At 55.9% G+C, this 56941-nt stretch carries 53 protein-coding genes and 1 tRNA gene; 30 read left to right on the forward strand and 24 right to left on the reverse strand.

Annotated elements, in window-relative coordinates; all coding sequences use genetic code 11:
- Window positions 1-178 precede the first annotated feature (178 nt).
- Window positions 179-1564 carry a class II 3-deoxy-7-phosphoheptulonate synthase gene (locus tag B7364_RS03805; RefSeq protein WP_085338616.1) on the forward strand — a complete coding sequence of 462 codons (1386 nt, stop codon included), beginning with the start codon at window positions 179-181 and terminating at the stop codon, window positions 1562-1564.
- Window positions 1565-1590: 26 nt separating this feature from the next.
- Here B7364_RS03805 and B7364_RS03810 read toward each other — a convergent pair whose 3' ends face one another.
- The 9 genes from B7364_RS03810 to gltX all read right to left on the reverse strand — a co-directional run bounded on the left by B7364_RS03810 (window position 1591) and on the right by gltX (window position 11411).
- A complete protein-coding gene (locus B7364_RS03810; protein ID WP_085338617.1) occupies window positions 1591-2124 on the reverse strand; it encodes a copper chaperone PCu(A)C in 534 nt (177 codons plus the stop codon).
- Between the two features lie 9 nt (window positions 2125-2133).
- A complete protein-coding gene (locus tag B7364_RS03815) occupies window positions 2134-3501 on the reverse strand; it encodes a PepSY-associated TM helix domain-containing protein (protein WP_085338618.1) in 1368 nt (455 codons plus the stop codon).
- A gap of 9 nt (window positions 3502-3510) precedes the next feature.
- Window positions 3511-5817: a TonB-dependent receptor gene (locus tag B7364_RS03820; protein ID WP_232780798.1), complete on the reverse strand. Its 2307-nt coding sequence runs from the start codon at window positions 5815-5817 to the stop codon at window positions 3511-3513.
- 64 nt (window positions 5818-5881) lie between these two features.
- Window positions 5882-6319, reverse strand: a complete 438-nt coding sequence (locus B7364_RS03825) for a DUF2946 family protein (protein ID WP_085338619.1) — start codon at window positions 6317-6319, stop codon at window positions 5882-5884.
- A gap of 76 nt (window positions 6320-6395) precedes the next feature.
- Window positions 6396-7181 carry a M23 family metallopeptidase gene (locus tag B7364_RS03830; protein ID WP_232780799.1) on the reverse strand — a complete coding sequence of 262 codons (786 nt, stop codon included), beginning with the start codon at window positions 7179-7181 and terminating at the stop codon, window positions 6396-6398.
- Window positions 7182-7267: 86 nt separating this feature from the next.
- Window positions 7268-7489 (reverse strand): DUF2093 domain-containing protein, encoded by a 222-nt coding sequence (locus tag B7364_RS03835; protein WP_085338620.1) that lies wholly within the window; start codon window positions 7487-7489, stop codon window positions 7268-7270.
- A gap of 80 nt (window positions 7490-7569) precedes the next feature.
- Entirely contained in the window at window positions 7570-8481 is a 912-nt protein-coding gene (locus B7364_RS03840) for a hypothetical protein (protein WP_085338621.1), read from the reverse strand.
- 134 nt (window positions 8482-8615) lie between these two features.
- Window positions 8616-9920: a citrate synthase gene (gene gltA / locus B7364_RS03845; protein WP_085338666.1), complete on the reverse strand. Its 1305-nt coding sequence runs from the start codon at window positions 9918-9920 to the stop codon at window positions 8616-8618.
- A 51-nt stretch (window positions 9921-9971) separates the two neighbouring features.
- The gene (gene gltX / locus B7364_RS03850) at window positions 9972-11411 is read right to left on the reverse strand and encodes a glutamate--tRNA ligase (RefSeq protein WP_085338622.1); all 1440 of its coding nucleotides are present in this window, start codon (window positions 11409-11411) and stop codon (window positions 9972-9974) included.
- Between gltX and B7364_RS03855 the strand changes: the two genes are divergently transcribed.
- Window positions 11410-13623: a ComEC/Rec2 family competence protein gene (locus tag B7364_RS03855; protein ID WP_085338623.1), complete on the forward strand. Its 2214-nt coding sequence runs from the start codon at window positions 11410-11412 to the stop codon at window positions 13621-13623. The genes gltX and B7364_RS03855 overlap by 2 nt on opposite strands.
- 50 nt (window positions 13624-13673) lie before the next feature.
- Here B7364_RS03855 and B7364_RS03860 read toward each other — a convergent pair whose 3' ends face one another.
- Window positions 13674-14345 (reverse strand): alpha/beta hydrolase, encoded by a 672-nt coding sequence (locus B7364_RS03860; protein WP_085338624.1) that lies wholly within the window; start codon window positions 14343-14345, stop codon window positions 13674-13676.
- Window positions 14346-14497: 152 nt separating this feature from the next.
- Between B7364_RS03860 and B7364_RS03865 the strand changes: the two genes are divergently transcribed.
- The 4 genes from B7364_RS03865 to B7364_RS03880 are packed head-to-tail and all read left to right on the forward strand — an operon-like array spanning window position 14498 to window position 17988.
- Window positions 14498-14974, forward strand: coding sequence for an Rrf2 family transcriptional regulator (locus B7364_RS03865; RefSeq protein WP_085338625.1), 477 nt, complete (start codon window positions 14498-14500; stop codon window positions 14972-14974).
- Complete coding sequence (locus B7364_RS03870) at window positions 14974-16125, forward strand: cysteine desulfurase family protein (protein WP_085338626.1); 1152 nt, start codon at window positions 14974-14976, stop codon at window positions 16123-16125. The genes B7364_RS03865 and B7364_RS03870 overlap by 1 nt, the downstream gene beginning before the upstream one ends.
- A gap of 16 nt (window positions 16126-16141) precedes the next feature.
- On the forward strand, window positions 16142-17608 hold the full coding sequence (gene sufB, locus B7364_RS03875) for a Fe-S cluster assembly protein SufB (RefSeq protein ID WP_085338627.1): 1467 nt from the start codon (window positions 16142-16144) through the stop codon (window positions 17606-17608).
- Window positions 17605-17988, forward strand: coding sequence for a VOC family protein (locus B7364_RS03880; RefSeq protein WP_085338628.1), 384 nt, complete (start codon window positions 17605-17607; stop codon window positions 17986-17988). The genes sufB and B7364_RS03880 overlap by 4 nt, the downstream gene beginning before the upstream one ends.
- Window positions 17989-17993: 5 nt before the next feature.
- On the opposite strand, the gene B7364_RS03885 is transcribed toward B7364_RS03880, so the two are convergent.
- Window positions 17994-18374 carry a type II toxin-antitoxin system VapC family toxin gene (locus tag B7364_RS03885; protein ID WP_085338629.1) on the reverse strand — a complete coding sequence of 127 codons (381 nt, stop codon included), beginning with the start codon at window positions 18372-18374 and terminating at the stop codon, window positions 17994-17996.
- A gap of 2 nt (window positions 18375-18376) precedes the next feature.
- Window positions 18377-18697: a type II toxin-antitoxin system Phd/YefM family antitoxin gene (locus tag B7364_RS03890; RefSeq protein WP_085338630.1), complete on the reverse strand. Its 321-nt coding sequence runs from the start codon at window positions 18695-18697 to the stop codon at window positions 18377-18379.
- Between the two features lie 131 nt (window positions 18698-18828).
- Between B7364_RS03890 and sufC the strand changes: the two genes are divergently transcribed.
- The 10 genes from sufC to B7364_RS03940 all read left to right on the forward strand — a co-directional run bounded on the left by sufC (window position 18829) and on the right by B7364_RS03940 (window position 26240).
- A complete protein-coding gene (sufC, locus tag B7364_RS03895; protein ID WP_085338631.1) occupies window positions 18829-19575 on the forward strand; it encodes a Fe-S cluster assembly ATPase SufC in 747 nt (248 codons plus the stop codon).
- Window positions 19575-20759: a Fe-S cluster assembly protein SufD gene (sufD, locus tag B7364_RS18100; protein WP_085338632.1), complete on the forward strand. Its 1185-nt coding sequence runs from the start codon at window positions 19575-19577 to the stop codon at window positions 20757-20759. The genes sufC and sufD overlap by 1 nt, the downstream gene beginning before the upstream one ends.
- Window positions 20756-22000, forward strand: a complete 1245-nt coding sequence (locus B7364_RS03905) for an aminotransferase class V-fold PLP-dependent enzyme (RefSeq protein WP_106407550.1) — start codon at window positions 20756-20758, stop codon at window positions 21998-22000. Before sufD ends, B7364_RS03905 begins: the two co-directional genes overlap by 4 nt.
- A gap of 39 nt (window positions 22001-22039) precedes the next feature.
- The gene (locus B7364_RS03910) at window positions 22040-22414 is read left to right on the forward strand and encodes a DUF59 domain-containing protein (protein ID WP_408606322.1); all 375 of its coding nucleotides are present in this window, start codon (window positions 22040-22042) and stop codon (window positions 22412-22414) included.
- A 9-nt stretch (window positions 22415-22423) separates the two neighbouring features.
- The gene (locus tag B7364_RS03915; protein ID WP_085338635.1) at window positions 22424-22813 is read left to right on the forward strand and encodes a HesB/IscA family protein; all 390 of its coding nucleotides are present in this window, start codon (window positions 22424-22426) and stop codon (window positions 22811-22813) included.
- A 2-nt stretch (window positions 22814-22815) separates the two neighbouring features.
- On the forward strand, window positions 22816-23172 hold the full coding sequence (locus B7364_RS03920) for a TfoX/Sxy family protein (RefSeq protein WP_198534023.1): 357 nt from the start codon (window positions 22816-22818) through the stop codon (window positions 23170-23172).
- 11 nt (window positions 23173-23183) lie between these two features.
- On the forward strand, window positions 23184-23927 hold the full coding sequence (locus tag B7364_RS03925) for a GNAT family N-acetyltransferase (RefSeq protein WP_157893470.1): 744 nt from the start codon (window positions 23184-23186) through the stop codon (window positions 23925-23927).
- A gap of 117 nt (window positions 23928-24044) precedes the next feature.
- A complete protein-coding gene (locus B7364_RS03930; RefSeq protein ID WP_085338637.1) occupies window positions 24045-24641 on the forward strand; it encodes a LemA family protein in 597 nt (198 codons plus the stop codon).
- 4 nt (window positions 24642-24645) lie between these two features.
- Window positions 24646-25527, forward strand: a complete 882-nt coding sequence (locus B7364_RS03935; RefSeq protein WP_232780800.1) for a TPM domain-containing protein — start codon at window positions 24646-24648, stop codon at window positions 25525-25527.
- Window positions 25528-25538: 11 nt separating this feature from the next.
- On the forward strand, window positions 25539-26240 hold the full coding sequence (locus tag B7364_RS03940; protein ID WP_157893471.1) for a TPM domain-containing protein: 702 nt from the start codon (window positions 25539-25541) through the stop codon (window positions 26238-26240).
- Between the two features lie 10 nt (window positions 26241-26250).
- On the opposite strand, the gene B7364_RS03945 is transcribed toward B7364_RS03940, so the two are convergent.
- The 3 genes from B7364_RS03945 to gluQRS all read right to left on the reverse strand — a co-directional run bounded on the left by B7364_RS03945 (window position 26251) and on the right by gluQRS (window position 28659).
- On the reverse strand, window positions 26251-26862 hold the full coding sequence (locus B7364_RS03945) for an HD domain-containing protein (RefSeq protein WP_085338640.1): 612 nt from the start codon (window positions 26860-26862) through the stop codon (window positions 26251-26253).
- A 62-nt stretch (window positions 26863-26924) separates the two neighbouring features.
- Window positions 26925-27824, reverse strand: coding sequence for a DMT family transporter (locus tag B7364_RS03950; protein ID WP_085338641.1), 900 nt, complete (start codon window positions 27822-27824; stop codon window positions 26925-26927).
- Between the two features lie 10 nt (window positions 27825-27834).
- A complete protein-coding gene (gluQRS, locus tag B7364_RS03955) occupies window positions 27835-28659 on the reverse strand; it encodes a tRNA glutamyl-Q(34) synthetase GluQRS (protein WP_085338642.1) in 825 nt (274 codons plus the stop codon).
- On the opposite strand from gluQRS, the gene B7364_RS03960 reads away from it, so the two are divergent.
- A complete protein-coding gene (locus B7364_RS03960) occupies window positions 28658-29368 on the forward strand; it encodes an alpha/beta hydrolase (protein WP_232780801.1) in 711 nt (236 codons plus the stop codon). The genes gluQRS and B7364_RS03960 overlap by 2 nt on opposite strands.
- Here B7364_RS03960 and B7364_RS03965 read toward each other — a convergent pair.
- Entirely contained in the window at window positions 29355-30008 is a 654-nt protein-coding gene (locus B7364_RS03965) for a Pr6Pr family membrane protein (protein ID WP_085338643.1), read from the reverse strand. The genes B7364_RS03960 and B7364_RS03965 overlap by 14 nt on opposite strands.
- A 193-nt stretch (window positions 30009-30201) precedes the next feature.
- On the opposite strand from B7364_RS03965, the gene B7364_RS03970 reads away from it, so the two are divergent.
- Together B7364_RS03970 and B7364_RS03975 are read left to right on the forward strand one after the other, a co-directional pair.
- Window positions 30202-30801 (forward strand): HNH endonuclease, encoded by a 600-nt coding sequence (locus B7364_RS03970; RefSeq protein WP_085338644.1) that lies wholly within the window; start codon window positions 30202-30204, stop codon window positions 30799-30801.
- 127 nt (window positions 30802-30928) lie between these two features.
- Window positions 30929-31972: a 5-bromo-4-chloroindolyl phosphate hydrolysis family protein gene (locus B7364_RS03975; RefSeq protein WP_157893472.1), complete on the forward strand. Its 1044-nt coding sequence runs from the start codon at window positions 30929-30931 to the stop codon at window positions 31970-31972.
- Window positions 31973-31979: 7 nt separating this feature from the next.
- Here B7364_RS03975 and B7364_RS03980 read toward each other — a convergent pair whose 3' ends face one another.
- The 3 genes from B7364_RS03980 to B7364_RS03990 form a co-directional block, all read right to left on the reverse strand.
- Window positions 31980-32561, reverse strand: coding sequence for a demethoxyubiquinone hydroxylase family protein (locus B7364_RS03980; protein ID WP_085338646.1), 582 nt, complete (start codon window positions 32559-32561; stop codon window positions 31980-31982).
- The gene (locus B7364_RS03985) at window positions 32554-33087 is read right to left on the reverse strand and encodes a disulfide bond formation protein B (protein ID WP_085338647.1); all 534 of its coding nucleotides are present in this window, start codon (window positions 33085-33087) and stop codon (window positions 32554-32556) included. The genes B7364_RS03980 and B7364_RS03985 overlap by 8 nt, the downstream gene beginning before the upstream one ends.
- Window positions 33088-33151: 64 nt before the next feature.
- Window positions 33152-33820, reverse strand: a complete 669-nt coding sequence (locus B7364_RS03990; protein WP_085338648.1) for an exopolysaccharide biosynthesis protein — start codon at window positions 33818-33820, stop codon at window positions 33152-33154.
- 153 nt (window positions 33821-33973) lie between these two features.
- Here B7364_RS03990 and B7364_RS03995 point away from each other — a divergent pair.
- Together B7364_RS03995 and B7364_RS04000 are read left to right on the forward strand one after the other, a co-directional pair.
- Window positions 33974-34058: transfer RNA gene (locus tag B7364_RS03995), tRNA-Leu, on the forward strand.
- Window positions 34059-34338: 280 nt separating this feature from the next.
- Window positions 34339-34536, forward strand: coding sequence for a hypothetical protein (locus B7364_RS04000; protein WP_085338649.1), 198 nt, complete (start codon window positions 34339-34341; stop codon window positions 34534-34536).
- Here the strand turns inward: B7364_RS04000 and B7364_RS04005 are convergent.
- The 3 genes from B7364_RS04005 to B7364_RS04015 form a co-directional block, all read right to left on the reverse strand.
- Window positions 34533-35381 carry a DsbA family protein gene (locus B7364_RS04005; RefSeq protein ID WP_085338650.1) on the reverse strand — a complete coding sequence of 283 codons (849 nt, stop codon included), beginning with the start codon at window positions 35379-35381 and terminating at the stop codon, window positions 34533-34535. The genes B7364_RS04000 and B7364_RS04005 overlap by 4 nt on opposite strands.
- Window positions 35382-35434: 53 nt before the next feature.
- Window positions 35435-36985: a M48 family metalloprotease gene (locus B7364_RS04010; protein ID WP_106407552.1), complete on the reverse strand. Its 1551-nt coding sequence runs from the start codon at window positions 36983-36985 to the stop codon at window positions 35435-35437.
- A gap of 210 nt (window positions 36986-37195) precedes the next feature.
- Window positions 37196-39688: a ribonuclease E/G gene (locus B7364_RS04015; RefSeq protein ID WP_085338652.1), complete on the reverse strand. Its 2493-nt coding sequence runs from the start codon at window positions 39686-39688 to the stop codon at window positions 37196-37198.
- Between the two features lie 499 nt (window positions 39689-40187).
- On the opposite strand from B7364_RS04015, the gene B7364_RS04020 reads away from it, so the two are divergent.
- The 5 genes from B7364_RS04020 (at window position 40188) to B7364_RS04040 (ending at window position 48832) form a co-directional block, all read left to right on the forward strand.
- Window positions 40188-41510, forward strand: a complete 1323-nt coding sequence (locus tag B7364_RS04020; RefSeq protein ID WP_085338653.1) for an N-acetylmuramoyl-L-alanine amidase — start codon at window positions 40188-40190, stop codon at window positions 41508-41510.
- A 179-nt stretch (window positions 41511-41689) separates the two neighbouring features.
- Entirely contained in the window at window positions 41690-44131 is a 2442-nt protein-coding gene (locus B7364_RS04025; RefSeq protein ID WP_085338654.1) for a penicillin-binding protein 1A, read from the forward strand.
- A 96-nt stretch (window positions 44132-44227) separates the two neighbouring features.
- On the forward strand, window positions 44228-45349 hold the full coding sequence (gene prfB / locus B7364_RS04030) for a peptide chain release factor 2 (protein WP_085338655.1): 1122 nt from the start codon (window positions 44228-44230) through the stop codon (window positions 45347-45349).
- A gap of 6 nt (window positions 45350-45355) precedes the next feature.
- On the forward strand, window positions 45356-47821 hold the full coding sequence (hrpB, locus tag B7364_RS04035; RefSeq protein WP_085338656.1) for an ATP-dependent helicase HrpB: 2466 nt from the start codon (window positions 45356-45358) through the stop codon (window positions 47819-47821).
- Between the two features lie 30 nt (window positions 47822-47851).
- Window positions 47852-48832 carry a threonine ammonia-lyase gene (locus B7364_RS04040; RefSeq protein WP_085338657.1) on the forward strand — a complete coding sequence of 327 codons (981 nt, stop codon included), beginning with the start codon at window positions 47852-47854 and terminating at the stop codon, window positions 48830-48832.
- Window positions 48833-48843: 11 nt separating this feature from the next.
- On the opposite strand, the gene B7364_RS04045 is transcribed toward B7364_RS04040, so the two are convergent.
- Entirely contained in the window at window positions 48844-50109 is a 1266-nt protein-coding gene (locus B7364_RS04045) for a TCR/Tet family MFS transporter (protein ID WP_157893473.1), read from the reverse strand.
- 677 nt (window positions 50110-50786) lie between these two features.
- Between B7364_RS04045 and gatC the strand changes: the two genes are divergently transcribed.
- From gatC to B7364_RS04065, 4 genes are all read left to right on the forward strand, one after another.
- Window positions 50787-51074, forward strand: coding sequence for an Asp-tRNA(Asn)/Glu-tRNA(Gln) amidotransferase subunit GatC (gene gatC, locus B7364_RS04050; protein ID WP_085338659.1), 288 nt, complete (start codon window positions 50787-50789; stop codon window positions 51072-51074).
- A complete protein-coding gene (gene gatA, locus B7364_RS04055) occupies window positions 51074-52552 on the forward strand; it encodes an Asp-tRNA(Asn)/Glu-tRNA(Gln) amidotransferase subunit GatA (protein ID WP_085338660.1) in 1479 nt (492 codons plus the stop codon). Before gatC ends, gatA begins: the two co-directional genes overlap by 1 nt.
- 62 nt (window positions 52553-52614) lie before the next feature.
- Window positions 52615-54009, forward strand: a complete 1395-nt coding sequence (locus B7364_RS04060) for an NAD(P)-binding protein (protein WP_085338661.1) — start codon at window positions 52615-52617, stop codon at window positions 54007-54009.
- 68 nt (window positions 54010-54077) lie between these two features.
- On the forward strand, window positions 54078-55538 hold the full coding sequence (locus B7364_RS04065; protein WP_085338662.1) for a hydroxymethylglutaryl-CoA synthase family protein: 1461 nt from the start codon (window positions 54078-54080) through the stop codon (window positions 55536-55538).
- 3 nt (window positions 55539-55541) lie between these two features.
- Here B7364_RS04065 and B7364_RS04070 read toward each other — a convergent pair whose 3' ends face one another.
- Window positions 55542-56114, reverse strand: coding sequence for a hypothetical protein (locus B7364_RS04070; RefSeq protein ID WP_085338663.1), 573 nt, complete (start codon window positions 56112-56114; stop codon window positions 55542-55544).
- Between the last annotated feature and the right edge of the window lie 827 nt (window positions 56115-56941).

Genomic DNA, 56941 nt, shown 5'->3' on the forward strand with positions numbered 1-56941 from the left:
TTAAGTGACGCGCTCTTCGCGCCCCGGCCCCTCTGCCCTTAACCCAAGGGCAAAGCCAAACCCCCGGAGGTCTCTTCCTCGCGGGGCAAAAGGTGTGTGCAGTCAAACTGGTGCCTAAGTTCGACAAAAGCGCTTCCTAAGGCTATGACGGTGTGAACCTTTCCACTGGAAATTAGATATGACTTGGACGCCCTCATCCTGGCGCGCATTACCTGCCCGCCACATCCCAACCGACTATCCCGATCCGGCAGCCTTGCTGGCGGTGGAGCAGCGCTTGGCCAAGAAGCCGCCCTTGGTGGTGGCTTCTGAGATTGAGAAGCTGAAGGCAGAGCTTGCACGCGTCTCTAAGGGCGAGGCGTTTTTGCTGCAGGGTGGGGATTGTGCCGAGAGCTTTGCAGAGTTTGAAGCGGATCGCATCACCCGCTATTTCCGCGTCTTTTTGCAAATGGCGGTCGCTTTGACTTTTGCGGGTGGCAAGCATGTGGTGAAAGTTGGCCGTGTTGCAGGCCAGTTTGCCAAACCGCGTTCAGAGCCGACCGAAGTGATGGATGGCGTCAGCCTGCCATCTTATCGCGGTGACAATATCAATGGTGCAGCCTTTACCCCAGAAAGCCGGATCCCCGATCCTGAGCGCTTGGTTGAAGCCTATAATCAGAGCACGGCGAGCTTGAACTTGCTGCGCGCGCTGGCAACCGGTGGCTATGCCGACCTTGAAAACGTCAATCGTTGGAACCTGAAATTTGCCAAGAAGCAGGGCAAGGCGTCTGCTGAATATGTGAAATTGTGCCACCGGATCGAGGAAAGTCTTGAGTTTATGGATGGTTTGGGTCTGAGTGGCCCTGCAGGCATTGCCACCGATACGGTCGATTTCTTCACCAGCCATGAGGCCCTCTTGTTAGGCTATGAAGAAGCTATGACGCGGCAAGACCAATTGTTTGGTTCGGGGGCCTATTATGACACCTCTGCCCATATGGTGTGGATTGGGGATCGGACGCGCCAGCTGGACCATGCGCATGTGGAATTCTGCCGAGGCATTGCCAATCCCATTGGCGTCAAGTGTGGCCCAAGCCTCGATGGGGACGAGCTTTTGGCCCTGCTCGACAAATTGAACCCCAAGAATGAGGCGGGCCGTATTGTGCTAATCGCCCGATTTGGCTCTGACAAAATTGCTGCTGGCTTGCCGAAATTGGTCCGCAAAGTTACAGAAGCCGGCCGCAGTGTGGTGTGGTCGTCAGACCCCATGCATGGCAATACGCTTAAAACCGCCTCTGGCTATAAGACGCGGCCGTTTGAGCGGGTGGCGAGTGAAGTCAATGATTTCATGGATATTGTCCGCGCCGAAGGGGCCTATCCGGGCGGCGTCCATCTGGAAATGACCGGCGATGATGTGACCGAATGCACGGGTGGGGCAACGCCTGTGACGGAGGAATCCTTGTCGAGCCGCTATCGCACCCATTGCGATCCGCGCCTGAATGCCGACCAAGCGATTGAGCTGGCCTTCACCATTGCCAACGGCCTGCGCGAAGGCCGTCAACAACGCCGCTTGGCGGCAGCAGGGCTTTAGTCTAAGCCCTGCTGCTCGAGGTGGCTTCAATGCTGATGGCCGCTTTGGCCATGATGGTCTTGATCGCCTTCGGTCTTTTGGGCTGGGTTTTCCACCACGGGCAAGGCAAAGCTGACTTTGCGATTGCCTTCAAAGGTCAATTCGACCGGAAAGCTATCGCCCGGTTTTAGGGGGGTCTTGATCCCAAACACCATGAGATGTAGGCCGCCCGGTGCCAAGACAGCTGTGCCTTTGGCGGGGATTTCGACCTGTTCCACTTGGCGCATTTGCGCCATGCCATCGGCCCCTTTGAGATGGGCATGCAGCTCAATACGCTCGGCTTTTGGGCTGGTGGCTGCTACCAGCTTTTGGACCTGATCACTGCCATTGGTGAGGGTAAGATAGCCGGCCGTAACATCGCGGCCATTGGGCGGCACACGCAGACGTGGCTCACTAACCTCCACCCCGTCAATTTTGGCGACTGCCTGCATCGGGGCAGGGGGCGTCTTGGCGGGCTCGCACGCAGTCAAGCCGGCAATGGCAATCCAAATAAGGGGTAAAGCTCGAACAGATAAGGTCATCAATTCCTCCTAAAGGGGGGCGGGCTGGGTAAGGCCCAGAAAGCGGCGGGTAATGGGAAGCCTGCTCAAAATGAGCCGCTCGAGAAGCGCAATCAAGAAGAGGCACGCTCCAAGCACCGGCAGGAATAGGGCAAAGGCCAAGATCAAAAGACCAATGCCCACACCAATCTTCTGGTCGGGAATCGGGGGCGGTGCGCCCAACACGCCAGAAGGTGCCCGCTTGCGCCACATCACAAAAGCCGACACCGACAAAACGACCAAACCCAAGGCTGTGAGGACGCCTAAGGCTTGGTTCAATGGGCCAAATAACTGGCCTTCATGCGCCGCAATCCCGATGCCGACAGCCTGATCAATCACATGCTTGTCGCCAAACCCCTCGCGGCGCACTTCGCTTCCGTCTTGGGCGCTAAAGGCGATTTCAACGCGGCTGATGCGGTCGCCAGCCATAGATCGCGCCATCCAATGAGGATTTTTCGCGTTGGGCGGGGTAATGCTGACCGGAGGGGCAAGCCGAGCCGCTCGCGCACTGGCGGCAATGTCATCGACATTGGCGACATAATAAGGGGCATCATGGCCGTGATGGGCAAAGGCCTCTGCGGTCGCGGCCCGTTCAGCAGCCCGGCTTTGCGTCCAGTCCTTGGAGATGGCAGCCGTTCCCGTCAGATCTCGCACCATGTCAAAGCCCTTGCCCCACACATTGGTCCACGGCAGGCCGGTGATGAGCAGGAAGATGGCAAAGAAGGATACCCACATCCCGGTGACGGCATGTAGGTCGCGCCAAAAAATTTTTGGCCCGGCCGTGAGGCGTGGGATCAAGACCCCGCGCACGCCTTGGGCGGTTCGGGGCCACAACAGATAAAGCCCCGTGACCACCATCACAATCGCCCATGAAGCTGCCAGCTCAACAATCAGCGAGCCATTATCCCCCATCAGCAATTCTCCGTGTATCGTACGCACAATTGCCATCAAACGCTCTTCGCGGGGGATGGTTTTAAGGACTTCTAGGCTCGTGGGATGCACATAGACAATCGTATCCACCCCACCCTTGGTCACCAGTATTTGGGCGGCGTCGGTAGGCCCGTCGGGCAAGCGATAGGATTTGAGGCTCGACCCCTCAATCTGGGCTGTGGCGACTTTGACTTGTTGGCTGACAGGGGCGGTAGGCCCGGTCAGAACCAGATTGTTATAGGGCCTATCCAGGGCTGCCTCGATCTGGGGTTTAAACAGATAAAGGCTACCGGTGATCGACAAGAGGATGATGAAGGGAATGCAGAAGAGGCCTGCATAAAAGTGCCACCGCCAGAGCATGCGATAGAGGCGGGCCCGTTTTTCTGGCACGGATGGCGCGGATTGAAGAGGCGATGCGATGTCAGTCATCTGGGTCTCCTACCGTTTCAGCTTCACGTCGAACACAAAGGTCCGCTGGGGCAGCGGGTGCGAGACATAGGCTTGGTCGTTATTGAGATTGTCGATCCCGAAATTGAACTGGACCTTGTCGGTCACGTCATAGGTCAAGCGGGTATCGAGGAAAAAATATTCGGTTTGGAAGCCATAGACACTGCCTTCTCTGCCGAAGAGATCGGAGGTTGGGGTTGTCGCATGGCGCCAGCCGAGCGACGCGCGCCATTTCGGACTGATTTTGTAGCGGAAGTTCCCACTCGACCGCCATTCTGGAATGCGGGGGAAGCGTTTGCCTACCGTCTCTGGATTGGCGAGATTACGCACGGTGGTTGCGTCCATTTTGCTGAGGTTGACATTCATGTCGAGGCCATCCACCCACAGGTCCTTGGCTTCGAAAATCAGCTCCACACCCGATTGGGTGACGAGGTCGACGTTCTTAAAGCGCGAGACGACCGTGCCAAATTGATTGAGGCCACTAAAGGAGAAAATTGCGTCCTCAATATCCTGATAGAAGGCACTGGCCGTGACTTGGATCGGGCCCAGCTGGCCCCGGCCCATAAGGGTCATGTCCGTAGAGCGCTCGGGCCGCAGATTGGGGTCAAAGCTTTGCGGATCGATTTCGCGCGTGATGTCATCGATCCTGCCTTGGAACAATTCACCGACGGTGGGGAAGCGGGTTGCGCTGCCCAGCGAGAGTTGCACCACAATGCCCTCGACAATTTCGGCTTGGATCGACGTTTTTGGGCTAAACGCGCTATCGGTGCGATTGGGGTAGGTGTCTGCCAGCCGCGTCGTACCCGATTGGCGGGCAATCGAGCCGTCAAAGGCTCGCCAGCGGTCATACCGGCCGCCCAGGGTCAAGGTGAGTGTGTCGGTCAGGTCAATGGCGTCCTCCACCCAAAGCCCGAAGGACTCGGTCTTACCCGCCGTGGCGGAGGCAAAGGTTTGGCCACTGGCCGCACGCCAATTGGTGGTGTTGAAAGTGTTTTGGGCGGTCTCGTACCGATTGGCATTCAGGCCAAAACCAAGGTTATGCCGACCAAAGCTTTGGTCAAAAGTGATATCGGCGGCATACCAACCTGGATTGTCTTGAACCTGATAGGTGCCCGCCCCATTGGACTGGCCCGTCAGATAATCGCGTGAGGTTTTGGTATTCCAAATCGGCATCCAATAGCGCGATAGATTGGTGCGCATATCCCACCCCGCCAAATGACCTGTAAGCTTGAGGCCCGCCAGATATTCTGTGCGTTCAAAAAGAGACGAGGTTAGACCCGTGGCATTCCAGATCTGGTTGTTAAATCGCACCCGGCCTTGGCCGACCAGCGTTCCATTGGCATCTTTCAAGAAGGTGCGTGTGTCGGCCAAGGTTTGGTCTGTCGTCCACCCAAACAGCATCGCATCTGCCGTCCAACCTGGAGCAAAGTCATAAGCTACCCGCACGCGCACCTGGTTTTGCACCACATCCACGGGCGAAGCCGCACCAAAAACCGGGGTTGCCAGCTCAGGATCGACAAAGGCACCGGTTACGCTCGTCGCAGCAGCGGTTCCTGTTGCTGGCGTCAAAAGATTATAGGTCATGGACTGGCCGACATTGTCGAACCGGCGGAACCCCGCGCGCACGCGCAGCTTGCCATCCTGTGCCACATAAGTGCCGCCACCTTCCACGCTATAGCCCGTGAAGGTTTCATCAAAGCCATATTCTTTGAACGGCATCACCATGGTTTGAGCGTTCAGATAGGCCCCGGTCTTTTTGGGCTCTTCGGTGGTGATCGAGACAACTCCACCCATGGAATTGCCGCCATAGCGGGCAGAATAAGGGCCATAGACAATGTCGAACTGGCGCACGTCGGCCGGGCCAACCACATTCCATTTGGGTGAGAAAGAGAAGGAGTTACCGAGGAAGTTGGAGACCAAAAAGCCATCCACCATCACAATGGTTCGCGCGCTTTGAACCGTATTGGCCCCGCGCAAGGCCACCACAGCGTTATCATCGCCAGCAAATCGTTTGCGGACAAAGAAGTTTGGCGCATATTTCATTAAGTCTTCGACATTGATGGCGTTGATGGCTTCAAAGTCAGCCCTACCGAGCGAGACCGACAGGCCTCGCGGCACCACCGTAATCGGGGTCTCGCGTTGACCAACCACAATGATGGTTTCGGTTGGTTTTTCAGCTTCTGTGGTCGCTGTGTCCTGCGCCCATAGAGCACTGGGGGTCGACAGACAGGTTGCGGCCAACAGGGCCTTACTCATAAGCAGATTGCGCCCACGCGGCGCTTTAAACAGGGAGGTCATGGTATCGTTCCAAGGTGAGAATCACAGGCATGCCAATGGCAAGCCATCGGCGCGGAGAGAGGTCTCAGGCTTGGAGGGGTGGACCGGTCTTGGGTGGTGGTGGGGCGGCAAGGCCTAGGCCCGGGGCGACGATGAGCTCTAGATCGGAAGCGACCTTCCTCGTGGCCACAAACGTCACAGCAACACTGGCTGCCGAGGGGGCAGTCAGCGCGGTGCCTTGGCCGGCAAAGGTACAGGGATGGCCGTCATGGCCGCCCGGAAGATCTTGACCGTCACCGGCGTGACCTTGTTCGCCATGGGCCACGATTTGCCCATCACTATTCATAAAGGCGGTGACATTGCCTTGAGCCGTACAGAGCACAATGGGGGTCAGGCCCGCAGCCAAAGCTTGGGGAGCGACCATAAAGCCAGCCGGTATGGCCACCTTGATCGCAATCGCCAGCAACCCCACCATTAGGTGGAGCTTATTCAGCCAAGAGGTTGTGGCAGAGCTGCGGCGCATAGGGCCTCGCTAGGCAGGCTGAGCGCAAATGTCCAGCCCGATTGGCACTCACGCTTGCGTCAGCAAGCCCAGAGGATCAGGCGGATTGGACCCGCAAGCTGGGGTCCAAATTGCGGCCACGCCACCGCATTCTCCAGCATAAATGCGGCCCTGTTGCGCGACCCTTCGAGCCGACATAGCCGATTAAAGTACCCGGTGTGACACGTTGTCCCACCTCAACCGCTAAAGCGCTTTGGTGCAGATAGGTGGTGATCAGGCCTTGGCCGTGATCAATCGCCACCATGCCGCCTTCAAAATGCATGTCAGGCTCTGCTAGCACGACAAAGCCACTGGCCGGGGCATAGATTGGCGTGCCTCGGGGGGCGCCCAGATCAATGCCGAAATGAGGGCGTTGGCTTCGGCCATTCAGCATACGGGTTGCGCCCCATGGGCTTGTGATGCGCACGTCATCCAAGGGCCAGCGGAAGGTTTCTTCAAAGCCCCGCGCGATGGGATTGTTGCTGTCAAAAGCCTGACGCTTCAGGGCTGCATCAGCCTCGATGCGGGCTAAGGCCTCAGCCGGGGGGTCGATCGTGGCAGAGGGAAGGCCGCTAACGCTGGTGACCGGATAGGCGCGCGGGGCAACTTCAAGGCCAAAGCGGGCAATCGTGTCGCCTAGCGAAATCGCAATCAAGGCTTGGGAGGGGGCGTCGCGGTCAAAGCCCATCACAAACCGGCCATCGCTATCGGCTTGGGTAGCAATGCCACTGGCGTCAATCTTGGCCCCCGGTACGGTCTTACCAATCACAACACCCGATTGTTGCGGGGTACCGGAAAAGCTGAATGGCAAGGGGGAATGAAAGGATTCAGGGGATTGGGCCAAAGCTCGGTCACACCCGCTTGAGAGGCCCGTCAGGCCAAAGAGCCCACCAAAGACAAGGGTTCGTCTGGCAAGATTGGTGTTGAGATTTAGGCGCGGGCGTTCACTTGTTTCCAGCGCGCCGTCGCCGCTGCTGCATCCACATAAGCTTCCTGCAGTTCGACCGACCAATAACGTAAATCCTCTAGCGGGATGGGCTTGCCTGTCACCGCACAGCGCACAAACTTCCCCGGCCGCACAATGCTAATTTCGGGCGTCCCATAATGGACTTGGGCGGCACCATCGCCAAAAGAATTCAGATGATCAAGCATGTGTGTCACTTTAGGCGAACTTTGCCTTTGGTGCTAGTGTTTGAAGCAACCCGACAGCCTATTTAGACGGATCATGGGCCTTAGCGCCTTTTTGTCGGCGTTGTCTCTGCTGTCCCTGCCGTTTTTTTTGACAATTGCGTGGCATCGGGCAATGTGCCTTGGTTGATCGCTGCTTCCACCGCATCCCTGGCCGCTTTGTCAACCAAGGCATCAAATGCTTTTTCCTTGAGAGCTAATTCGCCTGCCGTGAGGCTGGGTGTTTTACCGAGCAAAACATCTAAAGCTGCAGCTGGCGTTCTGGCTCCATACATAATCGCATAGTTTTGTGTGACGAGAATAGGCGTTTGGCTCGTATTGCGGCCGGGAAGATCTGTAAAGCACGTCATGGTGTAGCTATAAGCGCAGTAAACTGGATAACCGCCATCTCGAACCGCCTCGTAGAGGTCGCGCTCCATGCCGCCCCGCCATATCAGGCCCATAGGCAAATCAGGAGTGATTTTTCCATTTCTCCAAGGCGGGAGTTTGGACGCCGGGAACGGGTCAAGCTGAAAAGCTGTCTCAAACCGGCGGACCTGATCTAATTCAGGATTGATGTCCTTCGACACGAGCAAAAGATTACTCTCCAAGCTGGAGGTCACCCATTGATTGTGTCTTTCCCAAACGCCCTTTCTCGGCTGTGTCCATAAAGTCAGAACAACGGCACCTACGCCCGTAGTGCACTGCCCATCATAGGCCGCAATCATTCTTTGTTCTTGGCCGGTGGTTTCCGATGGCGGCAAATTTCGCATCGTGGCGACCGCACACCGGCCCGTCTTTGATAGCTCGTTATTGAACTTGGCCATGTCGCGCTCGGTCGGGCCACCAAGCGTGCTTGCCGATGAAATGTAATCCTCCCAGCGCGCCAGATTTGCCTGCTGACTTTGGGCGGTTGAGAATGTTGGGGCCAAGCTTGCACCCACTAAAGCAAAGGCGGAAATCCATGGCTTTGCCATAACATACTCCAAATTTAAAAAAAATCTATCCCACTACTCTAGGCAGCGCTTAGTCTTTGTCAACCAGAAGCAGATCGCCCAAACAAAAACGCGCGAGCCTTTGGCCCGCGCGTTTCAAACTGAAGGAGTAAAATTTAGCGATTAATGATGGGCACATAATCGCGTTGGGTGGCCCCGGTATAGAGCTGACGAGGGCGACCAATCTTTTGGGCGGGGTCGCTGTTCATCTCGTCCCATTGGGCGATCCAGCCCGTGGTGCGGGCCAGAGCAAACAGCACGGTGAACATTTCCACGGGGAAGCCCATCGCCTTCAAGGTAATGCCCGAATAGAAGTCGATGTTGGGATAGAGCTTGCGGCTGACGAAATACTCATCATTCAGCGCGATTTTTTCAAGCTCCATGGCGACTTTCAAAAGCGGATCGTCCTTCACGCCAACTTCGGCCAGCACTTCGTGGCAGGCCTGCTGCATCACTTTCGCGCGGGGGTCATAGTTTTTGTACACACGATGGCCAAAGCCCATCAGACGCACACCCGAATTCTTGTCTTTCACTTGGGCAACAAAGTCAGGGATATTGTCGACATGGCCGATTTCCTTCAGCATGTTGAGGGCGGCTTCATTGGCCCCGCCATGGGCAGGACCCCACAGACATGCGATCCCGGCCGCGATACAGGCAAAGGGGTTGGCCCCCGAAGAACCCGCCAAGCGCACGGTCGAGGTCGAGGCGTTTTGTTCGTGGTCGGCATGCAGGATGAAGATTTTCTCCATCGCTTTGGCCAGCACCGGGTTCACGACATAGTCTTCGGCAGGAACGGCAAAGCACATGCGCAGGAAGTTAGCCGCATAGCTCAATTCATTACGCGGGGTCACAAAGGGTTGACCCAACCAGTATTTATAGGCGCGTGCCGCAATGGTCGGGATCTTGGCGATCAAGCGGTGCTGGGTGATTTTGCGCTGGACAGGGTCATCAATGTTCAAGCTGTCGTGGTAAAAGGCCGACAAGGCCCCCACGGTGCCAACCATGACCGCCATGGGGTGCGCATCGCGACGGAAGCCTTCAAAGAAGCGGTCGAACTGGGCATGCAACATCGTGTGATAGGTGATGTCATGCTTGAACTTATCAAACTCGCTTTGGTTTGGCAGATGGCCTTCCAACAAAAGATAAGCCACTTCCAGGAAGTTCGACCGCTCAGCCAATTGGTCAATTGGATAACCGCGATGCAGCAAAATACCTTCGTCGCCATCGATAAAGGTGATCTGGCTTTCGCACGAAGCGGTAGAAGTAAAGCCTGGGTCGTAAGTAAAGGCACCGGTCTCTGCATAGAGTTTGCGGATATCGATCACATCAGGGCCGGTGGCACCGCCATAAATTGGCAAGTCAATCACTTTGCCTTCGAAATCAAGTTTAGCGGTACCCTTTGGTTCTGCTTTGCTTTCCATATTTAAGCCCTCTTGTGTTTTGCTTGTAACCACAGTTTCCACGACAGAAGTTTACATCACGTCTCCAAGACGCGCTAAGCTTTCATCTCTGCCTAATAGCTCTAAGGCGATTGCCAAATCTGGTGCTGGAAGGCCACCCGTCAGTGCAGCGCGCAGGGGGGGACCAATTTTGCCAAAGCCAATGCCCTCTGCTGCAGCAAATTTATCCAACGTCGCTTTGATCTCGGTATGATGCCAGTCCGCAAGAGCAGCCAAGATAGGATGTAGGCGCGCGATCCGGCCGAGGGCTTCTTGCGAGAGTGTCTTTTGCACTTTCTCGTCGCGCGGCAAGGGGCGGGCGGCGAGGATGAAGCCAAATTGGTCATAAAGCTCGGGCAGGGTTTTGGCCCGGTCTTTGAGATGGGCCATCGCAATGGCAAGGTCGTGGTCCGACTGGGCTATCTCAGGCTTGCCAGCACGGGCTGCATGTTCGCGCAGAAGAGCCACCAAGCGGTGGTCATCGGCCAAACGCATGAAATGGGCGTTGACGCTGCCCATTTTGGCAAAATCCAGTCGCGAGGGGCTTTTGCCCAGCCCTTCAAGATCAAACAGCTCCAAAGCTTCTTCGGTGCTGACAATATCTAAATCACCCTTGGACCAGCCAAGGCGCAACAAATAGGCCCGCATGGCTTCAGGAAGATAGCCCATGTCGCGATATTCTTCGACACCCAAAGCCCCGTGGCGCTTTGACAGCTTCTTGCCATCATCGCCATGGATCAAGGGGATGTGGGCATAGGTTGGAACCTGCCAGCCAAAAGCGTTGATCAAGGCCGTTTGGCGGGCGGCATTGGTTAAATGGTCATCGCCCCGAATGACATGGGTGACACCCATATCATGATCATCCACCACAACGGCCAACATATAGGTTGGCGTTTGGTCTGAACGAAGGAGAATGAAATCATCAATCTCGCGACCAGCGGTTGTCACCACACCCTGAACCTTATCCTGTACGCGAATGAATTCATTCTCGCTCGGTGCCCGCAGGCGGGTCACAAAAGAGGCTCCCTGGGGCGGGGTGCCATGATCTGGGTTGCGCCACGGTGAACGGAAGGCAAGGCCTTGGGCCCGCGCGGCTTCTTTCCGGGCGGCTTCTTCGTCTTGGCTCAAATAGCAACGAAACGCTTTGCCGGAGGCTACTAAGCTTTCGGCGGCTTCTCTGTGGCGGTCTGCGCGGGCAAATTGAAACAGGGGTGGGCCATCGGCTTCTAGGCCCAGCCATGCAAGGCCATCCAGAATCGCTTGTACCGCCGCATCGGTCGAACGCTCGCGGTCGGTATCTTCGATCCGCAACAGATATTTGCCACCTGCTTTTCGTGCATAAAGCCAGTTGAATAATGCCGTCCTTGCCCCTCCAATATGGAGGTAGCCCGTTGGCGATGGCGCGAACCGCGTCACAACATGGGTGCCAGTGGCTTCGTGTGTGTGAACTGTCGTTTCGGTAGGAGCATGCATGATGGCTTGGGCTTCTGAAAAAGAGGCAAATCACAGGACGAAACAGGCCAATCAACTTGGCCTCAGCCGCCTCATAACACGCCACCGTGAAGGTGAAAGTGATCTACGCACTTGGATGCAGGATCGGTTACAGGAAATTGCCGATCAAGACCGCGATCGGCTGGTCTTGTGGCTGCCGGTTGGCTTTGCCTGTGGCTCCGGGGCAACCTGTTCGGTTCGGGCTGATGATCCGGCCCTAGCGTGGGTTGTGTCGACGTTTCTTGCTTTGGGTCTGTGGTTCCTCTGTGTTGTGATTGCGCAGAAATCCAATCGCATCAGTGTATCTAAGGGCTTGTTTGGTCTTGGCCTTGTGGCACTGTTTGCGGCGGCCTGCTTGGGTGGTGGGGCTGCCGGTCTGTTGCGGGCCGAAGCGGCTAAAGCCCCGCGGGTTTCAGAGGTCAAAACCCCTGTGACGGTCACCGGCTTTGTCGAACAGATTGACCGTACGCAAAGGGGGGCTTGGCGCGCCAAGTTGTTGGTCGACTCGCTCTCACAGACACGCAGGGACGCGACCCCGCACTATGTGCGCATCGCCCTCGCCCAAGACGAGCCGCCAAAGCCTGGTCAAAAGGTCCGGTGCCAAGCTATTTTGAGGCCGCCCCCCGGTCCAGTGGTGCCTGGTGCCTATGACCATGCGCGGCGGGCTTGGTTTCAAGGTTTAGGCGGTGTTGGTTATGCGCTTCAACCTTGCGCGGTGATCGAGTCTGATGCGTCGGTTGCCCACTCGATCCAATTCACCCTCGCATTGTGGCGGGCGCAAGCGGCCCGCTCTATTGTCGAGGCGACACGCAGTGACGGTGGCGGGTTTTTGGCCGCTGTAACTACAGGCGATCGGGCGTGGTTGAGTGATGCAGATGTGCAAGCGTTGCAAGCCTCGGGTCTCTCCCATGTGATTTCTGTTTCAGGGCTGCATGTCGGCTTACTTGGTGGCTTGATTTTTCTGGTGGTTTGGAAGCTGGTTGCCTTTTTTCCGGTGCTGGCTTTGCGCCTTGATGCCCGAAAGATTGCAGCCGTTTTCGCCTTAATCTTTACCGGGGCCTATTGCGTCTTCACGGGGGCAGAGGCCCCGGCCGTTCGCGCTTTCATCATGTCCGCCATCGCTTTTGGCGCAATCTTGTTGAACCGCAAGGCGATCTCGATGCGCGGTCTTGCTATCGCAGCCATCTGTGTCCTCGTCGCCCTGCCAGAAAGCGCCATCGATCCGGGCTTTCAGATGAGTTTTTTGGCAACCGCGGCTTTGGTTGCCATGTGGGAATTATGGGAGCGGCAGCGAGAAGGGAGTCCAGAGATTGGCGTGGTCCGGCGTGTGGCCATTTGGGTTGGCGGGGCTGCAGCGACCAGTGTGGTAGCGGGGCTTGCGACCGCACCTATTTCTGCAGCGACCTTTGGGCGGGTGTCGGTTTGGTCGCTACCAGCCAATTTGTTGGCCGCCCCGATCCTTGATTTTTGGGTGGCCCCTATGTCGGCGCTTGCAGCAAGCCTTGCGCCCTTTGGCCTTGATGATTGGGCTTGGCAGGCAGCGGCAGCGGGCTTGAGTATCACCTTGAAGATCGCGCGTTGGATCGCCGAATTGCCCGGTGCCAATGCCGATATCGCCTGGACACATGCAACCGCCCCGGTGACTTTAATCTTGGCGATCTTGTGGTTGACGCTTTGGCGATCTTGGTTGCGACTTTTGGCGGTTCTTGCCATCCTTGCTGGACTGATGATTTGGGCTTTAGGCCCCAAGCCAGTTGCTTGGATCGGGCCAGAGGGCCGGGCGATTTTAGCGACACCCCACGATGCACCCCCCAGCCTCTGTCGCACCTCAGGCGGGCGATTTGATGCGACGCGCTTGTTGGATAAAGCGGGCGTGCCCCCGGAAGAGGCCGCGCGCCTCTTGCCTGAAGGCGAACATCGGCTGAAACGGACGTGCTGGCTTGGGCAAGGCGATTGGGAAGCCCGCTATGTCTATGCAGGGCGCGGACGTGGTGTCCTTGGAATTAGCTTTAACGGCACGTCCTATGCTTTTGGCCGCGGTGATATTCCCGGTGGTGCCCTGTTGATGCGGGATGGCTGGCGGCTTTATTTCTATCCAGCTCCGCCAAGGCGAGGGCCGTGGGCCAAGCCTATCGGCGACGCGAATATGGTCGACCAAGGCGCAGAACCGCTCTTGCTAAACCACGAAGAATAAAGACCTGAGCGCGGTGCACTCAGGTCTTTTGTTGGCGTGTAGCGCGAGATCTAGCGGCGCGGCGGCGGCGCAATCTTGCGCGGCTCCGCAAGGCGACGGTCGAGATAGGTGGCGGCCCGCTCCCGCAAGAGGTCCAGCTCATTGCGATAGAAATGGTCAGCGCCTTCGATCATTTCCCATTCCACCAATTCGCCCTTTTGCGTGCGGATCTTAGAAGCTGAACGCTCTAGATCGGCAGGGGGCGAGACTTGATCGTTAGAGCCATAAAACATCATGCCAGATGAAGGGCAGGGAGCTAGGAACGACAAGTCATAGTGGTTGGCCGGTGTCGCAACGGTGATGAAGCCATCAATTTCAGGTCGCCGCATCAGGAGTTGCAGTGCGATATACGAGCCGAAGGAATAGCCTGCGACCCACGTCACTGGGGCCACTGGGTTCTGGCCTTGCAGCCAATCGAGCGCACTGGCCGCGTCAGACAATTCGCCTTGGCCATTATCAAAATTGCCTTGGCTGCGACCCACGCCGCGGAAATTGAAGCGCAACGTAGAAAAACCACGTTCGACAAACAATTTATGCAACATGACGGTCACGCGGTCCTGCATCGACCCGCCAGCTTTGGGATGGTTGTGAAGGATCAAAGCGATCGGAGCATTTTCCGACTCTGCTTGATTGTATCGGGCTTCGAGACGCCCAGCGGCGCCGGTAAGGATAAGTTCAGCCATGATGCTCAGTTTAATTCTTGACCTATGAGGTCGGGAATACTAGGTCCAGTAGAAGACCGGAACGGGCTCGTATCATAGGCCTATATCAAAAAGCCAAGATTTTCCGCAATGGCGCTGCAAAGTGTGGAAAAAGCGCTGAAAGGACTGCCGCAATGGAATTGTCGACCAAGGGACGTTACGCTGTGATGGCGATGGTGGATTTGGCGCTGAATAGCCCTGAAGTAGGCTCTGGCGCGCGTTCGGTCAATTTGGGCGAAATCGCCGAACGCCAGGAGATTAGCCAGTCCTATTTGGAGCAATTGTTCGCGCGTCTGCGCCGACGCGGACTTGTTGAAAGTGCCCGTGGTCCCGGTGGTGGCTATCGCTTGGCCGCCGCACCCGAACAGATTTCCATTGGTGCCATTATGCACGCCGTTGAAGAACCCTTGAAGGTAACACGCTGCGATGCCCACACGCGTGCCGGCTGCCTCAGTGGCAACCGCCGTTGCATGACACATGATTTGTGGGACGAGCTGTCGCGTCACATTAGTCAGTTCTTAGGGGCGGTTACTTTGGCTGATGTGTTGGCGCGCCAATTGCCCGGCAAAGCAGATCAACTGGCTCACTTTAACCGCGCCGCAGCCGAATAATGGTTCGCCTCTACGCAGATCATAATGCAACTTCGCCGCTTCGACCCGAAGCGCGGGATGCGATGCTGCGTGTCTTGGATCTTGGCGGCAATGCTTCTTCTGTCCATAGCGAAGGCCGCGCGGCCAAGCGTGCCTTAGAAGACGCGCGAGAAAGCTTGGCCCGCACTTTGGAATGCGGTCCGGATGCCGTGACTTTTACCAGCGGAGCTACCGAAGCCCTGCATCTTGCAATGGAGAGCGCCAAGCGCATGGGCTTTGGCCCGATCTATGTTTCAGCTGTCGAGCATGATGCAGTCTGGTCCTATGCGCAAAGATTATGGCCAGATGCGCAAATCATCCCGGTCAATGATGGTGCACTCATTGATGTCGACTGGTTGGATCATGCGTTCAGGGTTCATGGCGGCCAACCCTTGGTTATCGCGCAAGGTGCCAATAATGAGACCGGCACCATCCAACGCATAGATGCGATTTCAACACGCGTCCGTGCTGCGGGCGGTGCATTATTGTGTGACGCAGTCCAGCTTTTGGGCAAGGTTTCTGTTGGCCAATTTGCGGGGCTTGCGGACTGGCTAGTGGTGTCTTCTCATAAGATTGGTGGACCAATGGGGGCGGGTGCTCTCGTCGCCGCTCCGGGGATTGAAGTCGTCAACAGTCGTGCTGGTGGTGGACAGGAACGGGGTGCCCGCAGTGGAACTGAAAACGTTGCTGCACTTGCAGGCTTTGCCGCTGCGGCTTCGGTTGCATGCCGCGACGAGGCGGTGTTGGCCTTTCAAGATTTAACCTCGCAAGCCCGTCATGGTTTTGAATTGGCGGTTGCCACAACGTTGCGAGATGTTGACTTTGTCAGTCACGGGGTCCGTCGCCTAAACAACACCTCGTGTGTGTTGGTCGATGGTTGGGAAGGTGCCCGCCAAGTCATGGCCATGGATTTGGCTGGGGCTGCCGTTTCGGCAGGTTCTGCTTGTTCGTCGGGTAAGGTTAAAATGTCCCGCATTCTGAAAGCGTGCGGCTATAGTGACAGAGCCGCGGCCTCGTCTATTCGCGTCAGTTTTGGCTGGTCCAGCCGCATCGAAGATGGTGCCCGCCTCGCCGAACTCTATCTACAAGCTGCAGCCCGCGCTGGCTGCGCGCTTTCCACCCAAGCCGCCTGAAAGGCACCCTAACCCAATGCCCGCAGTAAAAGAAACCATCGAAACCGTTGAAAGCATTGCTGAGTATGAGCATGGCTTTGTCACCGATATCGAAATGGAAATGGCTCCCAAAGGCCTGAATACCGATATTGTGCGCTATATTTCGGCCAAAAAGGGCGAACCTGAGTGGATGTTGGAATGGCGCTTGGCGGCTTATGAGCGCTGGCTGACCATGCAAGAACCAAGTTGGGCCATGGTAAACTATCCCACCATCGACTTCCAGGATTCCTATTATTATGCCGCGCCAAAGGCCAAGGTTGAGCTGAATAGCTTGGATGATCTCGATCCTGAGATTTTGGAAACCTATAAAAAGCTCGGCATTCCCTTGCGTGAGCAAGAGGTCTTGGCAGGGGTTAAAGGGGCGCCGCGCATTGCAGTCGATGCTGTTTTTGACAGCGTTTCGGTGGCGACCACGTTCCGGGAGGAGCTGGCAAAGTCGGGCGTGATTTTCTGCTCTATGTCTGAGGCCATCAAAGAATATCCAGACCTCGTGCGGCAGTATCTAGGTACAGTGGTGCCCGTGACGGACAATTTTTACGCCACGCTTAATAGTGCGGTCTTTTCCGACGGCACCTTTGTCTACATCCCACCCGGTGTGCGCTGCCCGATGGAATTATCGACTTATTTTCGGATCAATGCCGCTGATACGGGGCAGTTTGAGCGCACATTAATCATCGCCGACAAGGGGGCCTATGTCTCGTACTTGGAAGGCTGCACAGCACCGATGCGCGATGAAAATCAGCTCCATGCCGCCGTGGTTGAGTTGGTGGCCCTTGATGATGCCGAGATCAAATATTCCACCGTGCAGAACTGGTATCCAGGCGACAAAAATGGTGTAGGCGGAATCTATAATTTCGTGACCAAGCGTGCTGATTGCCGGGGTGCGCGCTCCAAGGTGAGCTGGACGCAGGTGGAGACAGGTTCTGCCGTTACATGGAAGTATCCATCCTGCATCTTGCGCGGCGATGAAAGCCAAGGGGCGTTTTACTCCATCGCCATCACCAATGGCCACCAACAAGCCGATACCGGCACAAAGATGATCCATTTGGGGAAGAACACCCGGTCGCGCATTGTCTCCAAGGGTATTTCGGCGGGCAAAAGCAACAATACCTATCGCGGTCTGGTCAGTGCGCACGCAAAGGCCAAGGGTGCTCGCAATTTCACCCAATGCGACAGTCTTTTGATTGGCGATCAATGCGGTGCCCACACCGTGCCTTATGTGGAAGCCAAAACGCCCTACGCCACGTTCGAACATGAAGCGACGACGACCCGTTTAAGCGAGGATCAACTGTTTTATTGCCGCCAACGTGGCCTGCCAACCGAAGATGCCGTGGCGCTATTGGTCAATGGCTTTGTTCGCGAAGTTCTCCAAGAACTGCCCATGGAGTTTGCGGTAGAAGCCCAAAAGCTGGTCGCAATCAGCCTTGAGGGGAGTGTGGGGTGACCACCATCACTGCCATCGACCATGTACAAATCGCCATCCCTGTGGGTGGCGAAACGGTCGCGCGTGCGTTTTACGCCGATCTGTTGGGACTAACCGAAGTGCCAAAGCCTGCGTCCATGGCTGCGCGTGGTGGGGCTTGGTACCAATCGGGCGGCGTGAAGGTCCATTTGGGAGTGGAGCAAGATTTTCGCGCTAATGACAAGGCCCACGTCGCGTTTCGCGTCGCCGATGTGGCTGGCCTTGCCAACCAAGCACAAGTGCGCGGATTCAAGGTCAAACATGACGACGAACTCCCCGGCCATATTCGTGCCTTCCTCTATGATCCATTCGGCAATCGGATTGAAATCCTCAAGCCACTTGGGGAGGCAACATCATGTTAGCGTTTTTACCAAAGGGTTTCCACGCCAAGAGCTTGGATCGCTTTGTCCGAGCTAATCAAGGTCAGTCTCTCATTGCGCGCTTGGGCCGCAATCAACCGATCCCACGGATCGCGATTGATCAAGGGCAATCGACTGGCAGCAGCAGCGTGAAATGGAGTGATCGAGAGCAACTCGATGTCGGCTTGGACCAAATGGGCAGTTATGTCGAAATCAACCGGAAGCGAGAGCTTGCCAAGCGCGAATTTGAAGTTGATCTCGTAGATGCTGGCAACGCTTGCACAGACCCGATTTGCCGGATCTTGAATCAAAGCGCGAATGGAAGGCTTAATCCTGTCCGGCATAAACAGCCCAAACAAGATCGCATTTGTATCGAGCAGATAAGCCACGCTCAGCCTTTGGGGGTAAACGGCTTGGAAGCTTCGGCCACGCCCATTTGTTTGGCAGGCTCAAAGCCTGTGATCGCTTGCTCGCTGAACCAAGCATCCAATGGTTCGGGCTCTAAGGCGTCTTCCGGGATCGGCCCTAGATGGGCAAGCCTTCCAAAAAGATTGGCTCGACTTGGCTTGGCCAAGTCCGGTCCATCCGCAGAAATCAGTCTGACCGCCTCTTTCCCCTTGCGCGCAATGAAAACGGCTTCGCCGCGTTCTGCCCGCTCAATCAGTTCTGAGAGTTTCGCCTTTGCTTCAGCCACATTCATCACGGTTTTCATGAAGCTTATGTACCAAAAATCGACCACTTGGTCAATTAACTTGGTCCAACTGAGCCGTGCTGGAGCTATGTCGTGACCCAGTCGATCCGCAAATTAAGCTCCGAAAATCCTCCCACCAGAAAGACCCTCTCATGTTGAACATCAACAATCTGCAAGTCGAAGTCGGCGACACCTCGATCATCAAAGGGCTCACGCTTGCCGTGCCGGCCGGTGAAGTGCATGCGATCATGGGCCCCAATGGGGCAGGTAAATCGACTTTGTCCTACGCGCTGACGGGGCGTGATGGCTATGAAGTTGTCGGTGGCAGTGCAACCCTCAATGGCGAAGACTTGTTGGATCTGGCTCCAGAAGAGCGCGCGGCAAAAGGCTTGTTCCTGTCGTTTCAATATCCGCTTGAAATCCCTGGTGTGCCGACCTTGACCTTTTTGCGCACCGCCTTGAACGCCCAGCGCAAAGCGCGCGGCGAGGGCGAAGTCAGCGTGCCGGACTTTATGAAATTGTCGCGCCAGGTCGCCAAGAAATTGGGCGTCACGCCCGACATGATGAAGCGACCTTTGAATGTTGGCTTCTCGGGCGGTGAAAAGAAGCGGATGGAAATTTATCAAATGGCGCTTTTGGACCCTCGTTTCATGATCTTGGACGAGACCGATTCTGGCCTTGATATTGACGCGCTTAAAGTGGTGTCTGAAGGTGTGAACGCCTTGCGCGGCTCTGATAAGGGCATGCTGGTTATTACCCATTATCAGCGCTTATTGGACCACATTAAGCCAGACCGTGTGCATGTTTTAGCAGGTGGCCGCATCGTCGATAGTGGTGGGCCTGAATTGGCGCTCGCCCTCGAAGCCGATGGCTATGATCGTTACAAGGATGCCGCTTGATGGCTTTCGCGGAATTGAAGCTTTCATCGGGTGAAACCGCGCTGTTAGAAGCTTTCCCACCGACAGAGGCCGGGCAGGCGGCGCGGGCCTATCTGGGTGCGGCAGGCTTACCTAACCGCCGCGTGGAAGCCTTTAAATGGACCGATGTTCGCGCTGCCCTTTCAGAGGGCAAGCCCGAAGCGGATGGGTCGGCGGGCCTGATCCCAGACTGCCTGCAAGACGCTTTGGTGTTGGATTTTGCCCCTGATGGCTTTGGGCTTGAAGGGGAAAAAGATCAGGGCCTGATTATTGAGACCGAAGACAGTTTGCCGATCGAGGGGGCAGGCCCTCTGGCGTTGCTCGCAGCTGGCTTTGCACCCCGCGCGGTGGTTTTGCGAGTGACAGCAAGCCAAAGTCGACCCGTCGTGTTGCGCCGCCATCCAGGTGCGCCGATGCGCGTTCGCGTTGAGATGGATGCAGGTACACGGTTGAACTTGGTTGATACGGGGCTTGCGACGGCTGGTCTGTCAACAGGCCTCATCGAGATTGAAATCGGCCAGAATGCGGAATTGGTTCGCTATAGCCTGCAGGATGGCAAGCTAAGCGCGATTGATTTGACACAAGCTATCGTCACCGTCGCAGAAGAAGGGCGCTATCACGCGATTTCGCTGGTGTTTGGCGGCAAGCTTGCGCGCGCCGAAACCCAAGTTGTTTTGGCAGGGGTAGGGGCAAACTGCTTGATCCATGGCGCGTACTTGCTCTCCGGCCAGGCCCATGCCGACATGACCACAAAGGTCGTTCACGCCAGTCCCCATGGGCAGACGCGGGAATTGTTCAAAGGAGCCGTGCAAGACAAAGCGCGCGGCGTTTTTCAAGGCAAAATCCTCGTTGAGCGCGCTGCCCAACAAACAGATGCGCGGCAAAATCACCATGCCCTTATGTTAAGCGAAGGGGCGGAAATCGACGCCAAGCCAGAGCTTGAGATTTACGCCGATGATGTCCAATGCGCCCATGGTAATACCATTGGTGCGCTGGATGATCAGGCCCTGTTTTATATGCGTCAGCGCGGCATTCCCGCGGCGCAGGCCAAAGCCCTCTTGGTCGAGGCCTTTGTGACAGAGGTATTTGATGCCATCGACCACGAAGGCGTGCGCACGTGGTTTTCAGGATTGGCGCGGACATGGCTGGAGGGACGTGCACCATGAACGCCCAAACCCCAACCCCATCTGTTGCCTTTGATGTCGCCAAAGTCCGGGCGGACTTCCCGATCCTGACGCGGCAGATCCATGGCAAGCCCTTGGTCTATCTCGATAGTGCCGCCAGCGCGCAAAAGCCTGAAAGCGTCATCTCCGCCATGGCGGATTTCCAGCGCACGTCTTACGCCAATGTGCACCGCGGCCTACACACCTTAGCCAATGAAGCAACCCAAGCGTTCGAAGATGCGCGCGCCAAAGTTGCGCGCTTCATCCATGCCGGAAGTGCGGATGAGATTGTCTTCACCAAAAGCGCGACCGAGGCCATCAATCTGGTCGCCGCAGGGATTAGCCAAAGCCTTAAACCTGGCGATGAGATTGTCATCTCTGAGATGGAGCATCACGCCAATATCGTGCCGTGGCACATGGCAGCGCAGCGCTCCGGTGCTATCTTGAAATGGGCGTCCATCACGCCACAAGGCGCACTTGATATGGACACACTGGCTGCCCTCATCGGTCCACGCACCAAAATGGTGGCAATCAGCCATATGTCGAATGTGTTGGGATGTGTGCAGGATTTGGCGACAATCGTGGCTCTCGCCCATCACGTTGGCGCGCAAGTCCTGATCGACGGCTGTCAAGGTGTCGTGCACCAAAAGGTTGATGTGCAAGCCATTGGGGCTGACTTCTATGTCTTTTCCGCCCACAAAATCTATGGGCCGACAGGAATTGGCGCTCTTCATGGCACACCAGAGGCGCTGAACCGTCTGCCGCCTTGGCAAGGTGGTGGCGAGATGATTGAGATCGTCTCCAAAGAGCTGATTACCTATAATGTGCCGCCCTTCCGGTTTGAAGCCGGCACCCCCGCGATTACCGAAGCGGTAGGCCTTGGCGCGGCAGTTGATTGGATGATGGCGCAAGATCAAGCGGCCATGCACGCCCATGAACTGGCCTTGGTGGATCATGCCATGAAATCGCTACGCGGCATTAATGGGATCAGCCTCTATGGCACCGCGCCGGGCAAGGGCGGGATCATTGCGTTCAACATTGATGGGGCTCACCCCCATGATGTGGCCCAAGTTCTCGACCGTTATGGCGTCGCAGTTCGGGCGGGCCACCATTGTGCCCAACCCTTGATGAAGGCCTTGGGCGTGACTGCTACCGCACGGGCGAGCTTTGCCGCCTATACCAGTTTTGACGATGTCGACGCCTTTATCGAAGCGCTTGCCAAAGCGCGCGATTTTTTGCTGTGAGGGCCACCCATGAGCGATGAAACCACCACCCAAAGAGATATGTTGGATGTATCCAGCCCACCCATCGTCCAGCCGGATCGGGAGCCGACCGACCTGCCGCCCGAGGAGATTGCCCGTTTGACGGATGATCTGATCGAAGCCTTCAAGACCGTCTATGACCCAGAAATCCCGGTTGATGTCTATGAATTGGGCCTGATCTATAAGGTTGACCTCAAGGCCGGCGGCCATGTCGATATCGACATGACGCTCACCGCCCCTGCTTGCCCTGTGGCCGGGGAACTCCCAATTATGGTAGAAGATGCGGCTAAAACGGTGGATGGGATCAATTCGGCCAAGGCCATTGTGACCTTTGACCCGCCTTGGACCCAAGCGCGTATGAGCGATGAAGCCCGTTTGGCTTTGAATATGTTATAGGTGGCACGCATGAATTCGCCAGAGCTCGTCCCAACCCGAACCCGTCGCCCTCGCCCGCAGGTGGTAAGCCTGACTGATGCTGCTGCTGAGCGCGTGCGCGATGTGATGGCCAAATCTGAAAAGCCTTATCTGCGCGTCGGCATTAAGAATGGCGGCTGTGCGGGGATGGAATATGTCATGGCCTATGCCGATGCGCCCGATCCCTTAGACGAAGTGGTGGAAGATAAGGGCGTTAAAATTCTTGTGGCCTCCAATGCTATTTTGTTTCTGATCGGCTCTGTGGTCGATGTGGAGACAACGAAGCTTCATTCGAAATTTGTCTTCAAAAACCCCAATGAAACCGATGCTTGCGGATGCGGTGAGAGCGTAACCATTGTGCCTGCTACGTCTGGGGCCTGATTTTGGCTAAGAAGGCGAAAGCCAATCCGGAATTAGATGCTTTAATTGCAACGGCCCAAGATTTGTTCGCAGGCTTGGGCGATATTCGGGTGCGCAAGATGTTTGGCGGCGCGGGTGTCTATTATGATGGGCGCATGTTTGCGCTTTTGGCCGATCATGAAATCTATCTGAAGGCTGATCGTATCAATAATCCGAAATTTGACGCCCATGATTGCCCACCTTTTCATTATGACAAAGGGGAAGGCGAGATCATCACTTTATCCTATCGGGCGATGCCAGAAACGGCGTTTGACGATGCAGACGAAGCTTTGGCTTGGGCCAAACTGGGCGTCGACGCTGCCGCCCGCGCACAGAAATAGAAATGGGCAGAATGGACTTAGCCACTATCCACCGCATTGAACAGGCTACGGCCAGAGGCTGGCCCGCCGCATGCGAGGAGCAGATTGATGGCTGGCACGTCTACTCGGGTTTAGGTTTTGTCGGGCGCACCAATTCCTGCTGGCCTTTAGCCTATCAGGGCCAAGATGTTGAAGCCTCGATTGAAGCCGTAGAGGCCCGTTATCAGGCCATGGGCCTGGCACCTCAGTTCAAACTAGTGAGTGACGGCACTGACCCGTTGGACCTATACGATAGACTGGCCAGACGCGGCTATCGTGCTGTTAGCGATGTTGCTGTGATGCTGTTTGATGGCCAAATACCTGCGCCCGATCATCCCGTTGAGATCAACCCGCAGGTCACCGACGCGTTTATCCAAATCGTCGAAGAAACCAGCCATTCAGGTGGGGATGGGCAGGAACGGATCGACATTCTGCGGCGCGTGCCTAAGCCATCTGCCTTTGGGATTATCCGCCAAAAGGGGGTGCTGGCGGCTGCAGGCCTGTGCACCTTTGCAGGCGACAGCGCCGGCATTGCAGCCATGCGTACCCAAGCCGATTATCGTAATCAGGGCCTTGCTCGCTCGGTTCTGCGGGCAATTATGGGAAAGGCTCATGAGGCTGGATATCGGCAATTCTGGCTACAAGTTGAAACCAATAATGCCGCAGCCTTGCACCTTTATGAGACAGAAGGCTTTGCCACCGCCTATTGCTATCAGACTGTGCGCTTTGCGCCGTAAAGTCGCTTGGCGTTCGAATTTAACATACGCCACCTTGCGCTACCCTTTGCCACACCTAACATATGGGCGTCCTTTGGTGCGCGCATGTGGCGACACAAAGACTGTATGGAGGCTTAAATGGCTTTGAACACGCGTTTTGCTGCTGTGGCTTTGGTTGGCGTGGCAGCAACATCGGTTTCAGGATGTGGCTATAATGCCATTCCAACCCAAGAAGAGGCTGCCAAAGCCGCTTGGGCGGAGGTTCAAACCCAATATCAGCGCCGCGCGGACCTCGTACCCAATCTGGTGGCAACCGTTCAAGGTGCTGCCGCGCAGGAAAAGTCTGTCTTGACGGCTGTAACCGAAGCGCGCGCCTCAGCCACCCAGCCAAAATTTGATGCATCCACCATCACCGATCCACAAAAATTCCAAGAGTTTCAAGCGGCTCAAGCCCAACTCTCCACCGCGCTCATAAACTTCCGCCAGACCTTAGAAGCCTATCCTGAGCTGCGTTCCTTAGAAGGCTTTAAGGCGCTGCAATCCCAACTTGAAGGAACGGAAAACCGCATCGCGATTGCACGCCGCGACTATAATGCGGCAGTCCAGACCTATAACACGACATTGCGGACGTTTCCGAGTGTGATTTGGGCAAAGACGGCGTTCTCGTCCTCCCAACCCATGCAATTGTTTCAAGCAACGGCAGGCTCTGAAAAGCCGCCGGAAGTGAAGTTCTAAGCGCGTGAGCAAGCCCGCCTTGCTGCGGCCTTCACCGAGCCGTTTCCACCGTTTCGGGCTAGCCGCTCTCTTGGGCCTAAGCTTGATGGTGGTATGCTGGATGGCAAGTCCTGTTTGGGCTGCCGACCCCAAGTTTCCGGTCCTGACTGGACGGGTTGTAGATGATGCCAACATCATTCCCGAAGAAACCGAGGGCGAACTCATTGCCCAATTGGAAGCGCTGGAGGCCAAGTCGTCGGATCAATTAGTCGTGGTGACCGTCCCAAGTTTGCAGGGTATTGAAATTGAGGAATTTGGCTACAAATTAGGCCGGGCTTGGCAAATCGGCCAAGGGGAACGGCTGAACAACGGCGTCATCCTTTTGGTCGCGCCCACAGAGCGCAAAGTGCGGATTGAGGTTGGCTATGGTCTCGAAAGCATTTTGACAGACTTTTATGCGAGCGAAATCATCCGAAACACCATTGTGCCGGCCTTTAAGGCAGGCGATATGCCGGGCGGCATAGTTGCCGGGGTCGCAGCTATTGAATCGATCTTGACCACCGATCCAGTTGAGTTGCAAGCCCGTGCTGCCCGAGGATTAAAGGAAGAAGCCAGAGAGACCGGTAGCGATCCAATCGCTGTGATGATTGTTCTGGCCTTTTTAATTTTCTGGATATGGATCATGATCGCGAATTCCCAGCGCACCCGCTTCCGGCGTCATTCTCATTGGGGAAGCGGTCCAATTGTCTTGCATGATTGGGATGACGATAATCACCGGCATGGTGGAGGCGGCTTTGGGGGCGGCTTTGGCGGCGGTGGTTTTGGCGGTGGTGGTTTTGGCGGCGGTGGCGGCTTCTCCGGCGGCGGCGGCAGCTTTGGTGGTGGCGGAGCATCGGGCTCATGGTGAAACGCGCGCACATGCATTTATCCGCGGAGGATAAGGCGGCAATCGGTCAAGCCATTGAAGCCGCAGAGACCAAGACATCGGGCGAGATTTTTGTTCTCGTCTCTGCGCGCACCGCTGATTATCGCTGGATCATGCTCTTTTATGGGGCCCTTGTCGCTATTCTTGTGCCCTTAATAGGGATGGCATTTGGCTTAAACCCCTTGACGCTCGGCAGTGTTTTTACACACTGGCAGGCTGGGGGCTGGAATGTCGGTTTTGGTGCAACCCCTGCAGATGAGGCAGCAACGGGCATGGTCCTCATTCTGGCTGCACAGGCGATCCTATTCATGCTGGTCTCTGCCCTTGACCTACAACCGGATATAGCCGCCAAACTAACTCCGGCTTGGATCCAGCGCCAACAAGTACATCGCGCGGCACGCGATCAATTCTTAGCCCATGGTCTGCACCAAACCACTGGAAAGACTGGAGTTTTGATCTTTGTTAGCCTTGCCGAGCACAAGGCAGAAATCATTGCGGATGCTGGGATCCACACCAAAGTGTCCCGCACGGTTTGGCGCGAAGTAATTGGCAAACTCGTCATAGCCGCGCGCGACCAAAAATTGGCCCATGGAATCATATTGGCCATTGAGGACAGCGCTGCAATTTTGGCGGAACATTTCCCCCGTCAGGATGATGATGTGGACGAACTGCCCAACAAAGTCATCATGATTTGAGGCTCGGCTTCTAAGCTTTGTCTGCTAATGCCTTTAAATAAATAGAATTTTTCGGGGCGGCAAACAGGCGTTGAACCATGGGTTCGAAGGCCTCTAGCGGCATGGTCTCGTAAGTCGGATCAAAGGCATTTTGGTCATGGCGATGGCAAAAGCGCGCCGTGTGCTCAAAATAGGGATGGTCGCGGTAAGCTTCGCGCATGTCGCGGTCGAGACCCAGATGATGGAAGAAATAATAGCCTTGGAAGATGCCGTGATTGGCGACCATCCAGTGATTGGCCTCGCTGACAAAAGGTTTGAGAATGGCAGCGGCAATATCGGGGTGATTATAGCTTCCCAATGTATCACCAATATCATGGAGGAGTGCACAGACGACATATTCTTCATCCATGCCATCATGATGGGCCAAGGTGGCCGATTGCAAGGAATGGGTCAAACGGTCAATCGGGAAGCCGCCATAATCGCCGTCCAATAGCCTCAGATGTGCCAGAACCCGGTCGGCCAAGCCCTTGTTGAAGGCCTTGGAATGGCCTGCAATGATGGCCCAATCTTCCGGCGTGCCCTCCATCATAGACTTAAACTGTGCTTGGTCTTGATGAAGATCCGAGTGATGGCCGTCTGCCATAATGGTGCCTCCCGATGTGTTTCAGGCAGGTTCACCTTCTTTTGGCATTTAGGCAAGGGGGATTAACCCGCCCGTCTTGCGAGCCACACACCGACTAAGACCAAGGCCCCGCCCAGCATCTGCACAAGGGTTAGGCTTTCATGCAGCCAAGCCCAGCCGAGGAAGCCCACAAGGACGGGTTGCAGCAAGATTAGAACGGAGGCGATATGGGTCGGCACCATGCCGAAACCAACCGCCAATAGGCCTTGCCCAGCAACTTGTGCCATCACACCTAAAACCAACAGTGGCCACCATTGCACGATAAAGGATTGACCGGTCGCTGGCGGCAAGAGGGGTTCGCCCGACAGGATGGTCACTGCCAAGCAGCACAGCATGGCAAAGGCCGATGAGTAGAACATGATCGTGCCCGCCCCCCATTGGTTGCGCATGCGGGCGATCGTAATGAGATAAAGCCCGTACCAGAGCGATGTCAGTGCTGATAAGCCATCGCCTACCAAGCGGTCTGGATTGGTCGCAGGGGCTCCGCCAGACAGAAGAAGCGAGCCGACAAGGGCAATCACCACCGCAACCCAATAGGCTTTTGTTGGAAGTGCCCGTGTTGTCAGCCAAGTGACAGCGACAACCACAATCGGAGTGAGGTTCGACAAGAAGGTGGCATTGGCCGCACTCGTCCGCACGATCCCCGCGTGCCAGGTGGCAAGATCACCGGCAAACAAAAGCCCGGCCAGTGCCAAGAGGCCAATTGGGAGTGCAACCGGCTTACCGTCTTCGGACTTGGGCTTGGCTTCCAAATGCGCCCAGAGCGCCAAGAGTGGCAGGGCGAAGGTGAGGCGCCAAAACGCGCTGGCCTGTGGACCCAAGGGGGAGAGCTTCACCATAATCGGGGCAAGCGCAATACACGATGCTCCAGCGGCCAGCGCTACCGTGCCGAGAAATAGCTTTTGTGCATCGGTTTGGGCCACGCGCGGTTTCCTAAAGGCCTAGGCTTGTTCGAATCTCAGCGGGGCTTGTGCCGCTTTCGCGCAGGCTGCGCAATGTGACGGACTGATTACGCTTGGCAAAGCGCTTGCCATCGGCATCCAAGATCAGGCGGTGATGATGGTAGATGGGGGTTGGCAGACCTAGAAGTTTTTGGAGGACCACGTGAATATGGGCGGCTTCAGCCAAATCTTCGCCGCGGATCACATGCGTGATGCCTTGGCGGGCATCATCAAGAACGCTTGCTAAATGATAGCTGGAGGGAAACTCTTTCCGTGCCAGAACAATATCGCCCAAATGCGCTGGATGGGCCTTGACCCAGTGGCCATTGGCCTCAAAACCAAGGCTGTCCCAATGCGCGCCTAATAGCCCAGCGCTTCGTGCCAAGGACAGTCGCCAAGCGTAGGGCTTACCGGATTGAAGAAGTTGCGCCTCTTCATCTTCTGCTAAGGGCGAAACAGGCTCTGGCCCAGAAAAGCTATGCGGGGCCGAAGCAATCGCCTCCATCAATTCTTTGCGCGTCTTAAAGCACCGATAGAGGACCCCTAGCGCCTTCAAGCGCTCTAAAGCCGCTTCATAATCGGCCATATGATCGCTTTGCCGCCGAACAGGGCGCTCCCATGTCAGGCCCAGCCAGGCCAAATCCTCATAAATTGCTGCCTCAAACTCCGGCCGACATCGGGTCTGGTCCGTATCCTCAATCCGCAGAATGAACCGACCCTGCGCGGCTTGAGCCGCATCAAAGGCCGTCCAAGCTGAAAAAGCATGTCCGACATGCAGATAGCCTGTGGGCGAGGGGGCAAAGCGGGTGGCAAACATGCCTGCTCTATGCCGCGGGGTGGCTGTCTTTGGCAATTGGCTTTTGCTAGCATGGGCTATGGCAACGACAATCCTTTCAGGCCCCCGCCGCGCTCCCGCTTCTGGTCTCCGTCCCAAGGGCCTTGTTGTCGCGCTGCATGGCTATGGCTCCAACGGCGATGATTTGATCTCGCTTGCGCCCTATTGGGATAAGCTTTTGCCGGATGTGCAATTCAGCTCGCCCCATGCGCCCACCCATGTGCCAGGCTTTGGTGCAATGTTTCAATGGTTTCCAATCGAGAGCATGGATCCGGTTCACCTTGCCAAGGGGGCTCGCGACGCGGCCCCTGTGCTGGAAGCTTTTCTCGAGGCCGAAATGGCCAATTTTGGGGTGACCAAGGCGCAAACCGCCTTAGTAGGGTTCAGTCAAGGCACCATGATGGCTCTACACGTGGGTCTTGCCTCCAAAGACCCTTATGCCGGGATATTGGGTTATTCTGGTGCCTTGGTCGGCAATCCAGTCATGGCGTCTAAGCCACCTGTTTTACTGGTGCATGGCGATCAGGATGATGTGGTCCCGTTGGTGGCGAGCCAAATGGCACAGCAGTTTCTAAAAAATGCCGGTCTTGATGCGCGCCTACACGTTTCGCCACAGGCGGCCCATACAATCGCGATGGACGGTCTACAGCTTGGTGGGGCTTTCTTGGCCCGCGTGCTTAAGGGCGCTTAGGCTGCATACGCTGAAGGCCCTTGGCGAGGGCGACGAATAAGAACCCCATAGCCAAAAAACCAAGCCCCAATCCCAAGACATACAGGCTGATCTGTTCAAGGCCATATTTGCCGACATCGAGGAAAAAATACGGATACCAATCTTCAAATCGGCCGCGCAGCAGCGCCGCACTCGTATAGAGAAGCGGCCAAGCCAACCAGATGACTGCATGGCCAAATGTCACCTCGCCTTTGTCGGCAAATGAGAGCCACCAAACAAAGGTTAAGGCGGGTACCGCATAATGCACGCCAATATCGCCAATGAGCGTGAGCCCTGAAAGATTCCGTCCCCCGCTCAACAACAGGTGATAAACTAGGCCCATGGTCGTGATATAGAAAGCGAGGGCAGCTAAAGCATGATCCGGGAAAATCTTGGGCCCCTTTGGCGAGGTCGCTATCAAGCCCATACTGACCGCGATCAGACTATTGGTCAGGATGGTGTAATAGCCGGTCAGTCGCCAGAGGCTGTCGGCAAAGCTCATGCCGTCACGCATGGTCCAACCAATGCTGATCCAGGATTGCAACAAGAGAGCTGCGCAGGTGAACAGGCAAACTAAGCCCGCACTAAGTTTGGCTGCTGAAAGTGGCGTTTGGGTCGGCATCGCCCAGTCACTGGCAGAGCAACTGCATCGACACAAATCCATATCGCATCTGACATGTTTTCTTTGCAGTGAATCGGTTACTGATACGGTGCAGAGCAGGAGGAAGCCGTTTTCAACAGGCCACACCACACAAGTCTCGCTATCGGCTGTGCCGATCCAAAGCAGCTCGCTTCCATGAAAAGAGGAGGCGGCCATGCACATTGACCAGCTAGAGCTGGCCTCTGCCCACCAACCGGCTAAAACCCAATCCAGTTTGGCAGGGTTTCCGGCTCTGGTTTTGAACGCCGATTATCGGCCTTTATCCTATTACCCTTTGTCGGTTTGGTCGTGGCAGGATGCGGTCAAAGCAGTCTATATGGACCGGGTCGAGGTCGTGGCTGAATATGATCAAGCCGTCCATAGCCCTAGCTTTGAGATGCGGCTGCCCAGCGTGATCTCCTTGAAGGAATATGTCCAGCAAGATCGCGCGCCAGCCTTCACCCGCTTCAACTTGTTTTTGCGCGACGGCTTTAAGTGCGCTTATTGCCATGCCACCGAGGATCTGACGTTCGACCATGTTGTGCCTCGGTCCAAGGGCGGGAAGACCACGTGGGAGAACATTGTCACTGCCTGCTCACCATGTAACTTGCGCAAGGGTGGCCGCAGCTTACGTGAAGCCGGAATGACACCCCGCAAGCCACCGCGCCGGCCAACCATGCATGAGCTGCAGGCTATGGGACGCAAATTCCCGCCTCACCATTTGCACGAAAGCTGGGTCGATTGGCTCTATTGGGATGTGGTACTAGAGGCCTGATCCAGCCTGCCTAACATCATTGTAACCTTACCCCAGCTATAAAGCGGGATTTGCCCCTTTCGATACGAACTTTAAGCTCCTATGTCGGAAATAAGGCCGCAATCGTATGGGCCCAAGGAATACGTCGATGAAGCGCTCTTTTGGACCAACCAGTGCGATTGCTCGCGAAACCTTGCGTCGAGGTATGGGGCGTATGCGCGAAGCTGGTCCATTACTGCGCAAAGGTCGGCTGGCTGGGCTCGGCTTACTTGGCGTTTTGATTGGTTTTATACAAAGTGTTATCCAACTGGCGATGCGGGAAGCCTATGAAGCTCTCGACCGGCGTCATGAAGCGCAGATCAAAAAGGGTAGTGAACAGATGGGACGGCGACGCGAATGGCGCGAAGAGGATGACGAAGAGGACCGCAAGGTCTATAGACGCAAAATGGAAGACGCGCGCCGCCGCTTTGAACTTGAGATTCGTGCCGCGCGGGATATCCAGCGCGAACAACGCCGCGCCCAAGGGCGTACGAAAGCAGCTTGGACAGTTGCTTCCGTTGGGGCAGGCATTTTTCTAGCTGCCGTTATTGGCGATGTTTTGAATCCACTTGCCGGTATCGGCTTTGGTATCATGGTTGGTGGAGCCATTTCGTGGATTGGCTCATTCTTCCTCAACCGCGCTCCAAAGCAGGTGGCTGGCGCGCCAGCCATCCCCGTGCCGCGCCGCCCTGAGATTGAAACACCCACGGTCAGCGAAAATGCGATGCCGCAGGGCCGCACAGAATTAGTGCAGCAGGTTTTGGCCGACGCAGCAAACGCGTTACGCGCTTTGGATGGCACGCTGTCACGCTTGCGCCACCCAGATTCTGTGGCTTCCGTCGCGCGTATCGTTGCGGTGGGGAACCGGCTCATGATGATGGTCGCGGCAAATCCTGAGAAGCTAGCCATTGCCCAGCGGGTTTTCACCTATTACTGCCCCGAGACTGTCAAAGTGGCCGAAGCCTTGGCGAAAATCGAATCTGACCCCGCGCCCGATATGGAGCGAATCGCCGGAACGCAGACCATTTTGAAGAAGCTCGAAGTGCTGTTTGAGCGGACCGAGTTAGAGCTCAAAGCCGATGAAGGCAAGGAATTGGATATTGATTTGAAGCTATTGGACCAATCGATCGAGTCTGACCTGCGCTATCAATAGGGACGCTTTAGACCTTTTGGCAGACCGCAATCGCAACCCGGCACCCGGCCTTGATAACGGCTTCTAAGACGGGATGGCCAAATGCATCCTTTGCGCCTTCCGCGATAGCCTGATCCTTGTGCGCGATCTCTTCGTCGCGGAACCGGCTGATCATAGCCGAAAGCTCAGGTTCGTGATCGCCTAATTCTTCAATCTGCTCACGATAATGGTCTTCGATCACTTCCTCGACCGCTGCAGTGCAGGCGTGGGCGGCCTTCTCGCCCATGAGCGCCGTCACAACGCCAAGGCCAAACCCTGCAGCGCTCCAGATCGGACCGAATAGGGTCGGGCGGACTTTGCGTTCAAGCAGCAATTTGTCAAACGCGGCTTTATGCACGGCTTCATCGGCTTCTTGCGCGGCGAGTTGGGCAGCAATTTTTCGTGCGCCGGGTAAACGCGAGAATACGGCGCGCTGGCCTTCATAAATACGGGTCGCTCCGAATTCACCGGCATGATCGACCCTTAGCATCTCGGCAACACGGTCCTTCACAAAGCGACGGCCAGGTGCCGCAGGACGGCTGGTACGGGTTGTGGTGGTGGCGTTAGACATCTGATTTCTCTGTCAAACCGTGGGGATAGAAAACACTCAAACCAGAATACACAGCCAGTTTCAGCGAGATCAGCATATTCCAACCCGCCATGGAAAGTCCAAGGAATATCCAAGGGGCTTGATCACAGCCCTTTACTTGTATGGGCTGGTTTAGAGCACCTAATAAATCTGTTGGGATGGCACCTGCCGTGCCTGCCGTGCACGACGGCAGACCGGGCCACCACTTATACTCAACCCCCGCATGAAAGCCCGCTATGACCGCGCCGCCAACAAAGGCGAAGGTCAACAAGAGGTTGAGCGCGCGATTTGATAGCTCTGCCCCTTCCATGCGTCGGGCCACGAGGGCCAGCGCAGCGATGGCAGCCGCGATCCAATAGGCTTCTCGCTGGTGCAAACAAAGCGCACAAGGGGCAAGGCCGCCAAAGCGCTCAAAGCCATGCGCAATGCCCAACATAGTCAGGCTGGATGCCAAGGCGATCCACGGCCATTGGGCCAAGATGAAGCTGATGAATGGGCGCAGTCGCATGATCCAGATATAGGCCGATCTTTAGGCCTCGAACAGGTCAAGACGCACGCGACACGCATGCGGCTTATTGTCCGAGCAAATTGCCAAGCCAAGGCAGGTGCTCCCGCACGAGGGTTACCGCAAAGCCGGCACCGGCAAATAAGCCCCAAATCATGACCGCCAGAAAAATTGACCAAGCCAAGCCCAACAAGCTTCCCGCAAGCGTAAACAGTCCATCGGTTTGCAAAAGGCCCACGGCGATCAGGGTAATCGCAAGTGATGGGATGGTGTTGGTGATCGGCAGCATGATGGTGATTGAGGCAATCGCACAAATTGCCCCAACCAAGCGCTCGGCCAAACCACGCGCCAGGAAAGTGACGCGGGGTTTAGAAAACACAGTGGTCCAGCGTAAGCGCTTATCGGCAAAGTCAGCAATCGATTCAATCCAAGCTGACTTCGCCCGTGCCTCCAGAGCGCGTTTGGGCAGCCAAACTTCTTTCGCACCAAAGGCCATTTGTATGGCCAGCAAGAAGATGGGGATAGCGATCACCTGCGCGCCAGGTAATCCCGGCACCAAACAAGGAATGGCAAACAACAGGATCAAGAGGCCAAAGGCGCGTTCATCGAGCTGGTCAACTATATCACCTACCGATGCTCCATCGGGTCCGGCAACTTTTTTGAGGCTAACGATGACGTCGATAAAGCTCGCGGGTGGCTCTGGCGCGTCAGACGCGGGGGCAGGGGCAGATGTCATGGGCTGTCTATACGCCGCGCCTAACTGATTGCCAATGAGTCCCGGTCACGGACAGCACGCGCTCTGACTTTTGCAGCGCTACCTTGCAGGAAGTTGCAGAAAATCCGATTGCATTCACGGGCAAGCCCGTTTAGGAACTGCCCTCCCGACCGTGCCCCGGTGGTGGAATTGGTAGACGCGCTGGACTCAAAATCCAGTTCCGAGAGGAGTGTCGGTTCGAGTCCGACCCGGGGCACCATTCTTCCTGTGTCAGAATGGTTTTCTTTGATGCGCTCTGCCGCCGCTGGGGCGGGCTCGCTCAATGCTCGCATCAGGGCTGCGCTGAGCTGGTTCGAGACTAGTCCGGCTCTGGGCACCATGTATCTTCCAACAAGTTTGTCGACTTCTTTGAGCCAGGGAACTGCGTGGCAAAGTTGTCAGCGGGCGCAAAATCCAAACAATTCGACTAAAACCCCACTCATTTCTGACAGACAAGTCTAAGGCTTTGCTGCGACGATAGGGCGTCTCAGGAGGGCGCTATGGATGTTTCGTCATTGATGAATGCTAAGATGCAAGCTCAAGCTGCCCAGTTACAGGTGGCGGCGCTGCGCGCGGTTCAAGAAACGCCGGGCCAAGAGCGGACGCTCTCGACCTTGTCGCAAGCCATTGTTCAAACACAAGATGCCTTTGCGGTCAGTGCCGCAAAAGCCATTAGTGGAATTGATATTCGGGTCTAGCTCTTCTTTTGGCCTGGCACAGGTGGTGGATTGGAAACGTCCACCCCAGCCGTTGCCAGCGCATTTTCAAGCTCTTCTTGATTAAAGCCCGAAACCAATTTGCCATTGATCACAAAGCCGGGTGTGCCACCAATGTTGAGATTTGTGGCCTGCTCACGCATGCCCGTTAGGGTGGCCTCGACTTGGGGCTTCTCCATATCCGCCTTCAGCTTTGGTACATTCAATCCGATTGATGCGGCAATCTGGAAGATTTGTTCTGGATTAAGGTCGCCTTGCGCCGTCATCAGCGCATTGTGCATGGGCAGATACTTGCCTTGGTTGTGCGCCGCGATTGCTGCTTTAGCCGCAATGGTGGAATTCTCCGACAGAATTGGCAGTTCCTTGAAGATGACGCGTATATCTTTGCGCGTTTGCATCAGATTAGCCACCCAACCTTGGGCCGCGTGGCAGAAGCCACATTTATAGTCAAAGAATTCGATGACTGTGATTTTGGCATTGGCTGGACCAAAGCTGAATTGGGCATGCTCGCTCTTCAAGGTCTTGAAGGCCGCAGCGACTTTTTCATTCTGAAGGCGAGCTTGCTTGGTTTCGAACGCCCGTTGGGCTTCGAGAAGAATTTCGGGGTTTGCAACCAGTTCGTCGCGGATAAGAGCGCGCACCGCCGCTTGCTGCTCCGCCGTCAGCGCTTTCAATACGTCTGAATTGACTGCGCCGGGCGTCACTTGGGCTGCAGTCGCCTTGGCTTCACCGGTCTCAGCCGCTTTGTCGGCTGGCTTTGTGCAACTGGCGAAACTAAAGGCTGCAACAAACAGGGCAAGAAACGAAACACCGGTGTGAGGGCGCATCTGCGGCTCCAAGAAACAAGATTGAATTTGAGCGTGTTATTACATTCTAACTCTTAATGTTTTGCATGCGTTTCCGCGTGGTCATGATCGTGAGTCAGATCGTCCAGTTCAATCACCCGCAAAAGTTCAGTCTTAGTCTCAGAGGTAGCCTTTTTGGACGCCAAAGGTGCTTCAGGCAGAAGCGTTAGGGGACGCGGATCATTGCCTCGCCGACCTGCTTTGGTGACCATGGGCAAAGTGATCGTCGAAATATCAAAGGCCCGCCGCCATTCCGGCGTTGCACGCACCAAATTGCGCATAGCAAGGTCTGAGAAACGGTGCGCTCGCAACATATCACCGAGGTTATAGGCTTCTTCTGCTGTGGCTAAGCGGGCAAGGCCCACTTGCCCATTTCGGTCCGCCACAACGGCCAATTGGTTCCACGCGAAAGCGTTTGTTGGTTCGAGGCGCAAGGCTGAACGCAAGCGGGCTTCGGCTTCTGCCCGTAATTCTGGCCGCTCGGTCGCCAGAAGCGAGCGCGCAAGACCAATCAATAACAAGGACTCATTCGGGGCCAAAGCCACCGCGCGCCGGTTTGGCTCAATCGATTCTTCGGGCTTGCCATTTTCATAATAGATTTGCCCCAAAAGCTCGTAAAAGAAGGGGTTTTCAGGTTGTTCTGCGATGAGTTTTTGGGTCTCTCGCACGGCCGTTGTCATATCGGGTGCGCGGAAGGCGGCCACCGCACGGGCATAACGTGCATATATCGACTGATCTGAGGCAGGATATTTCACAAAGGTGCGCGCTGGTGTGTAGAGAAAGGCTTGGATTTTCGCCTGCATCATTTTCAGCCGGTCGATGTCGGCCGGGCTGTCTTCGGCATCGCGATTGGTTTGTTCATTCACCCGGTTCTGCAACGCTTGAATTCGATCACCCGACAAAGGGTGAGAGCGGAAATAGGGTTCGCGGCGGGAGTCAGCGAGGATTTCATTATAGCGGAACTTCGTGAAAAACTCGAGCAGGCCGCGACCAGATTGGCCCGTTTTTTCAAGGAAAGTCACCGCAGCCTGATCTGCGCTGCTTTCTTGTACGCGGGTGAAGGTAAAGAAGCTCAACATGGCGAATTGTTGCGAACTGGCCAATAGGGCCGCACCCGCATCGGGTGCACCGGCTGCGATCGCCAAAAGACCAAGCGCAATCGTCACATAAGCCGGCCGCATCGCCTCGCGGATATTCGCATCAGAGCGCGCGAGATGGCCGCCGGAAATATGGCCTGTTTCGTGCGCAATAACGCCCTTCAACTGGTTTGGCGTTTCAGTTTCAAGGATCAAGCCCGTGTGGATAAAGACGTTTTGACCGTTGGTAACAAAGGCGTTCAGCGTCTTGTCGCCAACAATGTAGATTTTGACATCATTGGGCGCGAGGCCTGCTGCTTCAAAAATCGGGTTTGAAAAATCGCGGAGGGTGCGTTCAATCTCAGCGTCTCGGATAAGGGATTGAGCACGCACGTCTAAGGGGGCTAAAATGAAGGCTGCAACAAGGCTCAAAGTACGAAGACGCGGCATTCTGCGGAATGGGGTCTTTCGCACCTTTGTGTCCTTATCGATGGCAGTGTCTCTTATCATTTTGGACCCTTCATCCTTTCTGCGCCCGATCGATCAGGGAGTTCACCCTATCATCAAACTGTTTTCATGGATAATAGGGCATTTTCGCGGCAGGAGGATAAACCTCAGCTGAAACCGTGACAAAGCGTGTCACGATCACGTGTGCCGGACAAAACAAGGGCCAGATTCCAATAGGAAGCTGGCCCGTTTTCTTAAGGTAGGTGCTAGGCTTTAATTGCCGAACAGTTTTTGCGCATTGCGGGACCACCACCCACTTTTGCGTGGGGCAGCGGGTTCCGTGCTTATCGGCTCAACCGGGGTTTCAGTTGAGGCCGCGGGGGCTTCAGCTACTGGTTCGGCAGCTATCTCAGCTGTTGGAGCGGTAATTTCCTCAGTGGCTTTGGCAGCAGCTTTTGACCCGCGTGCTGCCCGTTTGGCCGGGGCCTTTTTGGCTGGTGCTTCGGCGGCTTCTGCTGCAGGCTCCACAACAACAGGCGCTTCAGTGGCATCAGCTTCCGAACCCGCTTCGGCTTCTGTAGCCTTCTTCCGGCTTGGTCGTTTCCGCTTTGCTGGAGCTTCGGAGACGGGGAGGGGCTCCACCGCCGCAGGCAGAGTCAAGTCAATTGCCCCTGTATCAGTCTCATCGCCCGCTACATGGATTGTCTCCATACCGGCAATTTGTGGTTCTGCCTCACCGGCTTCGGACGACGTGCGACTTTCGCCTTGACCTAAACGCATGGCTTCACCTTCGCGTCTGCGGCGACCGCCCCGGCGTCCACGGCGACGGCGACGGCGGGCTTGGGCTTCAGCGGGTGTTTCCCCTTCAGGACCGGCTTCTTCTTCGCTTTCGGCATCGTCACCGCTACCGGCTTCGGAAGCCTCAGCGGCCTCCCCGTCGGTTTGGGAAGCCTGCGCGCTCTCGCTGTCACCAGCTTCGTCGCGACGGCCGCCACGACGACGTCGGCGACGGCGCTTGCCCCCTTCGCGTGGGTTATCCCCGTCTTGGCCTTCTTTGGCGCTCACACGCGCTTCACCGTCACCATCGGCTTCGGCCTGATCCTCATCTTCATTGTCTTCAATGATTTCATCATCTTCATCGATGGGGTCATCAATTTTTACATAGACCGGCACAAAATCGTCTTCGAGTAATTCTTCGCCCAGTTCGACGATCTCAAAGCGACATTGGCCAGGTGTCATGTCTGACTCAGCAAAGACGCGCACAACAAGCCCGCGTTCTTGCACGAGACGGGTCAAGTGGTCGCGCTTTTCATTCAGAAGATAAAGCGCGGTCTGAATATCTGCGTGAAGGGCAACTTCGCAATCCTTCCGATTGGCGACTGCGGCCTCGACCGAGCGAAGCGCTTGCAAGCTGGCCGATTCAGGTGAGCGGACGCGGCCTGTACCGTCGCAGGTTGGGCAGATGTGGCTTGAGCCCTCTAACACGCCAGTCCGGCGTCGCTGACGCGAAATCTCCAAGAGACCAAAGCCTGAGATTTTGCCCATTTGAACACGGGCGCGGTCAAACCGCAGCGCGTCTTTCATCTTCTTTTCAACCGCCCGATCATTGCGGTTTTCTTCCATGTCGATGAAGTCGAGCACGACAAGGCCAGCCAAGTCGCGCAAGCGCATTTGCCGTGCGGCTTCTTCGGCGGCTTCCAGATTGGTTTTCAAGGCAGTCGATTCAATCGAACGTTCTCGCGTGGAGCGCCCCGAGTTTACGTCTATCGCGACCAATGCTTCGGTTTGGTTGATCACGATATAGCCACCCGAACGTAATTGAACGATGGGTGAGTGAATGCTTTCAAGCTGACTTTCTACTTTCATGCGCGAGAATAAAGGCGTTGCGGCCTTATATTGCTGCACTTTTTTCGCGTGGCTTGGCATAAGCATTTTGATGAAGTCTTTGGCTTCACGATAAGCTTCTTCGCCTTCAACCAAGATCGCGTCGACATCTTTGTCGTAAAGGTCGCGGACCGCGCGCTTAACCAAGTTATCTTCTTCATGGATCAGGGAAGGCGCAATCGACTTCATCGTGCGCTCGCGAATATCATCCCAAAGGCGCAGTAGATATTCATAGTCTCGTTTGATCTCGGTCTTGGTGCGTTTGGCCCCTGCCGTACGAATAATCAGACCCATGCCCTTGGGCACTTCAAGCTCGGAGATAACCGACTTTAACCGCTTGCGGTCACCCACAGCCGTGATTTTGCGCGAAATACCGCCACCTCGTGGCGTGTTGGGCATCAAGACGCAATAGCGCCCAGCGAGCGACAAATAGGTCGTCAGCGCCGCACCCTTATTGCCGCGCTCTTCTTTGACAGCTTGGACCAGCATGATCTGGCGACGGCGAATCACTTCTTGGATTTTGTAGCGACGCTGGGCCGCCCGACGGGCGCGAACCTGTTCGTCATCGCCATCGCCTTCTTCATCGAGGGCAGCCTGCTCAGCTTCTTCCGCAAGCAAGGCTTCGCGGTCGGCGGCAGGAATTTGATAATAGTCAGGATGAATTTCGCCAAACGCGAGGAAGCCATGGCGATTGCCGCCATATTCGACAAACCCTGCTTGTAAGGATGGTTCTACCCGCGTGACTTTGGCGAGATAGATATTGCCACGGATTTGTTTTTTGGACGCAGATTCAAAGTCGAAGTCGTCGATTTGGTTTCCGGCGAGCACAACTACCCGGGTTTCCTCCGGATGAGCTGCGTCGATCAGCATTGTTTTGGACATAGATGTAAGCTCCAGCGCGCTGGCTCGGCCGCAGGGCAACGCAGTGGCGTCGTCTCCCGGTCAATGAGCGCGAATCGTCAAAGGTTGTTGGTAAAAGTCGGCGCTGAACGAAGCGCGATGGGAGAGCAGCACCCAGATCCCGGCCTAATGGCCCACGCGAATGGCGCAAAAGCGTCATAGCTTCGCCTTGGATCAAAGTCTCTTGAAACAGAGTGGCGCGCAATGTCATCGCCGCGGAGCGTCCCGACTTAGAATATGCCAAAAAGGCATATTGAATGAACTGGTTGAGACTTGGCTTTGAGGTGCACAAGTCTGGTTCCAAAAAAGCAATACGGCGAAGATCAAAAACCCATCTTTCCCGTATTGCAAATTACACTGCCTCACTTCGCACAGAAAGGGAAGCGGGACTTGCTCCCTGATTCCACATTGGACAGGTCCGGTGGGTTACAGGTATCAAGCTTTAGCCCTTCGCAGCACAGATTCGGCAGCCGGACCCAGTATGAAGCCATTGTCTTATCAAACAGTGTTTGCCGCTTTGATCCGCATATTTCGAATGCAGCGGCTATATTTGGCACGCGGCGTGATCTTGCTGCTTCTCGCTGTCGGTTTGGCCGCAATCTCGGTTGATTGGCCTCCGGCTTGGACCAAGGAAAGTGCTGCCTTTACCCAAGCTCAGGCCCAGACGCGGGGGCTTCCACGCGTCAGTGCCATAACAACTACCCAAGCCGCCGAGGCGACGATTGTCAGCATTCGCCTCGATCAACCTGTCAAATACCGCTTCTTCGCCTTAACCACGCCATCGCCTCGCCTTGTTATTGATATGCCCAAGGTCACTTGGGGGTTGGGCAATGGTCGGGCGGGGACTTTGATCGGCGAAGGCGGGGTTTCACAAATCCGTTTTGCCGACAAATCCCAAACAGAATCACGCATCGTCTTGGACCTGTCAGGCCCGATGCGGATTCGCAAACATGAGATCGTGGGCGTATTAGGGGGGCGGCAATTACGCCTTGAATTGGTACCAACCAATCCCAAGACCTTTGCCACAACCGCGCCTGTTCCCAAGCCGCGCGTAGCTGAGAAGGTCAATAGCGTCCCCACGCCTATCCGGCCAAATGCTGCCGGGCGCCGCTTTGTGATCGTCATCGACCCCGGCCATGGTGGCAAAGATCCCGGCGCAACTGGGGTTTCTGGTCAGTTGTTTGAAAAAGAAGTGACACTCGCCAGCGCCATCTTGTTGCGCGACTATCTCCGCCGCGACCGCCGATTTGAAGTCATTTTGACCCGCGACACCGATGTGTTCTTGACCCTTGAGCGCCGCATTTTGATCGCACGGGACAAGCGCGCGGACCTGTTTATCTCCCTGCATGCAGACTCTGCGCCCCCCGGCTCACGGGCGGTTGGGGCCACGGTCTACACACTATCAGAGGCAGGCGGCCAGCGCGCGCGACAACTTCTCAATAATGACAATTGGTCCATCGCTCCGCCCAATCAGACGCAAGATAAGTCCGTCGTTGAGATATTACGGGATTTGACCCAGCGCGACACGAAGAACCAATCGGCTATTTTCGGTCAATCCCTGATCAGCGAGATCCGGAAAATAGGACCGGTGACGCAGACATCGCATCGCCGAGCAGGCTTCTTCGTCCTGCTCTCGCCCCGCGTTCCGGCGGTCTTGCTTGAGATGGGCTTTATGTCGCATCCCGAAGATGAAGCGCGCTTAGCTAATCCGCAATTCCGCAGCCGACAAATGGCTGCAACCGCAAAATCAATCAGTGCCTATTTTGACCGTGTTCAAGTGATCAGCGGCGGTGCTGGCAAATAGGAATGATGACATAGCAGTCTGCCCTCTTGAAGCCGCGTGCTTCAGCTTCAGCAGAACTGGGAAAGGGCGCTTTTATTGGCGCGCCAAGCAGGCCATACTAAGGACAAGATCAGGGGTAAAGCCAAACTGGGCAAGTGGCCCAATTGGTCCCTTACCCGATTGGGAAAGACCGAGCGACGATGCGAGTCTATTTGAAGATCATTGCTTTGACCGTTCTGGTCTCGATCGCCTTGGGCGTCATCGGCGCGGTCATTTTGGTCAATATGGCACTGCAAGGTCTGCCAGACCATCAAAAGCTTGCCAATTACCAACCTGCTGTTTCCAGCGTGATCTATTCTTCCGATGGTCGCCAGATTGGTCTGTTTGCACGGCAGAACCGATCTTATATCCCGATTGAGCAAGTCCCTGACCACGTTATCGGAGCCTTTATGGCTGCGGAGGATAAGGATTTTTACTCCCATTCGGGAGTAGATTTGATGGGTGTGGGCCGCGCTGTTTTATTCAATATCAGCAATTTGGGTGAGCGTCGGATGCAAGGGGCTTCCACCATCACTCAACAAGTGGCCGAAAACGTCTTGTTGTTAGATGATGCGCGCGGCTCAACCCTCGACAAAATCTTGTCCAAGGTTCGCGAAGCCTTGGTGTCTATCCGCATCGAAGAAGTTCTGACTAAAGACCAGATCATGGAAATCTACGTCAATCAGATTTTCTTGGGCTTTAGGTCATATGGCGTTCAAGCGGCGGCGCAGACTTATTTTGGCAAGGATGTGCGTGATCTGACCATTGCGCAGGCGGCTTATTTGGGGGCTTTGCCCAAGGGACCCAACAATTACAACCCCCTTCGCCACATGGACCGTGCTGTTGGTCGACGAAATTGGGTGATTGAACGCATGAAGGAGAATGGCTTCATCACAGCCCAGCAGGCGGCTGCTGCCCAAGCCGAACCCTTGACGGTCAATCCTAATCCACGTGGCAGTTGGACAGATCCTGAAGCAGGCGAATTCGTAGAGGAAGTTCGCCGCGACCTGATCCGTCGCTTTGGCAAGGATGCGCCGTATTCGCGCGGCTTTATCATTCGTTCGACTGTCGATCTGGATAAGCAGAAATATGCACGCGAGGCTCTATCGGCAAGCTTGAACCGGTTGGATCCGCGTCGCACTCGTGGCTTTACCGGCGCGGTCGGGATGATGAATGTGTCGGGGGACTGGTCTGCGCGGCTGGCAAAAGCGCGTTACTGGCGCCCAGATCCTCGCGCGGTTTTTGCGATTGTCTTGGATGAAGCCCAATCCTTTGGCCTGACCAACGGCAGCAAAGTGCCCATTCCAGAGGCCGATAAGGACTGGGCGCTGCGATCTGGCAAACCCTTGGTGGACGGCGGGTTGGTTTGGCTTGGTCGCCGGGATGACGGTACGTTCCAATTGCAACGCCATCAGGGCATCCAAGGTGCCTTGGTTTCGATTGATGTGCAGACAGGCGCTGTGATCGCCATGGCTGGCGGCATGGATGTTGAAGATTCCGGCTTTAACCGCGCTACCCAAGCCAAGCGTCAACCAGGTTCTTCGTTCAAACCCATCATTTATGCTGCAGCGCTCGAACAAGGGCTGACGCCTGAGACGAAGATTTCCGATGAGCGAATCCGTGGTGGTGGGTGGAGTCCAGAAAACGCCGACCGTAGATTTTATGGCGTGATGACTTTGCGCCAAGCTCTGGTGATGTCTCGTAACACGGTGACCGTCCGGATCGCGCGTCGGGTGGGCATGCGTCGGGTGGCTGATTATGCGCGCCGCTTCGGCGTTTATGATGATTTGCCCAATGACCTGACCATGGCATTGGGTGCGGGGGAAACCACAGTTCTGCGTCTTACCTCAGCCTTTGCGGTCTTCCCGAATGGCGGACGTTATATCCCACCGGTTTTTTATGACCGTTTGCAAGACCCACGTGGGCGCACCGTTTGGCGTTCCGATCGCCGCTCTTGCCCAGCGTGCGATAGTGAGCTCAATCTCGATGCAGGCCCGCCACAAATTGATCCCTGGGGTGTTCAAGTCGTCTCTCCTCGCACCGCTTGGGAAATGACTGGAATTTTGCGGGATGTGGTCTTGAAGGGTACAGGACGTGGCGTGGACTTTGGTCGTCCGGTGGCCGGCAAAACGGGGACAACCAGCGACTATAAGGATGCATGGTTCGTGGGCTTCTCCCCCTCAATCGCTACAGGCGTTTATGTCGGCTACGATTTGCCGCGCACCATTTATCAAGGGGCGTCGGGTGGCCCTGTGGCCGGTCCGATCTTTCGGCAATATATGATGAAGGCGCATGAAGGTCGTCCGGTGGAAGACTTTAATGCCTCACCCGAGGTCAAGCGCGAGATTGAAGCCGAAGAGCGGATGAACATTCTTGCGGAGTTGCAAACCAATCCAGCTGGGGCGGCAGCTACCTTGGCGCAAATGCGCAGTGGCAGAACCGATGCACCCCGTGTCGATACCCGACCTGGAAGTTCAATCGTGATTGACGACACCCCAACACCGCGCCCGGCTTCAACTCCGAAGACGGCCCCAAAGACGGCTCCTGTGGCCACACCTGCGCCCGCATCGACTGCGGCACCAAAAGCCGAAAAAGAAGGCTGACGACGCAAACTGATACCCCATTTTGGACCGGTCTGGACCTTCAGGCCGGCCTTGCTTATGTCCGCACCCTGCGAGAATTGATTTTGGAGAGACCTTATGCGCGCCGAACTTGAAGCGCTCAGTCGTGATATCAGCAAGTCTGTGGCGCTGCTGCGCCGGCGGCTCGACTGGGATGTTGCCCTTCGCCGTTTGGACGAACTCGACGCGCTGAGCGAGCGACCGGATCTGTGGAATAATCCCCAAGAAGCCCAAGGCTTAATGCGCGAGCGAAACCGTATTCAGGCCTCCGTCGATGCCGTTCGACAATTAGAGCGCGATCTGTCCGATCATGTTGAACTTGCCGAAATGGCGGAGGCCGAGGGCGATGAGGACATGATTGAGGAGGCGCGCAAAGGGCTTGTGGATGCCAAAACCCGCGCCGACCGTGCGGAATTAGAGGCGCTTTTGTCCGGCGAAGCCGATGGCAATGATGCCTATCTGGAAATCAACGCGGGGGCAGGGGGCACCGAAAGTCAGGATTGGGCCAGCATCTTGCGCCGCATGTATGTGCGCTGGGCGCAATCGCGTGGCATGAGTGTCGAGGAAATTGAAGAAAGCGTGGGTGAAGAAGCCGGGATCAAATCCTCAACCCTTTTGATCAAAGGCGAGAATGCCTTTGGCTGGCTGAAGACAGAATCGGGCGTGCATCGTTTGGTGCGTATTTCTCCGTTCGACAGCGCGGCCAAGCGCCATACCAGCTTCTCCAGCGTCTGGGTCTATCCCGTTGTCGACGATGCGATTGTGATAGATATCCAAGAAAAAGATGTCCGCATTGATACCTATCGTGCCTCTGGCGCGGGTGGTCAGCACATCAACAAGACCGATTCCGCTGTTCGGATCACCCACTTGCCGACCGGCATTGCGTGTGCTTCCCAGCAAGAGCGCAGCCAGCATAAGAACCGCGAAATCGCTTGGAAAATGCTGCGTGCCCGTCTGTATGAGATGGAATTGCAGAAGCGTGAGGCAGCGGCCAATGCCTTGGAAGACCAAAAGACCGATATTGGCTGGGGTCATCAAATTCGCTCCTATGTGCTGCAGCCCTATCAGATGGTGAAGGATCTTCGCACAGGTGCAGAGACGTCGGATACATCTGGCGTTCTCGACGGCGATCTGGATATGTTTATGGCCGCCTCACTGGCCCAGCGCGTCGGGGTCGCGACCGACCCAGATCAAGAATAGACGGCCATGTTGGCGGCGATTCCGCCAGACTTACCTATTGTCGCTGTGCTGGACCAACTCTTAAAGGTCCTGCAGTCCCAAACTTCTGCGGTGCTGGTTGCCCCGCCCGGTGCAGGTAAGACTACCTCTGTTCCTTTAGCTTTGCTGGGGCAGTCCTGGGCAGAGGGCAAGAAGATTGTGATGCTGGCCCCACGGCGTTTAGCAGCACGGGCAGCCGCCGCCCGTATGGCTGATTTGCTGGGCGAGGCTGTGGGCGAAACTGTGGGCTATCAGGTACGCCTCGACAAAAAAATTGGCCCGCGCACCCGGATTGAAGTCATCACCGAGGGCATGCTTACCCGCCGCATGTTGGTGGACCCGGAGTTGAGCGATGTTGCCGCTCTCATTTTCGATGAAGTCCATGAACGAAGCTTAGAGGGGGATTTGGGTCTTGCGCTCGCCCTCGATATTCAGGCAGGTCTGCGCGAAGACTTGCGCTTAATCGCCATGTCCGCCACGGTGGAAGGTGGGCAATTGGCCGCCCGATTGGGGGGAGCTCAACTGATTGAAAGTGCGGGTCGGCTTTATCCGATTGAGACTTTCTATATGGGCCGCACGCAAGACCTGCCCATTGAAATCCAAGCCGCCAATTGTGCCTTGAAGGCCTTGTCGCAGGGGCCGGGCGATGTGTTGGTTTTCTTGCCCGGTACGGCCGAGATCAATCGCGCCTATGAGGCCATCACGACCAAAGCTTTGGCTAAATCCTGCACCGTTATCGCCTTGCACGGTTCTTTAAGCCCGGACGAACAAGATCAAGCGCTGCGTCCACTTGCAGGCGACCGCCGCAAAATCATTCTTTCCACCGCAATTGCCGAGACCAGCCTTACCATAGAGGGCGTCCGCATGGTTGTGGATGCGGGCCTCACGCGCAGGCCGGCCTTTGAGCCTGACAGCGGCCTGACCCGATTGGTTACCGTGCGCGCCAGCAAGGCTGCATGCGATCAGCGCCGGGGGCGGGCAGGGCGCACCGCACCCGGACATTGTTATCGATTATGGGAAGAAGCTGAGATGGGCGCTTTCCCAGCCTATGACCGTCCGGAGATATTGGAAGCCGATTTAGCCCCGTTGGTGCTGACCTTATCATCTTTTGGTGTGTCTGATCCTGCTAGCCTAAAGTGGCTGGATCCACCTCCTGTACCCGCCCTGCAGGAAGCCAGAAAGCTTTTGGTCGATTTGGGTGCCATAGCTTCTGAAGCGGGACAGGCCCCACGTTTGACACCCCATGGCAAGCACTTGGTCGGGTTTGGTTTGCCGCCGCGCTTGGCCCATATGATTGTGCGCGCGGCAGAGCTTGGTTTTGGCACGACCGCCGCCCATTTGGCAGCTTTGTTGAGTGAGCGTGGGTTAGGTGGCCCATCGCCTGATCTGGAACAGCGCCTTTTGTCCTTTGCCCGCGACCGCTCGCCACGGGCGGCGAAGGCGCGCGCTCAAGCACAAGGCTGGGCACAACAGGTTGGTGCCCGGGAATCCCCGGTTATCGAACTTGTCGGGCGGGCTTTAGCGCTGGCTTTTCCAGAGCGCGTTGCAAAGGCGCGTGATCGCCGCGGTGGCTTCCTTTTGGTCAATGGCAGCGGCGGTGAATTGCCAACCCAAGAGGCCCTCGCCACGGCCGAATTTCTCGCCATTGGGGCCCTGCAGGGAAAGGCTGCCAATGCGCGGATTGGCGAAGCTGCTCGCCTGGAGAAGGCCGATATTGAAGCGCTTTTTGCCAAAGAGATTGAGACCCGCACCGTGACCCAATTTGACCGGACGAAAGGGGTGATTCAGGGCCGCCACCAGCGCCGGCTTGGTGCGCTGATCTTGGAGGAACGCCCAGTCGCCTTAACCTCCGACCAGATTGAAACAGGCCTTCTAGAGGCTGTCCGAAGCTTTGGTATCGACAAGCTTAGCTGGTCGGATCGCGCCAAGTCTTTTGTTGAGCGTTTCAGGTGGCTTTATGCGCGCGATCCAGAGCGTTGGCCACAAGGAAAGCCCGGTGCGTTAGAGGCAGCCTTGGACGATTGGTTGGCCCCTGCCTTGATCGGGGCGCGCAGCTTGGCGGATGTCGATGTCGCTCAAGCGCTGGAAAATTTTTTGTCGTGGCCTGAACGCCAAGCCATGAACGAAGCCGCCCCAACCCATTTTGTCACCCCGCTGGAGACACGGTACGCAATCGATTATGCCGCCGAACAAGGCCCAACAATTGAGGTTCGCGTTCAGGAATTGTTTGGGCTTGCCCAACATCCCATGCTGGCAGGCGGGCAGGTGGCTTTGGTGTTTCAATTGCTGTCACCCGCCCACCGCCCAATTGCAGTGACGTCTGATTTGCCCGAATTCTGGAAAGTTGGTTGGCATGATGTGCGCAAAGATATGAAGGCGCGCTATCCCCGCCATGTCTGGCCAGATGATCCCGCGACTGCGCAACCCACGGCGCGAGCAAAACCGCGCTCTTGACCTTCGCGGCGGGCCGCGTGAGGAAGAGGCATGACCTTACCGACTTTTGTAGATGTGCTCGAAGCAGATCGCCGCATCCGCCCGCTCGCCTTGGTAACCCCTTTGATGCGCGCGGATGCGCTTGATCAGGCCACTGGTGGTCAGATTTTCGTCAAGGCCGACTGTTTGCAACCGCGCGGGGCGTTCAAAATCCGTGGCGCGGCCAATGCCATGTTGAAAATCCCGGTGGAGGATCGCGCCAAAGGCGTTGTTGCTTTCTCCTCAGGCAATCACGCCCAAGGCATTGCTTATGTCGCCAAGCATTTGGGCATGTCGGCCACCATCGTGGTGCCATCGGACGCGCCCAAGGGTAAGCTTGAGTCGGTTGAGGCCGATGGCGGCAAGATCGTGACCTATGACCGCGTGCTGGAAAGTCGCGAGGCAATTGGCGCGGCTATCGCCGCACAAACAGGGGCGACCCTAATTCCGCCATTTGACCATCGCGATGTCATTGCTGGCCAAGGAACGTGTGGCCTTGAAATCATAAATCAAGTCAGAGAATTAGGGCTAGATCTTGATGTATTGGTCAGCTGCGCCAGTGGCGGTGGATTGGCAGCTGGCATCGGCCTTGCCTTGGAAGCTTTGTCGCCCAAGACTCAGCTTATCGGGGCAGAACCGGTCTCCCATGATGATCTGACACGCTCGCTAGTTCTGGGGCAACGTGTGGCCAATGAGCCGGGCACGCGCACCATCCAAGATGCCTTGATGACGCAAATTCCTGGCGAATTGACCTTTCCAATCCTTGCCCGCATTGGAACCAAGGGCGTTGCTGTCAGCGATGACGAAGTGCTTCATGCGATGGCTTTTGCCTTCAAGTTTTTACGCCTTGTTTTGGAGCCAGGCGGGGCTGCCGCATTGGCGGCTGTCCTGTCAGGCAAAGTGGCGGCTAAGGGCCAAGTTATTGCCGTTACCGGCAGCGGTGGAAACGTCGACCCGGAGATTTTCATGCGTGCCTTAGCCATACGCGTTTAAACCGTCTCTGCTTAATTGGTGGCCGACGCCTGATCCGCACGAAACTGGCGGGCACCCGTGGCAGCAATCAGGGTTGCAAGGATCAAGCAAAGAGCTGCCAAGCTCAAGGCCAGACCCGGCAGACTCGGGTCCCGGATCGGGGCGATCGACCAAGCAAAAATCGCGGTGAAAACAAGTGGACCAACCATGCTGGTTGCAGCTTGCACCATACCCACTGCGCCTTGCAGGCGGCCTTGTTCGTCAGGCCCAATCTGGCGGGTCAACAAGGATTGGATGGCCGCGCCATAAATGCCTGCCAGGGAGGCAATCGGGACAGAGGCCCACAAAACATATTGATTGGGTGCCCAAGCATAAAGCCCATAGCCAAGCGCGCCCAAACTCAGGCCCAGAATCAAGGTTGAAACCTCACCAATGCGCCGGATGATGGGGCCAACGAGCCCCGCTTGCACAATCATCGAGCTTAGGCCGACTAAGCCCAAGGTCAGGCCCGCGACATCCGATTCCCAACCATAACGATAAAAGCCATAGAGGACGAAGGTGGAGGGATAGACGACTTGAGCGAAATCGCACAGGCCGCGAATAAGGGTCAATCTTAGGATTTTCGGGTTTGATCCAAGAAATTGGATCGAGCCAATCGGGCTTGCTGTCGTCCATCGAAATGGTCGACGATTTTCTGGTTTCAAGGATTCCTTCAGCATGATGAGGCCGAAAAATCCATTCAGCGCACAAAGTCCGGCGGCCACAAAGAAGGGCAAGCGCAAGTTAATGCCGCCAAGATAGCCACCAATGGCCGGTCCTAAAATGAAACCCAGACCAAAGGCTGCCCCTAAGAGTCCAAATTTTTGCGCCCGCGTCTCTTTCGGCTCTGTATCGGCCACATAGGCATTGGCGGTTGACCCGACAGCACTGACAATGCCCGACAAAATGCGCGACAGCAGCAAAAGCCAAAAGCCGGGCGCAAAGGCGGTCATTAAATTTGACAGGGCTTGACCAAAGTTTGAGATGAGCAGGATGGGCTTTCGCCCGATCTGATCAGACAAAGCCCCCATGATCGGCATGCTGATAAACTGCATAAGCGCCCAGAAAAAGCCGAACACCCCAATCATGTGGGCCGCTTCGCCAACATCGCCACCGGTCATTTCCTTCAGGAAATTCGGAAGAACCGGAACGATTAACCCCAGTGCCAACATGTCCAAGGTAATTGTAATGAAAACAAAGACAAAGCCGGAAGAATCCCGCTTTTCAGGCTGTGCATCACGGTGGGAAGGTATAGTCATAGAGCTTTCTGACAGAAATTTCGCGCAGCGACCATAGGTGATGCATAAAAAAGCGTCATGCATCTATTGTATGCAGTGCCTGTGCATGACAGAGGAAATAGGTTCTGCTAACCTAGGGTCAGTTAGAGTTTTTGTTGGAATCGCGGTTACATCAATTTTAAGTGAAAAATTCGAACCGGTTAAGCATTAGTCGTCCATTCGGAAGTTGAAAGCACGAGGTTGAATTCGTTTTACTGGAGCATCTTATGAAAGAAGTCGCACAGTCGCTTGCTTTATGGATTATTTTGGCCAGCCTTGTAATGTTTGTTTCACGGACAGAGGCACAAAGCAGCTATTCGCAAGAAGCAAGCGCGTGTTCACAAGGCCGAAACCTAACCGATATTAGCACCTATCTTTGCCGTTAGAGTGGGCGTAGACAAAATTTGGGATGCTAAAACAAGCTAAGGTTAGTGTATGGGGTTCCGTAGGCTTTTCTGGACTTTTCCATTCTCCATTGCCTGCTTCCAAAATGTGCTGAGACAAGATACTCGGCGTCACGGGGCAGGGGGATAGAATTTTTGATTTCTTGTCTCCGTGCTGCAAGACTCTGCCAGCAAAGGGCGGCCTAACTGGCCTCTATCCTTGCTCTTGCGCGCTTGAGCCGTTAGCGACAAGTTGACAATAAGGACCTTCAACCCATGGCAGTAGACGCAAATACTGTGCGGCGTGTCGCCCGATTGGCGCGCATCCACGAACCAGACTCCCGCCTCGAAAGCTTGGCTGGCGAATTGAACACCATCCTTGGCTGGATTGAGATGCTCAATGAAGTCGATGTGGAAGGTGTGGAGCCCATGACCAGTGCGGTTGAGACGACCTTGCCCTTGCGCGATGATGCCGTGACTGATGGTGGCAACACCCAAAAAATCGTTGCGAATGCCCCCAAAAGCGCCGATGGCTTCTTTGTCGTTCCAAAGGTGGTTGAATAATGACCCAATTGACTGAACTGACTCTCGCCGCAGCCCGCGATGGCTTGGCGTCGAAGGCCTTTTCCGCCGTTGAACTGGCGACCGCTTTCAATAGCGCGATCGAAGCAGCCAACCCTCAGCTCAATGCCTATGTGGTTACGACACCCGAGAAGGCGTTAGAAATGGCTGCCGCATCCGATGCACGTTTGAAGGATGGCAGTGCGGGTCGCTTGGAAGGCATCCCGCTGGGCATCAAGGATTTGTTTTGTACCGAAGGCGTGCGGGCGACCGCCTGTTCCAATATTCTGGGAGAGTTCAAGCCCACCTATGAAAGCACCGTCACCAGTCAATTGTGGCGCGATGGCGCGGTGATGTTGGGCAAGCTCAATATGGATGAGTTCGCTATGGGCTCGTCAAACGAAACCAGCCGCTTTGGCCCTGTGGTCAATCCGTGGAAGCGCCAAGACGGGGCCAATGCGTCTTTGACGCCGGGTGGCTCTTCGGGTGGCTCGGCTGCAGCCGTGGCGGCAGACTTGTGCTTAGGGGCAACGGCAACCGACACGGGCGGCTCCATCCGTCAGCCCGCTGCTTTCACTGGCACCGTTGGGATCAAGCCAACCTATGGCCGGGCTAGCCGCTTTGGTATTGTGGCGTTTGCTAGTTCGCTCGATCAGGCAGGGCCTATTGCCAAAACGGTATTGGACAGCGCGATCCTGCTTCAATCCATGTGCGGCCATGACCCGAAGGATTCCACCAGCCTCCAAGTGCCGGTACCAGACTTTGCTGCCGCTGTTGCCCGTGGGGTGAAGGGGCTAAAGATCGGTGTTCCAAAGGAATATCGCGTCGATGGCATGCCCGAAGCGATAGAGAAATTGTGGAGCGACGGGATTGCTTGGCTGAAAGATGCCGGGGCTGAGATCGTCGATGTCTCGTTGCCGCACACCAAATATGCCTTGCCGTGCTACTATATCGTGGCTCCTGCCGAAGCTTCCTCCAACCTTGCCCGCTATGACGGCATGCGCTTTGGCGCGCGGGTGGAAGGCGAGACTTTGACCCAAGTCTATGAACAAAGCCGCGCCCAAGGGTTTGGCGATGAAGTGAAGCGGCGCATCCTGATCGGCACCTATGTGCTCTCGGCTGGCTATTATGATGCCTATTATCTGCGCGCCCAACGGGTTCGCACAAAGATTGCCGAAGACTTCCGCCTGGCTTGGCAAAAGTGCGATGCCCTTTTGACCCCAACCGCACCTTCTGCAGCCTTCGGCTTGGGCGAGAAGAGTGACGATCCCATCCAAATGTATCTCAATGACGTTTTCACCGTGACGGCCAATCTTGCGGGCCTGCCTGGTATTTCCGTGCCAGCAGCCCTCGATTCCCAAGGTCTGCCCTTGGGTCTGCAAGTCATTGGGAGGGCTTTGGATGAAGAGACGGTGTTTGCCGTCGCAGGCGTTCTTGAAGCGCAATCAGGTTACACCGCCAAGGCTAAAGTGTGGTGGTAAATCCTGAGACAAGCCTCTAAGCTCGGGGAGAGTTTCGAGGTTTGATTCAGGAGGGTCCGCGCATGGAAACCGATTATCTGATTGTTGGGGCAGGGGCGGTTGGCCTTGCGTTTGCGGACACGTTGCTGGACCAAACCAACGCCCACATCACGATTGTAGATCGCCATGGCAAGCCCGGTGGCCATTGGAATGATGCCTATAGTTTTGTTACCTTACACCAGCCTTCAGCCTTTTATGGCGTGAATTCGATGCCGCTGGGTCAAGATCGCATTGATCAAACCGGCATTAATCAAGGCCTGTATGAGTTAGCATCGGGTCCAGAAGTCAGCGGTTACTTCGAGAAAGTCATGAATCAACGCCTGCTGGCCAGTGGGCGTGTTAGCTATTTTCCCATGTCAAACTATTTGGGTGACGGTCGGTTTGTATCCCTGCTTTCAGGCAAGGAGACAGAGGTTCATATCCGCAAGAAAACAGTTGATGCCACTTATTTCAAAACCACTGTTCCCTCCACGCATACGCCAAAGTTTGTGGTGGAGCCGGGCGTCGACTTTGTGCCCTTAAACGAGCTGCCGCATTTGTGGAAGCGCAGCCAAGGCATGCCCAAGCATTTCGTGATCGTTGGGGCCGGCAAGACGGGGATGGATGCTGCTTGCTGGCTATTGGCCTCGGGTGCGGACCCAGACTCCATCAGCTGGATTATGCCGCGTGATTCCTGGTTACTTAACCGGCGCAAAACCCAACCCGGAATCGACTTCTTCGACGAAACCATCGCCGGCCAAGCCGATATGATGGAGGCCTGTGCCTTGGCCAGCGATGTCGATGATTTGTTTGACCGCTTGGAAGCTTGCGGTGTGATGCTGCGGATTGACCCGCATGTGCGGCCAACCGTCCATCGGTATGCCACGGTCTCAACCGGCGAAGTTGCGCAATTGGCCCGCATCAAAAACGTGATCCGCAAAGGCCGGGTGAGTACGATCAGCCCGACCAAAGTGGTGCTGGATGGCGGGGAAGCGCACTTTGGCAAGGATACGCTCTTTATCGATTGCTCTGCCTCGGCGGTGGAGGATCGCCCCGCGGTGCCCGTCTATCAGGGCGACTTGATTGTGCCGCAAATGATCCGCATCCCGCAGCCCGCCTTTAGCGCGGCGCTGGCAGCTTATGTGGAGGCCAATTATGAGGATGATGCGACCAAGAATGGCCTGTGTGGTTCGGTTCCCTTGCCCCGTACCTTGGACATGTATCCCCGAGCTGTCCTTGGCAATATGATGAACCAGATGGCTTGGGGTCAAGACCCCAAATTGCGCGATTGGATCCGCGAGTCACGGCTGGATGGGTTTGGCAAAGTCATTGCCGCCATCAGTCCCGAGGACAGCGCGCGTATGGCGGTTTTGAAGAAGTTTCGAAAGTTCGCCATGCCTGCGGCAGCCAACCTCACCAAATTGATCCCCCCATCTTGAAATAGAGCCAACCCCGCGCCAGAGTGGGTCAATACAAAATGAACAAATAAGATTTGGGAGACAGCGCGATGATTGGAATTACGGCTTTTGGTTCCTATGTGCCGCGCTTACGTTTACAAAAGAAGGCCATGGCCCAGACCAATGCGTGGCTGGCGCCTAATCTGATGGGCAAGGCCAAGGGCGAGCGCGCCCTTGGCAATTGGGACGAGGATGCGATTACCTTTGCGGTAGAAGCCGCCCGCGATGCCTTGGGCCCAGAGGATGACCGCTCTCACATCAAGGCGCTTTACTTTGCCTCGACTACCGCACCCTTCGCCGATCGTTTGAATGCCGGCATTGTCCAAGCTGCCCTAACGCTGGAGCCCGAGATCCAGGCCGCTGATATCTCTGGGACACAAAAGGCCGGCGTGACGGCTTTGGCGCAAGCCTTATGCGTGGCAAGTGGGGCACCCGATGGGGCAAATCCCTCTCTTCTCGTGGCGGCAGGGGATCGGCGTGTACCTAAGGCGGTCTCTGCGCAAGAGTTTGACTATGGCGATGGTGGGGCTGCCATGGTGGTGGGGCGTCAGAATGTGCTGGCCGAATGGCTTGGCGGGGCGGCGAGCACTCTTGATTTCGTCGATCATTTTCGCGGGGCCGATGAAGCCTTTGACTATCAGTGGGAAGAACGCTGGATACGTGACGAAGGTTATATGAAGATTGTCCCACCTGTCCTCAAGCGGGCTTTAGCGAGCGCAGGATTAGAGGCCGCCGCTGTCGATCACTTTATTCTGCCGTCGACCTTTAAGGGCATTGCTGAAAGCATCGCCAAAAAGATGGGCATGAAGCCAGAAGCTGTGTCCGACAATTTGGGGACAATCGTCGGCGAGACAGGATGCGCCCATGCCCTTTTGATGCTGGCCGGTGTTCTTGAAAAGGCCCAAGCTGGGCAGACGATTTTGGTGGCGCAATTTGGCCAAGGCTGTGAAGCGCTGGTCTTTAAAGTCACAGATGCGATCACCCGGTTTAAGCCCCGTACCGGCCTTTCAGGCTGGCTTGCCAATCGCAAGGAAGAGTCCAGCTATATGAAATATCTGGTTTTTAATGGGCTGGTGGAATGGGATAAGGGCATGCGGGCAGAGAAGGATAACAAAACCGCTCTCACCACGCTCTACCGCTATAATGACGGCATTTTAGGCCTTGTTGGGGGGCGCTGTCAGGTCACCGGCACCGTCCAATATCCGCGCACCCGCATCTCGGTTGCCCCCAATTCACCCCAAGTCGATAGCCAAGAGCCTTACAAATTTGCCGAACGCGCTGCCAAAGTGCTGACCTATTCGGCCGATTATCTAACCTATTCGATGAACCCGCCCAATCATTACGGCCAGATCGATTTTGAGGGTGGCGGGCGGATTTTCATGGACATTGCCGATGTGGAACCCGGCGAGATTGATAGCAGCACGCCTGTGCGCATGGCGTTTCGTGTGAAAGAATGGGATGATCGGCGCGGCTTCACCCGTTACTTCTGGAAGGCTGTTCCAGTTCGCTAGGCGCTAGTTGGGGGCCGGAGCAGGGGCTGGAATCGGTTCGGTGAACCCGAACACTTCAGCATTGTCAGGCATGGCCCCGTAATTGGCATTTTTACATCCAGACTCTGTTGTCTTCTTGTCGCGGACCTGCCACTGCACAATCCAGCTGGTGTTGCCGACCTTCGGGAAGATTTTATTGCCGCCAAGCCCGGTCAAGACTTCAGTCTTGAGCACAGCTTCAGGATTGGCGCTGGGCCGGTATGAGAGCAGCACGTCTTGGTCACATTGATAGGGATTGCGCCAAGACACCACCAATTGCTTGCCGCGATCAACTTTGAATTCTTGGGTCGTCTCAGCGGGAATTTTGATCTTTCGGCTGGCGTTCAGCGGCTCTGGCAAATAGATGCCTTTCGAGGGCGAACCTGGATGGGGGCGCGACCATTCAATCGTGAAAAAGGCTTTGCCGATGAGATAGATAAACGCAATCACCAACCCAAGGGCAACCCGGCCAGCGGTTTCGCTGGGGTGTGGCGCTTCCGCGCGATGGAAGTCAACGCGCCTGATCCTGATTTGAGCCTTTACATCATAATTTGACACAAATAACCTCTTAAGTGGATCAACTATAGGTTTGACCGTCAAGTGTGACAAGGCTTGGGTATGTGCGCTTATGTTGTGACCACTATGCGGTAATCTTGGTGCCTCGCCGAAGCGAGGCGGGTTGAAGCGGCGTTACACCCCTACGATGTCATTGCCGCCGAAACGACGTAGAGAGTGGGGGCCTTGTGGGACTCTCCGGTTCTAGGTCTAGGCCTCGAGTGCCCCGATTGAGAATGGTATCGCGGATAGCTGCTTTGTTCTAGAAGGCTTTGGTGCAGGCCCTGCCTGCCCCAAAGGCCAAATTCGATTGTTCGCGGGCGATTGGACGGGTCAAGTCCGCTTTGCGCCATTGACGCGCGTTTGGTTCTTTGGAACCAAGTTGCGCGTTTAAATCAAGAAATTAGGTCCACCTCCTTTCAAAAGAGGAGGTGGACCTAGGGCGGCAGATTTCCGAAGGAAATCTGGACTTGACGCGACCCATCGCCCAATCACGCTAGAAGAAGCGGTTTGGTGGGCCGGAAGGATCACCAAAGCGCGTCCAGATAAAAAACCTAACCAAAACCACTGTCGTCCCCGCCGAAGCGAAGCGCAGAGCGGGGACCCCGTTACGCAGATGCACACATGGGGAAAATGATCCCGGATCGGCTCACGCCGTCCGGGATGACAGCGTTAAGGGGGCGGTCCTCACACCAGCACCAACACCTTGATCCCCGCGTGGGAAACCACCGGGGGTTTGCCTTGTGCTTGGCTGAAGCAAGCAGAGGGGCCGGGGCGCATGATGTGCGCCACTTAAAGTGGGCCAGATTAACGGACTGGCCCGAATAAGA

The organism is Aquidulcibacter paucihalophilus, assembly GCF_002105465.1.
Classification (GTDB): domain Bacteria; phylum Pseudomonadota; class Alphaproteobacteria; order Caulobacterales; family Aquidulcibacteraceae; genus Aquidulcibacter; species Aquidulcibacter paucihalophilus.

What these genes read in the sequence shown, in the direction of transcription:
- B7364_RS03805 (WP_085338616.1), top strand. Translation starts at nt 179, where the DNA reads ATGACTTGGACGCCCTCATCCTGGCGCGCATTACCTGCCCGCCACATC.
- B7364_RS03810 (WP_085338617.1), bottom strand. Translation starts at nt 2,124, where the DNA reads ATGACCTTATCTGTTCGAGCTTTACCCCTTATTTGGATTGCCATTGCC.
- B7364_RS03815 (WP_085338618.1), bottom strand. Translation starts at nt 3,501, where the DNA reads ATGACTGACATCGCATCGCCTCTTCAATCCGCGCCATCCGTGCCAGAA.
- B7364_RS03820 (WP_232780798.1), bottom strand. Translation starts at nt 5,817, where the DNA reads ATGACCTCCCTGTTTAAAGCGCCGCGTGGGCGCAATCTGCTTATGAGT.
- B7364_RS03825 (WP_085338619.1), bottom strand. Translation starts at nt 6,319, where the DNA reads ATGCGCCGCAGCTCTGCCACAACCTCTTGGCTGAATAAGCTCCACCTA.
- B7364_RS03835 (WP_085338620.1), bottom strand. Translation starts at nt 7,489, where the DNA reads ATGCTTGATCATCTGAATTCTTTTGGCGATGGTGCCGCCCAAGTCCAT.
- B7364_RS03840 (WP_085338621.1), bottom strand. Translation starts at nt 8,481, where the DNA reads ATGGCAAAGCCATGGATTTCCGCCTTTGCTTTAGTGGGTGCAAGCTTG.
- gltA (WP_085338666.1), bottom strand. Translation starts at nt 9,920, where the DNA reads ATGGAAAGCAAAGCAGAACCAAAGGGTACCGCTAAACTTGATTTCGAA.
- B7364_RS03855 (WP_085338623.1), top strand. Translation starts at nt 11,410, where the DNA reads ATGATGGCTTGGGCTTCTGAAAAAGAGGCAAATCACAGGACGAAACAG.
- gltX (WP_085338622.1), bottom strand. Translation starts at nt 11,411, where the DNA reads ATGCATGCTCCTACCGAAACGACAGTTCACACACACGAAGCCACTGGC.
- B7364_RS03860 (WP_085338624.1), bottom strand. Translation starts at nt 14,345, where the DNA reads ATGGCTGAACTTATCCTTACCGGCGCCGCTGGGCGTCTCGAAGCCCGA.
- B7364_RS03865 (WP_085338625.1), top strand. Translation starts at nt 14,498, where the DNA reads ATGGAATTGTCGACCAAGGGACGTTACGCTGTGATGGCGATGGTGGAT.
- B7364_RS03870 (WP_085338626.1), top strand. Translation starts at nt 14,974, where the DNA reads ATGGTTCGCCTCTACGCAGATCATAATGCAACTTCGCCGCTTCGACCC.
- sufB (WP_085338627.1), top strand. Translation starts at nt 16,142, where the DNA reads ATGCCCGCAGTAAAAGAAACCATCGAAACCGTTGAAAGCATTGCTGAG.
- B7364_RS03890 (WP_085338630.1), bottom strand. Translation starts at nt 18,697, where the DNA reads ATGAAAACCGTGATGAATGTGGCTGAAGCAAAGGCGAAACTCTCAGAA.
- sufC (WP_085338631.1), top strand. Translation starts at nt 18,829, where the DNA reads ATGTTGAACATCAACAATCTGCAAGTCGAAGTCGGCGACACCTCGATC.
- sufD (WP_085338632.1), top strand. Translation starts at nt 19,575, where the DNA reads ATGGCTTTCGCGGAATTGAAGCTTTCATCGGGTGAAACCGCGCTGTTA.
- B7364_RS03905 (WP_106407550.1), top strand. Translation starts at nt 20,756, where the DNA reads ATGAACGCCCAAACCCCAACCCCATCTGTTGCCTTTGATGTCGCCAAA.
- B7364_RS03910 (WP_408606322.1), top strand. Translation starts at nt 22,040, where the DNA reads ATGTTGGATGTATCCAGCCCACCCATCGTCCAGCCGGATCGGGAGCCG.
- B7364_RS03915 (WP_085338635.1), top strand. Translation starts at nt 22,424, where the DNA reads ATGAATTCGCCAGAGCTCGTCCCAACCCGAACCCGTCGCCCTCGCCCG.
- B7364_RS03925 (WP_157893470.1), top strand. Translation starts at nt 23,184, where the DNA reads ATGGACTTAGCCACTATCCACCGCATTGAACAGGCTACGGCCAGAGGC.
- B7364_RS03930 (WP_085338637.1), top strand. Translation starts at nt 24,045, where the DNA reads ATGGCTTTGAACACGCGTTTTGCTGCTGTGGCTTTGGTTGGCGTGGCA.
- B7364_RS03940 (WP_157893471.1), top strand. Translation starts at nt 25,539, where the DNA reads ATGCATTTATCCGCGGAGGATAAGGCGGCAATCGGTCAAGCCATTGAA.
- B7364_RS03945 (WP_085338640.1), bottom strand. Translation starts at nt 26,862, where the DNA reads ATGGCAGACGGCCATCACTCGGATCTTCATCAAGACCAAGCACAGTTT.
- B7364_RS03960 (WP_232780801.1), top strand. Translation starts at nt 28,658, where the DNA reads ATGCCTGCTCTATGCCGCGGGGTGGCTGTCTTTGGCAATTGGCTTTTG.
- gluQRS (WP_085338642.1), bottom strand. Translation starts at nt 28,659, where the DNA reads ATGTTTGCCACCCGCTTTGCCCCCTCGCCCACAGGCTATCTGCATGTC.
- B7364_RS03965 (WP_085338643.1), bottom strand. Translation starts at nt 30,008, where the DNA reads ATGCCGACCCAAACGCCACTTTCAGCAGCCAAACTTAGTGCGGGCTTA.
- B7364_RS03970 (WP_085338644.1), top strand. Translation starts at nt 30,202, where the DNA reads ATGCACATTGACCAGCTAGAGCTGGCCTCTGCCCACCAACCGGCTAAA.
- B7364_RS03975 (WP_157893472.1), top strand. Translation starts at nt 30,929, where the DNA reads ATGAAGCGCTCTTTTGGACCAACCAGTGCGATTGCTCGCGAAACCTTG.
- B7364_RS03980 (WP_085338646.1), bottom strand. Translation starts at nt 32,561, where the DNA reads ATGTCTAACGCCACCACCACAACCCGTACCAGCCGTCCTGCGGCACCT.
- B7364_RS03985 (WP_085338647.1), bottom strand. Translation starts at nt 33,087, where the DNA reads ATGCGACTGCGCCCATTCATCAGCTTCATCTTGGCCCAATGGCCGTGG.
- B7364_RS03990 (WP_085338648.1), bottom strand. Translation starts at nt 33,820, where the DNA reads ATGACATCTGCCCCTGCCCCCGCGTCTGACGCGCCAGAGCCACCCGCG.
- B7364_RS04000 (WP_085338649.1), top strand. Translation starts at nt 34,339, where the DNA reads ATGGATGTTTCGTCATTGATGAATGCTAAGATGCAAGCTCAAGCTGCC.
- B7364_RS04005 (WP_085338650.1), bottom strand. Translation starts at nt 35,381, where the DNA reads ATGCGCCCTCACACCGGTGTTTCGTTTCTTGCCCTGTTTGTTGCAGCC.
- B7364_RS04010 (WP_106407552.1), bottom strand. Translation starts at nt 36,985, where the DNA reads ATGATAAGAGACACTGCCATCGATAAGGACACAAAGGTGCGAAAGACC.
- B7364_RS04015 (WP_085338652.1), bottom strand. Translation starts at nt 39,688, where the DNA reads ATGTCCAAAACAATGCTGATCGACGCAGCTCATCCGGAGGAAACCCGG.
- B7364_RS04020 (WP_085338653.1), top strand. Translation starts at nt 40,188, where the DNA reads ATGAAGCCATTGTCTTATCAAACAGTGTTTGCCGCTTTGATCCGCATA.
- B7364_RS04025 (WP_085338654.1), top strand. Translation starts at nt 41,690, where the DNA reads ATGCGAGTCTATTTGAAGATCATTGCTTTGACCGTTCTGGTCTCGATC.
- prfB (WP_085338655.1), top strand. Translation starts at nt 44,228, where the DNA reads ATGCGCGCCGAACTTGAAGCGCTCAGTCGTGATATCAGCAAGTCTGTG.
- hrpB (WP_085338656.1), top strand. Translation starts at nt 45,356, where the DNA reads ATGTTGGCGGCGATTCCGCCAGACTTACCTATTGTCGCTGTGCTGGAC.
- B7364_RS04040 (WP_085338657.1), top strand. Translation starts at nt 47,852, where the DNA reads ATGACCTTACCGACTTTTGTAGATGTGCTCGAAGCAGATCGCCGCATC.
- B7364_RS04045 (WP_157893473.1), bottom strand. Translation starts at nt 50,109, where the DNA reads ATGACTATACCTTCCCACCGTGATGCACAGCCTGAAAAGCGGGATTCT.
- gatC (WP_085338659.1), top strand. Translation starts at nt 50,787, where the DNA reads ATGGCAGTAGACGCAAATACTGTGCGGCGTGTCGCCCGATTGGCGCGC.
- gatA (WP_085338660.1), top strand. Translation starts at nt 51,074, where the DNA reads ATGACCCAATTGACTGAACTGACTCTCGCCGCAGCCCGCGATGGCTTG.
- B7364_RS04060 (WP_085338661.1), top strand. Translation starts at nt 52,615, where the DNA reads ATGGAAACCGATTATCTGATTGTTGGGGCAGGGGCGGTTGGCCTTGCG.
- B7364_RS04065 (WP_085338662.1), top strand. Translation starts at nt 54,078, where the DNA reads ATGATTGGAATTACGGCTTTTGGTTCCTATGTGCCGCGCTTACGTTTA.